54 protein-coding genes, 1 tRNA gene and 1 pseudogene (2 of these 56 only partly in view) are annotated in these 55,680 nt (G+C 65.5%); 40 read left to right on the forward strand and 16 right to left on the reverse strand.

Annotation, left to right across the window (positions count from 1 at the left end):
- The 3 genes in view from ADAD_RS0114755 to ADAD_RS0114765 are tightly spaced (at most 11 nt apart) and all read left to right on the forward strand, a layout consistent with a single transcriptional unit that may run on beyond the window.
- Positions 1–621, forward strand: partial view of an LptF/LptG family permease gene (locus tag ADAD_RS0114755; RefSeq protein WP_010415351.1) — the 3' portion only. The gene continues 603 nt to the left of window position 1, outside the view; the window shows 621 of its 1,224 coding nt (coding positions 604–1,224); its start codon lies beyond the left edge, outside the window; the stop codon is at positions 619–621.
- Between the two features lie 11 nt (positions 622–632).
- A complete protein-coding gene (lptG, locus tag ADAD_RS0114760) occupies positions 633–1,730 on the forward strand; it encodes an LPS export ABC transporter permease LptG (RefSeq protein WP_010415354.1) in 1,098 nt (365 codons plus the stop codon).
- Entirely contained in the window at positions 1,727–2,260 is a 534-nt protein-coding gene (locus ADAD_RS0114765; protein ID WP_010415357.1) for a GNAT family N-acetyltransferase, read from the forward strand. Before lptG ends, ADAD_RS0114765 begins: the two co-directional genes overlap by 4 nt.
- A 55-nt stretch (positions 2,261–2,315) precedes the next feature.
- Here the strand turns inward: ADAD_RS0114765 and ADAD_RS0114770 are convergent, their stop codons facing one another.
- A complete protein-coding gene (locus tag ADAD_RS0114770) occupies positions 2,316–3,401 on the reverse strand; it encodes a fatty acid desaturase family protein (protein ID WP_029140174.1) in 1,086 nt (361 codons plus the stop codon).
- A 119-nt stretch (positions 3,402–3,520) separates the two neighbouring features.
- Here ADAD_RS0114770 and ADAD_RS0114775 point away from each other — a divergent pair, with 119 nt between their 5' ends.
- From ADAD_RS0114775 to ADAD_RS0114785, 3 genes are all read left to right on the forward strand, one after another.
- Complete coding sequence (locus ADAD_RS0114775) at positions 3,521–4,741, forward strand: N-acetyltransferase (protein ID WP_237700844.1); 1,221 nt, start codon at positions 3,521–3,523, stop codon at positions 4,739–4,741.
- 140 nt (positions 4,742–4,881) lie between these two features.
- A complete protein-coding gene (locus ADAD_RS0114780) occupies positions 4,882–5,250 on the forward strand; it encodes a response regulator (RefSeq protein ID WP_237700845.1) in 369 nt (122 codons plus the stop codon).
- Positions 5,251–5,583: 333 nt separating this feature from the next.
- On the forward strand, positions 5,584–6,387 hold the full coding sequence (locus ADAD_RS0114785) for a response regulator (RefSeq protein ID WP_010415364.1): 804 nt from the start codon (positions 5,584–5,586) through the stop codon (positions 6,385–6,387).
- 106 nt (positions 6,388–6,493) lie between these two features.
- Here ADAD_RS0114785 and ADAD_RS0114790 read toward each other — a convergent pair whose 3' ends face one another.
- Positions 6,494–8,107: a CHASE domain-containing protein gene (locus ADAD_RS0114790; RefSeq protein ID WP_237700846.1), complete on the reverse strand. Its 1,614-nt coding sequence runs from the start codon at positions 8,105–8,107 to the stop codon at positions 6,494–6,496.
- A gap of 238 nt (positions 8,108–8,345) precedes the next feature.
- Here ADAD_RS0114790 and ADAD_RS0114795 point away from each other — a divergent pair, with 238 nt between their 5' ends.
- Genes ADAD_RS0114795 through ADAD_RS0114805 form a run of 3 tightly spaced genes read left to right on the forward strand, consistent with a single transcriptional unit; the run spans position 8,346 to position 10,411 of the window.
- Positions 8,346–8,561, forward strand: a complete 216-nt coding sequence (locus ADAD_RS0114795) for a NepR family anti-sigma factor (RefSeq protein ID WP_010415368.1) — start codon at positions 8,346–8,348, stop codon at positions 8,559–8,561.
- Positions 8,558–9,178 carry a sigma-70 family RNA polymerase sigma factor gene (locus ADAD_RS0114800; protein WP_010415369.1) on the forward strand — a complete coding sequence of 207 codons (621 nt, stop codon included), beginning with the start codon at positions 8,558–8,560 and terminating at the stop codon, positions 9,176–9,178. The genes ADAD_RS0114795 and ADAD_RS0114800 overlap by 4 nt, the downstream gene beginning before the upstream one ends.
- Positions 9,179–9,199: 21 nt before the next feature.
- The gene (locus ADAD_RS0114805) at positions 9,200–10,411 is read left to right on the forward strand and encodes an AI-2E family transporter (RefSeq protein ID WP_010415372.1); all 1,212 of its coding nucleotides are present in this window, start codon (positions 9,200–9,202) and stop codon (positions 10,409–10,411) included.
- Between the two features lie 84 nt (positions 10,412–10,495).
- Here the strand turns inward: ADAD_RS0114805 and ADAD_RS0114810 are convergent, their stop codons facing one another.
- Entirely contained in the window at positions 10,496–11,110 is a 615-nt protein-coding gene (locus tag ADAD_RS0114810) for a superoxide dismutase (RefSeq protein WP_010415377.1), read from the reverse strand.
- Between the two features lie 48 nt (positions 11,111–11,158).
- Positions 11,159–12,448: a dicarboxylate/amino acid:cation symporter gene (locus ADAD_RS0114815; RefSeq protein WP_010415380.1), complete on the reverse strand. Its 1,290-nt coding sequence runs from the start codon at positions 12,446–12,448 to the stop codon at positions 11,159–11,161.
- A 102-nt stretch (positions 12,449–12,550) separates the two neighbouring features.
- Here ADAD_RS0114815 and glmM point away from each other — a divergent pair, with 102 nt between their 5' ends.
- The 3 genes from glmM to thiD are packed head-to-tail and all read left to right on the forward strand — an operon-like array spanning position 12,551 to position 14,946.
- Entirely contained in the window at positions 12,551–13,888 is a 1,338-nt protein-coding gene (gene glmM, locus ADAD_RS0114820) for a phosphoglucosamine mutase (RefSeq protein WP_010415381.1), read from the forward strand.
- Between the two features lie 15 nt (positions 13,889–13,903).
- Positions 13,904–14,128 (forward strand): DUF1272 domain-containing protein, encoded by a 225-nt coding sequence (locus ADAD_RS0114825; protein ID WP_010415383.1) that lies wholly within the window; start codon positions 13,904–13,906, stop codon positions 14,126–14,128.
- A complete protein-coding gene (gene thiD, locus ADAD_RS0114830) occupies positions 14,125–14,946 on the forward strand; it encodes a bifunctional hydroxymethylpyrimidine kinase/phosphomethylpyrimidine kinase (RefSeq protein WP_010415385.1) in 822 nt (273 codons plus the stop codon). Before ADAD_RS0114825 ends, thiD begins: the two co-directional genes overlap by 4 nt.
- Here thiD and ADAD_RS0114835 read toward each other — a convergent pair.
- A complete protein-coding gene (locus tag ADAD_RS0114835; RefSeq protein ID WP_010415387.1) occupies positions 14,943–15,833 on the reverse strand; it encodes an LOG family protein in 891 nt (296 codons plus the stop codon). The genes thiD and ADAD_RS0114835 overlap by 4 nt on opposite strands.
- A gap of 121 nt (positions 15,834–15,954) precedes the next feature.
- On the opposite strand from ADAD_RS0114835, the gene ADAD_RS0114840 reads away from it, so the two are divergent.
- The gene (locus ADAD_RS0114840) at positions 15,955–16,290 is read left to right on the forward strand and encodes a beta-lactamase hydrolase domain-containing protein (RefSeq protein WP_010415391.1); all 336 of its coding nucleotides are present in this window, start codon (positions 15,955–15,957) and stop codon (positions 16,288–16,290) included.
- Positions 16,291–16,325: 35 nt separating this feature from the next.
- Here ADAD_RS0114840 and ADAD_RS0114845 read toward each other — a convergent pair.
- Positions 16,326–16,399, reverse strand: a tRNA-Gln gene (locus ADAD_RS0114845).
- 212 nt (positions 16,400–16,611) lie between these two features.
- Between ADAD_RS0114845 and ADAD_RS0114850 the strand changes: the two genes are divergently transcribed.
- Together ADAD_RS0114850 and ADAD_RS0114855 are read left to right on the forward strand one after the other, a co-directional pair.
- Complete coding sequence (locus tag ADAD_RS0114850; protein WP_010415393.1) at positions 16,612–17,826, forward strand: Ppx/GppA phosphatase family protein; 1,215 nt, start codon at positions 16,612–16,614, stop codon at positions 17,824–17,826.
- A gap of 1 nt (position 17,827) precedes the next feature.
- Positions 17,828–18,505, forward strand: a complete 678-nt coding sequence (locus ADAD_RS0114855; RefSeq protein ID WP_010415396.1) for an RlmE family RNA methyltransferase — start codon at positions 17,828–17,830, stop codon at positions 18,503–18,505.
- Between the two features lie 22 nt (positions 18,506–18,527).
- Here the strand turns inward: ADAD_RS0114855 and ADAD_RS0114860 are convergent, their stop codons facing one another.
- Complete coding sequence (locus ADAD_RS0114860) at positions 18,528–19,229, reverse strand: c-type cytochrome (protein WP_010415399.1); 702 nt, start codon at positions 19,227–19,229, stop codon at positions 18,528–18,530.
- 151 nt (positions 19,230–19,380) lie between these two features.
- Here ADAD_RS0114860 and ADAD_RS0114870 point away from each other — a divergent pair, with 151 nt between their 5' ends.
- From ADAD_RS0114870 to ADAD_RS0114900, 7 genes are read left to right on the forward strand one after another with little or no spacing between them, the layout of a single operon-like run.
- Positions 19,381–20,013: a hypothetical protein gene (locus ADAD_RS0114870; protein WP_010415402.1), complete on the forward strand. Its 633-nt coding sequence runs from the start codon at positions 19,381–19,383 to the stop codon at positions 20,011–20,013.
- Positions 20,013–21,299 (forward strand): DUF4350 domain-containing protein, encoded by a 1,287-nt coding sequence (locus ADAD_RS0114875; RefSeq protein WP_010415404.1) that lies wholly within the window; start codon positions 20,013–20,015, stop codon positions 21,297–21,299. Before ADAD_RS0114870 ends, ADAD_RS0114875 begins: the two co-directional genes overlap by 1 nt.
- Entirely contained in the window at positions 21,296–22,258 is a 963-nt protein-coding gene (locus tag ADAD_RS0114880) for an AAA family ATPase (RefSeq protein WP_010415407.1), read from the forward strand. The genes ADAD_RS0114875 and ADAD_RS0114880 overlap by 4 nt, the downstream gene beginning before the upstream one ends.
- A 17-nt stretch (positions 22,259–22,275) precedes the next feature.
- The gene (locus ADAD_RS0114885; RefSeq protein WP_010415409.1) at positions 22,276–23,595 is read left to right on the forward strand and encodes a DUF58 domain-containing protein; all 1,320 of its coding nucleotides are present in this window, start codon (positions 22,276–22,278) and stop codon (positions 23,593–23,595) included.
- Positions 23,592–24,656 carry a stage II sporulation protein M gene (locus ADAD_RS0114890; RefSeq protein ID WP_029140176.1) on the forward strand — a complete coding sequence of 355 codons (1,065 nt, stop codon included), beginning with the start codon at positions 23,592–23,594 and terminating at the stop codon, positions 24,654–24,656. Before ADAD_RS0114885 ends, ADAD_RS0114890 begins: the two co-directional genes overlap by 4 nt.
- Positions 24,653–25,573, forward strand: coding sequence for an RDD family protein (locus ADAD_RS0114895; protein ID WP_010415414.1), 921 nt, complete (start codon positions 24,653–24,655; stop codon positions 25,571–25,573). The genes ADAD_RS0114890 and ADAD_RS0114895 overlap by 4 nt, the downstream gene beginning before the upstream one ends.
- A gap of 60 nt (positions 25,574–25,633) precedes the next feature.
- Positions 25,634–26,527 carry a fatty acid desaturase family protein gene (locus tag ADAD_RS0114900; RefSeq protein ID WP_010415417.1) on the forward strand — a complete coding sequence of 298 codons (894 nt, stop codon included), beginning with the start codon at positions 25,634–25,636 and terminating at the stop codon, positions 26,525–26,527.
- A gap of 259 nt (positions 26,528–26,786) precedes the next feature.
- Here ADAD_RS0114900 and ADAD_RS0114905 read toward each other — a convergent pair whose 3' ends face one another.
- Positions 26,787–27,863, reverse strand: a complete 1,077-nt coding sequence (locus tag ADAD_RS0114905) for an isoaspartyl peptidase/L-asparaginase family protein (protein WP_010415420.1) — start codon at positions 27,861–27,863, stop codon at positions 26,787–26,789.
- Positions 27,864–27,956: 93 nt separating this feature from the next.
- Here ADAD_RS0114905 and ADAD_RS0114910 point away from each other — a divergent pair, with 93 nt between their 5' ends.
- The gene (locus tag ADAD_RS0114910) at positions 27,957–28,523 is read left to right on the forward strand and encodes a GNAT family N-acetyltransferase (protein ID WP_010415423.1); all 567 of its coding nucleotides are present in this window, start codon (positions 27,957–27,959) and stop codon (positions 28,521–28,523) included.
- On the opposite strand, the gene ADAD_RS0114915 is transcribed toward ADAD_RS0114910, so the two are convergent.
- Positions 28,501–29,499 carry a zinc transporter ZntB gene (locus ADAD_RS0114915; RefSeq protein WP_010415426.1) on the reverse strand — a complete coding sequence of 333 codons (999 nt, stop codon included), beginning with the start codon at positions 29,497–29,499 and terminating at the stop codon, positions 28,501–28,503. The two genes, ADAD_RS0114910 and ADAD_RS0114915, sit on opposite strands and share 23 nt — an antisense overlap.
- A 198-nt stretch (positions 29,500–29,697) precedes the next feature.
- Here ADAD_RS0114915 and ispG point away from each other — a divergent pair, with 198 nt between their 5' ends.
- The 3 genes from ispG to ADAD_RS16150 are packed head-to-tail and all read left to right on the forward strand — an operon-like array spanning position 29,698 to position 32,566.
- The gene (ispG, locus tag ADAD_RS0114920) at positions 29,698–30,849 is read left to right on the forward strand and encodes a flavodoxin-dependent (E)-4-hydroxy-3-methylbut-2-enyl-diphosphate synthase (RefSeq protein WP_010415430.1); all 1,152 of its coding nucleotides are present in this window, start codon (positions 29,698–29,700) and stop codon (positions 30,847–30,849) included.
- 33 nt (positions 30,850–30,882) lie between these two features.
- Positions 30,883–31,572, forward strand: a complete 690-nt coding sequence (locus ADAD_RS16905) for a hypothetical protein (protein WP_139020487.1) — start codon at positions 30,883–30,885, stop codon at positions 31,570–31,572.
- Positions 31,573–31,603: 31 nt separating this feature from the next.
- The gene (locus tag ADAD_RS16150) at positions 31,604–32,566 is read left to right on the forward strand and encodes a histone deacetylase family protein (RefSeq protein ID WP_010415436.1); all 963 of its coding nucleotides are present in this window, start codon (positions 31,604–31,606) and stop codon (positions 32,564–32,566) included.
- Here the strand turns inward: ADAD_RS16150 and ADAD_RS0114935 are convergent.
- The gene (locus ADAD_RS0114935; protein WP_192807596.1) at positions 32,484–33,011 is read right to left on the reverse strand and encodes a hypothetical protein; all 528 of its coding nucleotides are present in this window, start codon (positions 33,009–33,011) and stop codon (positions 32,484–32,486) included. The genes ADAD_RS16150 and ADAD_RS0114935 overlap by 83 nt on opposite strands.
- A gap of 75 nt (positions 33,012–33,086) precedes the next feature.
- Between ADAD_RS0114935 and ADAD_RS0114940 the strand changes: the two genes are divergently transcribed.
- Entirely contained in the window at positions 33,087–33,827 is a 741-nt protein-coding gene (locus ADAD_RS0114940; RefSeq protein WP_010415441.1) for a murein L,D-transpeptidase catalytic domain-containing protein, read from the forward strand.
- Between the two features lie 77 nt (positions 33,828–33,904).
- The gene (locus ADAD_RS0114945) at positions 33,905–34,336 is read left to right on the forward strand and encodes a hypothetical protein (RefSeq protein WP_010415444.1); all 432 of its coding nucleotides are present in this window, start codon (positions 33,905–33,907) and stop codon (positions 34,334–34,336) included.
- 6 nt (positions 34,337–34,342) lie between these two features.
- On the opposite strand, the gene ADAD_RS0114950 is transcribed toward ADAD_RS0114945, so the two are convergent.
- A complete protein-coding gene (locus ADAD_RS0114950; RefSeq protein WP_010415446.1) occupies positions 34,343–35,731 on the reverse strand; it encodes a L,D-transpeptidase family protein in 1,389 nt (462 codons plus the stop codon).
- A gap of 178 nt (positions 35,732–35,909) precedes the next feature.
- Here ADAD_RS0114950 and ADAD_RS0114955 point away from each other — a divergent pair, with 178 nt between their 5' ends.
- Both ADAD_RS0114955 and acnA read left to right on the forward strand, forming a co-directional pair.
- Positions 35,910–36,818, forward strand: a complete 909-nt coding sequence (locus ADAD_RS0114955; protein WP_033193443.1) for a DMT family transporter — start codon at positions 35,910–35,912, stop codon at positions 36,816–36,818.
- Between the two features lie 132 nt (positions 36,819–36,950).
- The gene (gene acnA / locus ADAD_RS0114960; RefSeq protein WP_010415452.1) at positions 36,951–39,626 is read left to right on the forward strand and encodes an aconitate hydratase AcnA; all 2,676 of its coding nucleotides are present in this window, start codon (positions 36,951–36,953) and stop codon (positions 39,624–39,626) included.
- A gap of 150 nt (positions 39,627–39,776) precedes the next feature.
- On the opposite strand, the gene ADAD_RS17035 is transcribed toward acnA, so the two are convergent.
- The 4 genes from ADAD_RS17035 to ruvA all read right to left on the reverse strand — a co-directional run bounded on the left by ADAD_RS17035 (position 39,777) and on the right by ruvA (position 44,080).
- Positions 39,777–40,970, reverse strand: a complete 1,194-nt coding sequence (locus ADAD_RS17035; protein ID WP_158005199.1) for a PEP-CTERM sorting domain-containing protein — start codon at positions 40,968–40,970, stop codon at positions 39,777–39,779.
- Positions 40,971–41,196: 226 nt separating this feature from the next.
- On the reverse strand, positions 41,197–42,225 hold the full coding sequence (gene ruvB / locus ADAD_RS0114975) for a Holliday junction branch migration DNA helicase RuvB (RefSeq protein ID WP_010415460.1): 1,029 nt from the start codon (positions 42,223–42,225) through the stop codon (positions 41,197–41,199).
- A 463-nt stretch (positions 42,226–42,688) separates the two neighbouring features.
- Positions 42,689–43,228, reverse strand: coding sequence for a DsrE family protein (locus ADAD_RS0114985; RefSeq protein WP_029140180.1), 540 nt, complete (start codon positions 43,226–43,228; stop codon positions 42,689–42,691).
- A 252-nt stretch (positions 43,229–43,480) separates the two neighbouring features.
- On the reverse strand, positions 43,481–44,080 hold the full coding sequence (gene ruvA, locus ADAD_RS0114995; RefSeq protein WP_010415472.1) for a Holliday junction branch migration protein RuvA: 600 nt from the start codon (positions 44,078–44,080) through the stop codon (positions 43,481–43,483).
- A gap of 317 nt (positions 44,081–44,397) precedes the next feature.
- Between ruvA and aroC the strand changes: the two genes are divergently transcribed.
- The 3 genes and pseudogenes from aroC to ADAD_RS0115010 all read left to right on the forward strand — a co-directional run.
- Positions 44,398–45,486, forward strand: coding sequence for a chorismate synthase (gene aroC, locus ADAD_RS0115000; RefSeq protein ID WP_010415476.1), 1,089 nt, complete (start codon positions 44,398–44,400; stop codon positions 45,484–45,486).
- Between the two features lie 10 nt (positions 45,487–45,496).
- Positions 45,497–46,027: a GNAT family N-acetyltransferase gene (locus ADAD_RS0115005; protein WP_010415478.1), complete on the forward strand. Its 531-nt coding sequence runs from the start codon at positions 45,497–45,499 to the stop codon at positions 46,025–46,027.
- 7 nt (positions 46,028–46,034) lie between these two features.
- Positions 46,035–46,166, forward strand: a pseudogene (locus ADAD_RS0115010) (chorismate synthase); the annotation flags it as partial.
- Positions 46,167–46,245: 79 nt separating this feature from the next.
- Here the strand turns inward: ADAD_RS0115010 and ADAD_RS0115015 are convergent.
- Positions 46,246–48,300 carry a putative bifunctional diguanylate cyclase/phosphodiesterase gene (locus tag ADAD_RS0115015; RefSeq protein WP_010415484.1) on the reverse strand — a complete coding sequence of 685 codons (2,055 nt, stop codon included), beginning with the start codon at positions 48,298–48,300 and terminating at the stop codon, positions 46,246–46,248.
- 506 nt (positions 48,301–48,806) lie between these two features.
- Here ADAD_RS0115015 and ahpC point away from each other — a divergent pair.
- The 7 genes from ahpC to ADAD_RS0115050 form a co-directional block, all read left to right on the forward strand.
- Positions 48,807–49,373: an alkyl hydroperoxide reductase subunit C gene (gene ahpC, locus ADAD_RS0115020; RefSeq protein WP_010415488.1), complete on the forward strand. Its 567-nt coding sequence runs from the start codon at positions 48,807–48,809 to the stop codon at positions 49,371–49,373.
- A 192-nt stretch (positions 49,374–49,565) separates the two neighbouring features.
- Positions 49,566–51,155, forward strand: a complete 1,590-nt coding sequence (ahpF, locus tag ADAD_RS0115025; RefSeq protein ID WP_010415491.1) for an alkyl hydroperoxide reductase subunit F — start codon at positions 49,566–49,568, stop codon at positions 51,153–51,155.
- Between the two features lie 114 nt (positions 51,156–51,269).
- Positions 51,270–51,563, forward strand: coding sequence for a putative quinol monooxygenase (locus tag ADAD_RS0115030; RefSeq protein WP_010415493.1), 294 nt, complete (start codon positions 51,270–51,272; stop codon positions 51,561–51,563).
- 5 nt (positions 51,564–51,568) lie between these two features.
- On the forward strand, positions 51,569–52,012 hold the full coding sequence (locus ADAD_RS0115035; protein WP_010415496.1) for a MarR family winged helix-turn-helix transcriptional regulator: 444 nt from the start codon (positions 51,569–51,571) through the stop codon (positions 52,010–52,012).
- The gene (locus tag ADAD_RS0115040; protein WP_010415498.1) at positions 52,009–52,380 is read left to right on the forward strand and encodes a carboxymuconolactone decarboxylase family protein; all 372 of its coding nucleotides are present in this window, start codon (positions 52,009–52,011) and stop codon (positions 52,378–52,380) included. Before ADAD_RS0115035 ends, ADAD_RS0115040 begins: the two co-directional genes overlap by 4 nt.
- 137 nt (positions 52,381–52,517) lie before the next feature.
- Entirely contained in the window at positions 52,518–54,737 is a 2,220-nt protein-coding gene (katG, locus tag ADAD_RS0115045) for a catalase/peroxidase HPI (protein WP_029140182.1), read from the forward strand.
- A gap of 242 nt (positions 54,738–54,979) precedes the next feature.
- Positions 54,980–55,680 carry the 5' end (the start) of a methyl-accepting chemotaxis protein gene (locus tag ADAD_RS0115050; protein WP_010415504.1) on the forward strand. The gene runs 784 nt beyond the window's last position, so only the first 701 of its 1,485 coding nucleotides appear in the window; its start codon is at positions 54,980–54,982; its stop codon lies off the right edge, out of view.

Consider the following 55,680-nt stretch of genomic DNA (forward strand, 5'->3'; position numbering starts at 1 on the left):
AGCGACGATCCCGACACGATCATCCTGCGCCTGTCCAATGGCACCATCGTGCAGGACCCCGACGGGCAATCACCCCGCGTGCTCAGCTTTGCCATGCACGACCTCCCGATCGACCTGCCGACCATCGAGAGCTTCCGCCAGCGCGGCGAGGCGGAGGCGGAATATATCCTGCCCGAACTGCTGCAGATGGGGTGGAGCGACAATGCGAGCGAGGACACCCGCAATGCCAGCCAGGCCAGCCTGAACTACCGGCTGGTCGAACTGGCGATGATGGCGTTCCTGCCGCTGCTCGCGGTGGCTCTTGCGATCCCGCCCAAGCGATCGACCAGCGCGCTCGGCGTATTCGTCGCGGTGGTCCTCGTGGTCGCCTATCACAAGATCAACCAGTACATGCAGGACTTCGCCGCGCTGGGCCGGATCGATCCGACGCTGGGGCTGTGGGGACCGTTCGTCATCTTCGTCGGGCTGATCCTGTGGTGGTTCTGGCAGATCGCCTATGTGCCGGGCGGCCAGCCGATCGGCGCGCTCGAAAACGTTTTCTCCAAACTGGTGAAGTGGCTCGGCCGGATCCTGCGGCCCCGCCGCCGACGCGCCAACGCCCTTGCCGAACAGGGTAGCTGACGGCCCCTCGCATGACGTTCGATTTCTTTCCCTCGCGCACGCTGACGCTTTATCTGGCGAAGATGTTCAGCCTGCGCATCCTCGCGGTGCTGGTGATGCTGGTGCTCGTGCTGATGATGCTCGACCTGCTGTCGACCAGCGGGGAAATCCTTGCGGTCGAAGGCAACAGCGAGGCGGACCTGTGGCATTACGCATCGCTGCGCGTGCCGCTGCTGATCCAGCGCTTCCTGCCCTATTCGGTGCTGCTCGCCACGATCATCACGCTGGTCACGCTGAACCAGAACAGCGAAGTCATCGCAATGAAGGCCGCCGGGCTTTCCGCCCACCAGGTCTTGGCCCCGCTGATCCTGACCGCGATGGTCGTCTCTCTGGCAAGCTTCGCCTTCAATGAAAGGGTGGTGACGCGCGCCGCGGCCGAACTGACGGCATGGGAGGATACCGAATTCGGCGCCCTGCCCGACGCGCCCGAGAAAAGCGGCATCATCTATCTGGTCGACGGCCCGAACATCCTGACCGCGCGCAGCTACGAAAAGGGCGGCCCCGCGCCGCGCCTGAACGATGTGACCTTCTACCGCCGCAGCCCGAGCGGGGAAATCATCCAGCAGATCGATGCGGAACTGGCGATCCGCGGGAATGGCGGCTGGGCGATGCAGGCGCCGCGCGTCTTCACCATCGGCACGGCAAGCCTTGCCGAGCCTGCCGAGGTGATCGTGGCGCCCGGCATCACGCCCGCGCAGATCGAACTCGCCTCGGTCGATCCGACTGCGCAGCCCTTCTGGCAGCTTGGCGATTCCATCGATGCCTACAAGGCGGCCGGGCGCGATACCGGAGAGCTGGAGGCCAATTACTGGCACAAGATTTCAGGGCCGCTATCGGCCGTCCTGATGCCGATCCTGGGCGCGGTCGCGGGCTTCGGGCTGGCCCGATCGGGCCAGCTTTTCGCGCGCGCGGTGGCGGGCATGTTTCTGGGCTTTGCCTATTTCGTGATCGACAATGCCGCGCTCGCCATGGGCGATTTCGGCGGCTATCCGCCCTTCCTCGCCGCGTGGGCACCGTTCTTCCTGTTCCTGCTGATCGGTGAGACGGTTCTCGTGCGCACGGAAGAATGAGCGGACACGGCGAAACCGACTGGTCGATCCGGCTTGCGCGAGCCGGCGATGCCGATGCCCTGCCCGCGATCGAGCGCGCCGCCGCCACGATGTTCGAACGGATCGAGCCGCTTCGCCATATCGCCGCGCAGGAGCCGATCCCGGCCGAACGCCTGCGCCGCTATATCGCGCGCGGTCACTGCCTCGTCGCGGTGGCGGACACGGGGACGCCGGTCGGCTTCATCGCGACCGAGCCTTTCGGGCGCGAGCTTCACGTGTGGGAATTGAGCGTCCATCCCGACTGGCAGGGGCGCGGGATCGGTGCGGCCCTGCTGCGCGGCTGCATCATCGATGCAGGCAATTCGGGCTTCACCGCCATCACGCTGACGACCTTCGACGAGGTTCCGTGGAACGCGCCCTTCTATCGCAGGCTGGGGTTCGTCGATCGCGATTCGGCGGACAATGCCCGCCTCGCGCAGGAGCTCGCACGCGAGGAAGCGCACGGCATGCCGCCCGGTTCGCGCGTCGCGATGGTCCGCGATCTGCCGTGAGCTTTCGGCGCGGCCTGCACAAGCGCGGGACCGTGCCGATCAGGCGCCTGATTCCTTAGCGCTTGAGCATCGTGCTGCGCGCAATCTTGCCCACCAGCACCAGCATCCCGGGGTGGTTCGCCCCCTCGTAGGTCGAACCGACGCCCAGCTCGCGCGCGAGGCGGCGGTGCGCTTCGGGCAGGTCGTGATAGGGCATGGAGGGCATCAGGTGGTGCAGCGCGTGGTAGCGCAGGCCCACCGGCGCCCAGATTTCCGCCGCGATCCCGGGCGGGGGCACGTTGACCGAATCGAGGAACTGCGCGGTCACGGTCATCGCCTCCCCCTCGTTCTCCCACAGGTGCGCCACCAGCGTGCGCAGCTGGTTGAGCAGCGCGGTGAGCGACAGGATGGCGAGCGCGATCAGCAGCGGCCGCCAGCCGAAGGCGAGCGGGCTGGCAAGCAGCGCGATCGCCCACACGGCGGCACCCGCTTCCTGCCAGCGCACCCGCTTGCCGAAATCGCCTTCGGGTGCCTTCCGGCGGAAATCGGGATTGATCGAGAGCGAAGAGAGCCGCTGCCAGGTGAAACGGCGCACCGCGGGGATGACGACGCCAAGCGGCACCAGCACCGCGAAGCGGAACAGCAGCGCCACGGGCGCCAGCAATGCGACAGCCACGAACAGCGGAAGGCTCCACGGCTTCATCAGAGCCAGCGGCAGGTATTCGGGATCCTCCACCGTGCCGTACTGCGTGCGCTTGTGGTGGATCGTATGGACGCCCTCGTACATGAAACTAGGGGTCAGCAAAGGGATGCCAACCAGCACGTTCCAGCCGGTGCGGAAGCCCCGCAGAGCCTTCTTGTGGATATGCGTCAGCTCGTGGATGAACATCAGCGCGCGATAGAACGCCAGCGCCGCGACGAGCCCCGCGGCGATCTGCACCGCGAGATTGCCCGAAAGGATCGCAACTGCGATGCCCGCATAGCCAAGGCCCGCCGACAGCAGCATGTCGGGCCAGTAGACCGACGGCTTCGCTTCGCCGAGACCCTTGGTCAGGTCGCGCGCGGCGCGCAGCATCGCCTTGTCGTCCTGCGCCATGAACTGAAGGCGGTTCGCGCGCACGGGTGCGGGCTGGGCTGGGTCGATTGTCTGATGCATAGTCATAAGGGGGCTTTGTTGAGGGCGCGTATTACTGCAGTTTCTCCAGCGAGCCAAACGCATCCGCCCGGCCGGAATGATCGACTGGCTTGCGTCCGGCGCGCGCGGGAGACACAGGGGCCAAAATGCACAAGCAGATACGGGACACGCAAGTGACGGATGCAACCACCGACGGCCTCGGCGCCTCTGCGCCGGGCGGCGATATAGTGATCGAGCCTGCTACCGGCAAGCGCGGCCGCGAGGCCTTCGTCGACCTGGGCCGCCGCTTTGCCGCGCAGGTGCCGCACGCGGTGCCGCAACTGCGTTCGGAACAGCTCGAGCTCGTCCATCCGGAAAAGAACCCTTTCTTCGGTCACGCCGACGTGCAGCTTTTCATCGCCCACCGCGCAGGCCGGCCGGTCGGGCGGATCAGCGCGCATATAGACCGGCTCGCACTCGAAGTGCCCGCCGAACAGGGCATGGGGCCCGGCACCGGCATGTTCGGCTATTTCGATGCCGAGGATCAGGCAGTGGCCGATGCGCTGCTCCGGCTGGCGGAAGACTGGCTCAGGGCCAAGGGCATGACGCGCGTGCTCGGCCCGATTTCGATGTCGATCTGGGAAGAGCCGGGCCTGCTGGTGCGCGGGCAGGATCATGCGCCGATGATCATGATGGGTCATCACCCGGCGCAGTATGCGGACTTCATCACCGCACACGGGTACCGGCCCGCAAAGCGGCTCCACACCTACGACCTGGACATTTCGCAGGAATTCCCGCCGCTGGTCCGCCGGATCGTGAGGTCGGGCGAACGCAATCCGCGGATTCGCGTGCGCGAGGTGGATCTGCAGAATTACCAGAGCGAGATCGAGATCATTCTCGAGATCCTCAACGATGCATGGTCGGGTAACTGGGGCTTCGTGCCCCTGACCGAAGCCGAGGTCGCGCATACCGGCAAGAAACTGAAGCCGCTGGTCCATCCTGAACTCAACCGGATCGCGGAGCTGGACGGAGAGCCGGTCGCCTTCATGCTCACCCTGCCCGACATCAACGATCTGCTGGCGCGCACCAAGGGCAAGCTGTTCCCCTTCGGCTGGATTTCGACGCTGCGCTGGCTGCGCAAACCCAGGGGTGCGGGCATGCGCGTGCCGCTGATGGGCGTGCGCAGCCGGCTGCACAATTCGCAGCTGGCGGGCCAGCTCGCCTTCATGATGATCGACGAAATCCGCCGCTCGGCATCGGACCTGTTCGATTCCAAGCGCGGCGAGATCGGCTGGATTCTCGAGGACAACCAGGGGATGGTGGCCATCGCGGATACCATCGACAGCCGGATCAACCGCGAATACATCATCTACGAGAAGCATTTATAGCGGAACGCCCGGCACCCCGCGTCGTTCGATTGTCTGACCCTGCCCATCACCGGCACGGTTTTTCACCAGGGACGAATAAGACTATGCCGCCGGATGGCGCCCCTTCAGGCAAGACTCGAAAGTTCGGCCCCGTGCTTGTGGTGGAAGACGACGCAGCCCTGGCCCTTGCGGTGGAGGATGCGCTTCTGGATGCAGGCGCGAGCCGCGTGGTCATCGCTGCGAGCACCGCGCAGGCGACCGACACCCTGCGCGACGAGCGGTTCGAGACGGTGATCCTCGACGTTCACCTGGCAGACAGAGGCGATGGCTGGGCGATCGCCGAGCTGCTCCGCGCGCTCGGTGCGGATGCGCCCAGGGTCATCTTCGCCACCGGATCGCCGCAGGAAATCCCCGAGGACATCGCCGATCTGGGACCGGTTCTCGCCAAGCCGTACGATTTCGAACGCCTGGTGGAGCTTGCCCGCGCGCGGGCACGCACCGGCCTGTTCTCCCGCCTGCGGCGAGACTGACACCACCTTTATCACAATGCGCCGCTGCCGCTGCCGCTCAGGCGGGGGCCCTGCCCCCATGCGGCAGGCTCACCCGTCGCCGGCAACCGGACGGCAAAAAAAAAGGCCTTCGATCCGTCTGTTAACGGAACGAAGGCCTTCGGGATCGTATCACCAGCCGCTTGGACGGGAGGGGGGTCTCGGCGGTGATACAGGGAAAATGCACCGCACCCGCCCGGGTTCCACGCCCGACAATTTTTTTTGATATCTCCTCTTCGGCGGCTAGAGCCCAAGCCTTGGAACCGCCCTTCACGCCGCACGTTGCGAGGAAGGTTCAGACGGGAAAGAGAATTTATGTCCATTGGTGAAAATGTCGCTGCGAACCTCCCTTACCTGCGCCGCTACGCGCGCGCGCTCACCGGATCGCAGCAAACCGGCGACGCTTTCGTACGCGCCACGCTGGAGGCCGCGCTGGCCGATGACGACCTCAAAGCCTCGCTCGAAGGCGGCCGCGTGCCGCTCTACCGCGCGTTCAACAAGGTCTGGTCCAGCGCCTATCTCGAAGTTGCCGATCAGGGCGCCGAAGGCGCGGACCTGCCGGGCGACGTGGAGGCCGACCGCCTCCAGAACGTCACCCCGCTCAACCGGCAGGCGCTGCTGCTGACCACGCTGGAAGATTTCACGATCGAACAATCGTCCGAAATCATGGAAATCCCGGCCGAAGAGGTCGAAAAGATGGTGCAGGACGCGATTGCCGAGATCGATCGCGAATCCGCCACCAGCGTGCTCATCATCGAGGACGAGCCGCTGATCTCCATGCAGCTGGAAGATCTGGTGCGCGGGCTGGGCCACGACATCTGCGGCACCGCCGCCACCCGCACGCAGGCGCAGGAAGTCGTCGCGCAGAAGACCCCGGGCCTGGTGCTGGCGGATATCCAGCTTGCCGACGGGTCCTCCGGGCTCGACGCGGTGGACGATATTCTGAGCATCGGCAGCGTGCCGGTGATCTTCATCACCGCCTACCCCGAACGCCTGCTGACCGGCGACCGGCCCGAACCGACCTACCTGGTGACCAAGCCGTTCCAGGAAGCCACGGTGCGCGCGGCAATCAGCCAGGCACTGTTCTTCAATTCGAACCGCGAAGACGCCAACGCCTGACGCGGTCTACCGACCGACCCGATACGAAGAAGGGCTCCGCGATTGCGGGGCCCTTTCTGGTTTGGTTACGGGTTTTCTGCGGTGCGGCGGCGACCGGCACGCGGCCTCAGCCCTCGGGCTGATGATCGCCCAGCTTCTTGCTGCGCGCGCGCATGCGGAATTCGGTCGGCTTGCGCACCGGGACCTGCAGGACGCAGCGCACGCCTTCCGGTGCGAAGCGCAGATCGACCGGGTGCTTCAGCTCGTGCGCGACGATCTTCTCGATCAGTTCGGTACCGAACCCGCGCGAGCGGGTCTGCGGAACCGGGGGACCGCCCGCCTCCTGCCAGACGACCTCCACCAGACCGGCCTCCAGCCGCGACCATGTGACCGACAGCCGCCCTTCCTCCACGGAAAGCGCGCCGTATTTGGAAGCATTGGTGGCCAGCTCGTGGATCGCCAGGCCGAAGGAGAGCGCATCATTGGGCGCAAGCTCCACTTCGGGCCCTTCGAAATGCAGCGTATCGTCCTGGGTGTTCGCATAGGGCGCCAGCTCCGCCTCCAGGACGGCGCGTAGCGGAGTGGTGCCCCATTCGGACTGGGTCAGCAGGTCGTGCGTGGCCGAAAGCGCGCGAATGCGCCCGTCGAGACCGCTGGCGAAATCCTCCAGCGAACTGGCGCGCCGGCGGGTGAGAGCGACGATGGAGAGCACATTGGCCAGCGTGTTCTTGACCCGGTGATTGAGCTCGCGCGTCAGCGAATTGCGGATGGAGTTCTGCTCCGCATAGAAATCCAGCGCGGCCTGGTCTTCATGCGCCTGCTGGGTCAGCAGCCGCGCGACCAGCATCGAAAGGCTGGCCACTGCGATTCCGAACAGCAGCGTGATCATGGACAGCAGGGACAGTGCATCGCCGCGGGCGCTTTCCACCTCCACGGTCATCGGTCGATCGGCAAGCTGCACTTCGATGCGCGTGACATTGCCCGTGAGCCGTTCGGGCGCATGGGACGCGATCAGATTGGCGGGCTCGGGCGCCCCGTCGTACAGCCTCACGCCGCGCCCGCCGACCAGTTCGCGGGTCAGCACCGAATCGAGAAAATTCTGTGAATTGAACGGGCTGTAAACGAAGCCGCGGATCAGCTCCTGATCGGTACCGGGTTCGAACACCGGCATGTAGACGATGAACCCCGCACGCGCGCTCTCGCGGTTCTGGACCAGATCGAGCTTGCCGCTGGCGGTCGGCCGTCCGGTCCGGATGGCCTCCTGCATCGCCTCGCGCCGGGTTTTCTCGGAATACATGTTGAAGCCGACGGCAAGGCGGCTTTCTTCCTTCATCGGTTCGAAGAAGGTCACGGGAACCGCGAAGTTGCTTTCGCGCGATGGCCTGGGCTCGATGTCGAAGGCCTGGCCGGTTTCCGACGATACCAGCCTTTCGAACGCATCGATCTGGCCGCGTGGCACGATCGGGCTCCACCCGATCCCTACCGATCCGCGATAATCCGCATCCAGCCGCAGCTCGGTGGCGAAGCGGCGAAACAGGTTGGCCGGCACCCGGTCGAGCGTGCTGATGAGCGCGGCACCGGCAATCAGGTAGGACCCGCTGGTGTTGACCCGCCGGTCGAGCGAAGACGCAATCACCTGCGTCGTTTCGCCCAGAACGGCCTTCTCGCGCTGGCGCTCGCCGCGCTCGATCGCAAAAACGCTGAGCGCGGTGATCGCGGTGATCAGCAGAAAAATGATCACCGGCACTGCGCGCGGGTAATAGATCAGCCAACGTCGGAAGCGACGTACAGGGAGTGCGGAATCGGACGCCACTTGTACTCCGGCTTGTGTCTTGCACCCTGGCTTGGCGGGCGCGTGCTCTGTTCATCGGTCACTGGGGGAACCACGGGGTGGCCGCAACGTTCCGGCTATCTAGGATCGTTAACGGGAGAGGCGGGCTTGGGTTTCGGTTTCCGAAGGCCCATGTTAGCCGACAGACATGGACGACAATCAGAATCCGAAGCAAAAGAGCGCGCCCCAGGTGCGCGCCGACAAGGGTGAAAAGCCGATGGGTCAGCCTCAATGGGCGGACAGCTTGCGCAATCTGTACGATTCGGTCGTCGACGAGCCGATTCCCGACAGTTTCAAGGATCTGCTCGAACAGCTGGACGAACCGGACAAGAAGAAATCCGGCAAGGATGGGGGTGACGCATGAGTTCGCAGCCAGCCCCGGCCGCCGATCCGGTCGAGTTCAAGCGTGAACTGACGGCCGTGGTGCCGCATCTGCGTGCCTTCGCGCGCGGCCTGTGCGGTCGCCCGGACATGGCGGACGACCTCGTCCAGGAAACGCTGATGAAGGCATGGGCCGCGCAGGAGCGGTTCGAGCCGGGCACCAGCATGCGTGCATGGACCTTCGTGATCCTGCGCAATGCCTACCTGACCGACATGCGCCGCAACCGCTTCCGCGGCGAATATGACGAGAACGTCGCCGAGCGTATCCTGACCGCGCCTGCGGGCCAGGAAGAGCCTATCCACCTGTCCGACATGCACCGCGCGCTGCTGACCCTGCCGCCCGAGCGGCGCGAGGCTTTGCTGCTGGTGGGCGCAGGCGGCTTTTCCTACGAGGAAGCGGCCAATATCTGCGGCTGCGCGGTGGGCACCATCAAGAGCCGCGTGGGCCGTGCGCGCGCCACGCTCAACGCGATGCTCGCCGATGGCGACATTCCGCGCCGCTCGATCGACGACGACACCGCGCACCGCGCCATCCTCGAGGAACTGGACGATGTCGCCGCGGGCAATGGCCTTGCCGAGCCGACCAATGGGCGCACCTGACGATCGCGCGCGCGGTGCGCCGTGAGCGATCCCGGCGCCGGGCCGAACGCGGCCCCGAAACCGAAGGGCGGGTCCGCAAAGAAGCGTAACCTTCTTGCCGAGCAGGAACTGCGCCTCCTCAGCACGCTGGTACTGTTGCTGGGCATCGGATTATTCCTCGCCCTGCCTTTCGTGTTGTCGATCGGTTCGGTGGTGTTCCTGCCCTTGACCACCGCCGTGATCCTGTCGGTGCTGCTGGCGCCGCTGGCCGACCGTCTTTCGGCATGGGGCGTGCCCAACACGCTCGCCTCCGTCCTGTCCCTGCTGATTTTCGTCGCCATCGTGGTGCTGGCCTTCAGCGCCATCCTGCAGCCGGCCTTCAGCCTGTTCGACCGCTTGCCGGAACTGATCGAGCAGATCGGCGCGCGCTACGAGGAATTGCAGGCCGAATTCGCCTGGATCGCCAATGCCAATGATCGGCTGGCGGACCTGGTCGGCAGCTCGGGAGGAAACGAGGTCGTCCTAGCGGGACCATCTGTATTCCAGCAGGTCGCGATCAGCGCGCCGGTGCTGCTGCTGGAGGTGATGCTCACTTTCCTGATGGCCTTCTTCATGGTCGAGGCGCGCGGACGGCTGCGGCGCAACATCCTGTTCGGGCGCACCAGCTTCGGCACCAGCGTCAAGGCGGCGCGGGTCCTGCGCGAGGTGCAGGACCGGGTGGCGGCCTATATTCTGACGGTGGCGTGGATCAATCTGGGCGTCGGCATCGTGGTGGCGCTGGGCGCCTGGGCGATGGACCTGCCCGCGCCGATCATGTGGGGCGGCCTCGCCACGCTGCTGAACTTCATTCCCTATATCGGCCCGCTTGCGATGACCGCGCTGCTGACCCTGTTCGGGCTCGGCACGGCGGATACGGTCTTCCTCGGTCTGATCCCGCCCGTCGCCTACGTGGTGCTGCACGTGTTCGAAGCGAATGCCATCACGCCCGCGATCCTCGGGCGGCGCTTCACCATGAACCCGGTGATGATCCTGCTCGCCTTTTCGTATTTCACCTGGATCTGGGGCGCGGTCGGCGCGCTGCTGTCGGTGCCGATCCTGCTGATGCTGACCGCATTCTTCGACCATATCGGACGGCCCAACCTGCTGGGCTTCATCTTTGGCGAGCCGCTGTTCCAGACCCCCCTGATCGAACTGGACGCGGAAGGGGATACGGGCGCCGACGCCGCGACGGCCAGCGAGGCTCGCCCCGGCTGATCCCGCCGGGCAGGATCGCCGACTCAGGCAAAAGGGGCCGGACCGCTTCCGGCCCGACCCCTCGAATGTCCAACTAAGCGGGACTTACTGCGGATAGGTCCAGGTCTTGCCCCGCGCGAGGTTCTCGCTGGCGAAGGCCCAGTTCAGCTTCTCGGTCGTCAGCGCCTTGAGATAGGCGGGACGCGCGTTCTGGTGATCGAGGTAATAGGCGTGTTCCCACAGGTCGATCACGAGCAGCGGATTGACGCCGTCCTGGTCGGCCAGCGTATCGCCATCGTGGGTTTCCTCGATGGAGAGCTTGCCGCCCTTTTCGGCCAGCCACACCCAGCCGCTGGCGAAGTGGCCCGCGCCGCGTTCCTGCAGCTTTTCCTTCAGCGCATCGACCGAGCCGAACGCGCTTTCGATCATGCTCTTCAACTCGTCCGACGGGGCGCTTTCCTGGCCGGCCATCGAATTCCAGTAGAAGCCGTGGTTCCAGCTCTGGGCCGAGTTGTTGAACAGGCCCTGGTCGCTTCCGCGCGCCGCCGCGATGATCGCTTCGAGCGGCTTGCCGGCATGGTCGGTGCCTTCGATCGCCGCGTTGGTCTTGTCGATATAGGCCTTGTGGTGCTTGCCGTGGTGGTAGCTGAGCGTTTCGGCGGAAACCGCCGGGGACAGCACGTCGTCAGGATAGGGCAGCGGAGTTACTTCGAAAGCCATTTTGGTTTTCTCCCGTTTTTTGTGGGTTTGAAATCAGGTGTCGGTGCCTCAACGCGCGGGCGCGCCATCCGTTGCATCATCCGGCGTATTTTCGCCGTTTTCCCGGTCGGTCGCACTCGCCAGCGCCACATCGGCGGTGACGTTGGCCAGCGTGCGCATGATGTCCGGGATCATCTCCACCGCGACCAGCAGGGCGAGCGGTTCCACCGGAACGCCCATGGCCAGCGCAATCGGCCCGATGGAGACCACGAAGCTGATCGAGCCGGGCAGGCTGACCGACCCGATCGAGATCACGAAGGCGACCGCGAGGCCCGCCAGCATGGCGGGCAGGCCCAGCTCTATGCCGAACAGGTGCGCGACATAGATCGCCACGCCCAGGTTCATCGCGGGGCTGGTCGCGCGGAAGATCGCCACCGAAAGCGGCAGCACGAAATCGGCGACATTCTCGCTCACATCCAGCCGCCGCGCGCTGGCCAGCATCGCGGGCAGGCTGGCGAGCGAGCTCTGGGTGGAAATGGCCACCGCCTGCGCGGGCAGCATCGCGCGTGCGAAGGCGACCGGCCCGTGCCGCACCGCGCCCACGGCAAAGGCTGCGACCAGCACGATCCCGCCCATCGCCGCCACGCTGAGGATGTAATGGATAAGGGTCAGGAACGCCGCATCGCCCCCTGCCCGCACCGCCACGCCCAGCGCCAGCGCGAAGACGCCTACGGGCGCGAGCCACAGCACCCAGCCGATCACCATCAGCATCGCGTTGGCCACCGCTTCGAAGAAGCTGCGCAGGATAACCGACTGGTCTTCCGGCAGGCGGGTGATCGCCACGGCGAACAGCGCGAAGAATATCGTCAGCGGTAGCATCGCGGTCTCGGCGGCAGCGGCAACGATGTTGGGTGCAACCAGCGACAGGAAGAACTCGGCAAGGCCGGGCACTTGCTGCGGATCGACATTTTCCGCCAGCAGGCTCTGCGCGCCGGGCGGCGGCGGGATCGCGTCGAGCAGCAGGGGCAGCGCGATGATGGTCGCAAGCCCGCTGAAGACCAGCGTGGCGGCCACCAGCGTCAGCATGCGGCGCGCGGTCGCACCCGCTCTCGCCGCGCTCGCCAGCTGGGTGATGCCCAGCACCAGCAGCGCGGCGACCAGCGGGATGATCGTCATCTGCAAGGCCCGCAGCCACAGGGTGCCGACCGGCTGGACGACGGGCAGGATACGCTCCGCCACCGGCTGGCCCGCAATCAACGATCCGGCGATCAGCCCGGTCACGAGCCCGCCGAAGGTCCACCAGATGGGCAGGCGCAGCGTCACCAGCTTCGCCGGGCGTTGTGTTTCAGGTGCCGACAAGCGCGATTGCCCCCTTCCCTCTCACCGCCCGGGCGTCCACAAGCGCAGCCCACGCGAACCAGCTCCGGTATAGACCACAAGCAAGGGTGTGAAGACCTCTCCATGGCACGCAAGTATTTCGGCACCGACGGGATCCGGGGGGAAACCAACAAGGGCGCGATGACCGCGACGATGGCGATGCGCGTCGCGCAGGCGGCAGGCGCGCATTTCCGGCGCGGCGATCATCGCCACCGGGTGGTGATCGGCAAGGACACGCGCCTGTCGGGCTACATGATGGAAAGCGCGCTGGTGGCCGGCTTCACCAGCATGGGCGTCGACGTGATCCAGACCGGGCCGCTCCCCACGCCCGCAATCGCCATGCTGACGCGCGAGATGCGGGCGGACCTCGGCGTGATGATCTCCGCCAGCCACAATCCCTTCCGCGACAACGGCATCAAGCTGTTCGGGCCGGACGGCTTCAAGCTGTCCGACGAGCAAGAGGCGGCCATCGAAGCGCTGATCGAATGCGATCCCGACCTTGTCCCGGCGCAGGAGATCGGGCGGGCGCGGCGGATCGACGATGCGCGCGGTCGCTACATCCACGCGGTCAAGCAGTCGATCAGCGACAAGACCCGGTTCGACGATCTGAAAGTGGTGGTCGATTGCGCCAATGGCGCGGCCTATCAGGTGGCCCCCAGCGCGATCTGGGAACTGGGGGCTGAAGTCGTCACGATCGGCGTCGAGCCCAATGGCACCAATATCAACGACAAGTGCGGCTCCACCTCGCTCGACGCGGTGAAGGCCAGGGTGGTCGAAACCGGCGCGGATATCGGCATCGCGCTGGACGGTGACGCGGACCGGCTGATCGTGATCGACGAGAAGGGCGAGGCGATCGACGGGGACCAGATCATGGCCTCCATCGCCACGCGCATGGCCGAAAAGCAGCTGCTGCGCGGTGGCGGCGTGGTCGCCACGGTCATGAGCAACCTGGGGCTGGAACGCTATCTGGAAGGCGTCGGCCTGACGCTGGAGCGGACCAAGGTGGGCGACCGCCATGTGCTTTCCCGGATGCGCAGCGGCGGGTTCAACGTGGGGGGCGAACAGTCCGGCCACATGATCCTGCTGGACCATGCGACCACCGGAGACGGAACCGTTGCCGCGCTGCGCGTGCTCGCCAGCCTCGTGCGCTCGCAGCGCCCGGCAAGCGAGGAGCTGCGCATGTTCGATCCCGTTCCCCAGCTGCTGAAGAACGTGCGCTACGAAGGCGCCAGTCCGCTCGATGCAGCCAGCGTGCAATCGGCGATCGAGGATGCGGAACGGCAGCTGGCAGACCGCGGCCGTCTGGTGATCCGCGCGTCCGGCACCGAACCGCTGATCCGTGTGATGGCCGAAGGCGACGATGCGGGCGAGGTCGAATCCGTGGTCGACTCGGTGTGCGACGCGGTGCGCGAGGCAACCTGATGCACGAGTTCGCCAATGCTTGAAATGCGGCCCGATTGCGAACGCTGCGGCGCGGATCTTCCGCCATCGTCGCCCGGAGCGTTCATCTGCAGCTTCGAATGCACCTTCTGCGCGACCTGTGCCGAAGCGCTGGACGATCTGTGCCCCAATTGCGGGGGCGAACTGATGGATCGCCCCACCCGTGCGCCCAAGCTGCTCGAGCAGTATCCGGCCAGCAGCGAACGAAAGTTCAAACCATGACCGACAGCCCCCCTCCCCGCATCCTGTCCATCGCGGGCACCGATTCCAGCGGTGGCGCCGGTATCCAGGCCGATATCAAGACGATCGCAATGCTCGGCGGCTATGGCATGGCCGCGATCACCGCCATCACCGCGCAGAATACGCGCGGGGTCCAGGGGATCACCCCGCTGACGGGCGATTTCGTGGTCGAACAGATCGAATCCTGCCTCACCGATATCGGCGTCGACGCGATCAAGCTGGGCATGCTCCACGATGCAGGGATCGTGGCGGCCGTGGGCGAGTATCTGGGCAACGCGCCCGAAGCGCGCGGCGTGCCGATCATCCACGATCCGGTCATGGTTTCGACTTCGGGCGCGCGCCTGCTTCAGGAAGACGCGGTGCAATCCATGCGCGACACGCTGTTCCCGCTGGCGAGCCTGCTGACCCCCAATCTGCCCGAGCTTGAAATCCTCGCCGGGCACAGCCTGACGGACACCGGCGCCATCGTCGAGGCTGCGCTGGATCTCGCCAAGGCTTATGATTGCCACGTGCTGGCCAAGGGCGGTCACACTCAGGACGCGCGGGTGATCGACATTCTGGTCGGCCCCGAAGGATTCCTGATGCAGTTCGACGATGCGAGGATCGATACGCGGCATACCCATGGCACAGGGTGCACCCTGTCCTCGGCGATTGCCACGCTGGTCGGGCACGGGCAGCCGATGCATCACGCGATCCGGCTGGGGCGGCAATTCACCCGCGCCGCGATCGAGAACGCGCCGGGCCTGGGGGATGGCAACGGCCCGCTGGGCCATCAGGCCGTGCGCAGGCTGGAAGCCTAGCCCTTCAGCTCGTAGAATTTCGCGATCGCCGCCCACGCCTCCTCGGCGGTTTCGCACCAGGTGATCAGGTCGAGATCGCGCGCGGAGATCGTGCCTTCCTCGGCCAGCGCATCGAAATCGATCACCCGGTTCCAGAAATCCTTGCCGAACAGCAGGATGGGCAGCGGCTTCATCTTGCCGGTCTGAACCAGCGTGAGCAGCTCGAAAAATTCGTCGAACGTGCCGAACCCGCCGGGGAACACCACCACCGCCTTGGCGCGCAGCAGGAAGTGCATCTTGCGCAGCGCGAAGTAGTGGAACTGGAAGCTGAGATAGGCCGTGACGAAGGTGTTCGGCGCCTGCTCGTGCGGCAGCACGATGTTCAGCCCGATGCTCTCGCCGCCCGCATCGCTGGCCCCGCGATTGCCCGCCTCCATGATCGAGGGCCCGCCCCCCGTGGTAACGACGAACTGGCGCTGGCCGTTCTCGATGATCGCCTTTTCGGTGACCATGCGCGCCAGATTGTAGGCTTCCTGGTAGTATTTCGCCTTCTCGATCAGCCGCTCGATCGTCTTCTGTTCGGCTTCGGACTTTTCGACAGCGGATTCGCGCAGGGCGTCGACCTCTTCGGGCGAGGGAATCCGCGCGGACCCGTACATCACCATCGTGCTGCCCACGCCTGCCTGGTCGAGCAGCATTTCAGGCTTGAGCAGCTCAAGCTGGAAGCGCACCGGCCGCAGTTCGGGCCGCAACAGGAATTCCTCGTCGCGGAAGGCCAGCTTGTAGGCCGGATGGCGCGTCTGCGGGGTCTGTTCGGCGGAACAGGCCTCGTCGGCAAAACACGCTTCTTCTTCCGCTGCATAAAAGCGCCGATCGTACAGATCGCGCACACCACTGCTATTGCTCATGCAATGGGCGATAGGATGCAATGCGCGGGTGGGCAACCACTGGCTGGTCCGGCGCGCCGAGAGAGCCTAAGCATGCCTGCACGAACCGCGATGAAGCATTGAGCAGGGAGACGCACCACCAATGGTCGACATGGTACAACTCGAAGAGGGCGTCTGCGCCACCGGCCAGCTTTCGGCCGCGCAAATGTCCGAAGTGGCGGACAAGGGATTCAAGTCGGTGATCGGCAACCGGCCCGATGGCGAAGAGCCCGGCCAGCCGGAATGGAGCGTGCTGGAAGATGCCGCCCGGTCCGCAGGGCTGGAAACGCGCTTCATCCCGGTCGCCAGCGCGGAAGACCTCGCCGCGCAGAGCGGCGCCTTTGCGCAGGCGCTGGAGGCACTGCCTCGGCCGATCCTCGCCTTCTGCCGTTCGGGCGCGCGCACCGCGCGGCTCTACGAAGCTGCAAAATCGGGATAGCGGGGGCCTTCGCGTATCAGGGCGAAGCGGCAGGCTGGATGCCCCGTGAGGATTCGAACCTCAATTGACGGAGTCAGAGTCCGTAGTCTTACCATTAGACGACGGGGCAATAGCCGCGCGGCAAGCACCCTGCTCGATGAGAGACTCGGGCGTCCGCGAAGCGGCGCATCTAGAAAGCCTGCTCGCCAGCGTCAAGCACTCTCGGGGCCAGGCGGAGCACTGCGTCCGGAGCCCGCCCTTGCCCGAAGTCCGCCCGCACGGTAGCATGCGCGCTAGGTCCCCGCAGCATATGCGCTGCGGGCGGAATGGAAACTGAGTATTATGGCGGACTTCGCGCCGCCGGACGATGGAAAAAGGGCTGAGGACACGGGGAGCGAACCGTCCGGCGAGGTAGCGAAAAAGCGCTATCATCATTCTCCCAAGCCCACAGGATCGAAGACGCGCCAGCGCCCAGCCGATGGCAGGCCGCGCCATTCTGCGAACAAGAGCAATCCGCAGCCCGGTGGCCGCAGGCCTGCGAGGCAGGGGCGACAGGCCTATGCCGCGCTCGATCTGGGCACCAATAATTGCCGCCTGCTGATCGCCCGCCCCTCCGGCCAGGACTTTACCGTGATCGATGCTTTCAGCCGGGTCGTGCGCCTTGGCGAAGGCCTCGCGCTGTCGGGCAGATTGTCGGACGAGGCGATGGACCGCGCGCTGGGTGCGCTGCATGTCTGCGCGGAGAAACTGCGCCGCCGCAATGTCTTCCTTGCCCGGTCGGTCGCCACCGAAGCCTGCCGCCGGGCCACCAACGGGGCGGCCTTCATCGAACGCGTGCGGCAGGAAACCGGCATCGTACTCGATATCATCTCGGCGCAGGAAGAGGCGCGGCTGGCAGTGCTTGGCTGTCATGTCCTGCTGGAACAGGGCGAAGGCCCGGCGCTGATCTTCGATATCGGCGGCGGATCGACCGAGCTGATCCTGGTCGGCCCGGGCGATGGTGCGGTGCCGCGCATTCTCGACTGGCAGAGCGTGCCATGGGGCGTCGTTTCGCTGACCGATACGGTGATGCGCGAAGAAGCCCCCGCCCACGACGAGGCGGGCCGCCTGCGGCTCTATGCAGCCATGCGCCGGATGGTGGACGAGAGCTTCGCGCCTTTCGCCCAGCGGATCGACGCGGCCACGCGCGAGGAGGATATCCGCCTGCTGGGCACCAGCGGCACGGTGACCACGCTCGCCAGCCTGCACCTGCAGCTGCCCCATTACGACCGGCGCGCGGTCGACGGGCTGATCGTGCCTGCGCGTTCCATGCGCGAGATTTCCACCAAGCTTTCGCGCCTTAGCGAAGAGGAGCGCGGGCAGGTGCCGTGTATCGGGCCGGATCGCGCCGAGCTGGTGGTGGCCGGCTGCGCGATCCTCGAATCGATCCTCGACCTGTGGCCTGCGGACCGACTGGGCGTGGCCGATCGGGGAATCCGCGAAGGCATCCTGCGCAGCCTGATGGCGGCGGACTTTTCCGGCGAGGCCATGGCCCGCGCACAACGGGGCAGAGACTGACATGGGCCGATCCAGGGGCGATCCCGACAAGCGCGTACGCACGGCACGCCGCCGCACCGCATCCTCCACCCGATGGCTGGAGCGGCAGCTTAACGACCCCTACGTGCGCGAGGCGAAGGCGGCAGGCTATCGCAGCCGCGCGGCCTTCAAGCTGATCGAGCTGGACGAGAAGTTCGGCATTCTTCGCGGGAGCGAGCGGATCGTCGACCTGGGCATTGCGCCAGGCGGCTGGGCCCAGGTCGCGATCAAGAAGCGCCCGCAGGCCCGCATCGTGGGGATCGACCTGCTGCCGACCGAGCCGATCGAGGGCGTCACGATCCTGGAAATGGATTTCATGGCGGATGAAGCGCCGGATGCCATCATGGAGCACCTTGGCGGTGCGCCCGATCTGGTCATGTCGGACATGGCGGCCAATACGGTGGGCCACAAGCAGACCGATCACCTGCGCACCATGGGGCTGGTGGAAACCGCCGCCGACTTCGCGATCCAGACGCTGGCGCCCGGTGGACAGTTCCTCGCCAAGGTGCTGGCCGGGGGCACGGATGCGGAGCTGCTGAAACTGCTCAAGCAGAACTTCAAAACGGTTAAACACGCCAAACCCCCGGCGAGCCGCAAGGGCTCCTCGGAGTGGTACGTGGTTGCCCAGGGGTTCAAGGGCGGCCGGTCGGCGGGCGAGTGACCGCCCGCCTGGCCGCGCCGGGTCAGTCTTCGCTGACGGTCGCGGAAACCTGTTCGGGCACCGGCTGATCGTCGGACATGGCGCCTGCCGACTCGGGCTCGCCCGCTTCGGCACCTTCCACCGCACCCGGGCCCTCGCCCGGGAAATCGCTATCCGCGCCTTCGGCACCTTCTTCGGTCTCTTCACCTTCGGCCACCGGCTCGGGCAGCGGCGGGCCGCCGCCGTTTTCGAGCAGGTAGAGGATCACGTTGGCGCGGTCTTCCGGGTTGGAAAGCCCTGCGAAGCTCATCTTGGTGCCGCTGGCGAAGGCACGCGGGCTGGCGAGCCAGGCATCCATGTTTTCGAAATTCCATTCGCCGCCATGGCCCGACAGCGCCGAGCTGTAGGCGAATCCGGCAGCATGCTGGCCGATTCCGGTCCCCATGACACCATAGAGGTTGGGGCCGATGCCGTTCGCGCCGCCCTGGTTGATCGTGTGGCAGGCGGTGCACTTGGCGAACACGCCCTCGCCCGCGGACGCGCTGCCCGCGGCCAGCAGGTTGGCGAGCGGCGGGCCGCTGTCTTCGCCGCCTTCCTCGCCTCCGCCTTCAATGAAGTAGCCGGGCTCTTCCGGCGACTCGGGGTCGTCCGCGCCGAAGTAGTGCGAGCTGATGCTGGTCGCACCGAGCGCGATGATGCCCGAGAACAGGATCCACCCGAATGCGGTGTTACGATCGTCTTTCATCGAATTATGCCTGGCAGGTTAGCTTCATGGGATGCGCGCGCGATCTAGCCCCCGCGTCGGACATGCGCAAGTGCAACGCCACCGGTGTGAAAAAGGATTTGGCGACGCGCAACCGCTTGCAGGTGCCCCGCCCCCATGCCAATCGGTTCGCGTGACGACGGGGGCAAGCACGAATGAAGGGGCGGTCGACGCCTGGCGTGCTGTGCGCGACGATCCCGATATCCAGTTCGAACCGATTGCCCCGCCCGACGCGCCCGAGACGCCCGACTGGCTGCTCGCCGTCGGTGATTTCCTCGCCTATGTTTTCGGCTTCGTGGCGCGCGGGTTCGTTTTCGCGTGGCCCGTGCTGCAATGGGTGTTGATCGCAGTCGGCATTGCCTTGCTGGCGCTGCTGATAGCGCGGATTTTCGGCGTGCCCATCCTCCGGCGGCGGGAGAAATCCGACGCCGATAAGGCCAGCGTCACGCCCGACCGGGCGGAAGCGCAGGCGCTGCTGGGCGATGCTGACGCGCTGGCGGCGCAGGGCCGTTATGGCGAGGCGGTCCGCCTGTTGCTCGCGCGCAGTATCGGCCAGATCGCCAGCCGCCGCCCCGATCTGGTCCAGCCGTCGAGCACCGCGCGCGAGCTGTCGCGACTCGATTCGCTGCCCGACAAGGCACGCGCCGCCTTTTCGGCCATCGCGCGCAGCGTGGAACGCGCGCTCTTCGCGCTGGAAGACCTGAGCGAGCGGGACTGGCACGAAGCGCGCGCCGCCTACGCCGATTTCGCGCTGGAGCCGCGCTGATGGCAGCCCGGGCCAATCCTTCCGCCTTCGGCAAGCGCGGCACCTTTGCGCTGGTCGCCTTCGCGATCCTCGCCTTCGTGGCCTTCCTCTATCTGGTGGGACAGGGCGGTTTGTCGGGCAGTGGCAATAATGGTCAGTCGCATGTCGCGGGCAACGGACTGAACGGGTTTTCCGCGCTGGCCCGGATGCTGGAGGCGGACGGCACGCCGGTGGCCCGCTCGCGTGAGCGCGGCGCGCTGGACGATCCGGGACTGCTGGTGCTCACCCCGCCCCAGCAGGTCGACACGGACGAGCTGGACGAGATCATCGCGCGCCGCCGCACGATCGGGCCGACGCTGGTGATCGCGCCCAAGTGGATCGCCTTTCCGGTTGGCGATGCGGCGGATCAGCCCGGCTGGGTCGCGCTGGCGGGCGCTGCCCCGGAATGGTCGTTCGACCTCGATGGCGAAACCTACGATCTGGTGGGCGAAACCGCGCTGGAGCGCGCGCCCCGATGGTCCGGCCTTTCACTTGGCGGCCGCCTGCCGAGCGAGAAGGCGTTGATGCATTTCAGCGCCAACGAAACGCAGGACCGGATCGCACCGCTCGTGCAGGATGAAGAGGGGCACATCCTCGCGGGCCACCTTGTGGACGATGGCAGCTACCGCGCGGGCGAGCTCTACTTCGATCCGGACTGGGGCGGCGACCTGCCCGTCTATGGCGTGATGATCGTGGCCGAGCCGGATCTGCTCAACAACTGGGGCCTTGCGGCTGAAAGCCGCGCGGCACTTGCGCTGGAGCTGGTCGAGATTGCACGCCAGGGCACCGATGCGCCGGTCCGCTTCGACCTGACGCTGAACGGCCTTGGCGGATCGCGCAACCTGCTGACACTGGCGTTCGAACCGCCCTTCCTCGCCGCGACACTCACACTGCTGCTGGCACTCGCCATCGCCATGTGGCGTGCCTTCAACCGCTTCGGCCCCTCCCTGCGCCCCACGCCCGCCATCGCGGCGGGCAAGGGCCAGCTGGTCGCCAATGGCGCGCAGGTGATCGGCCGCAGCGGGCGCATGCACCTGCTGCGCGATCCCTACGCCAATCTGGTGGGAGCGCGCGTGCTCGAACGGCTCGGTCTGCGCGAAAGGCAGGGCGAAGCGATCGAGGCAATCCTGCGCGAACGCGGCGAAGACGCGCTGGCGCAGGCGATGGAAGACCTGCGCGATGCGCGCGGGAACACGGAAACTTTGCGCGCAGCACGCGCGCTGCGCGAAACAGAACTGCGCGAATCGGAAAGGACCACTAAGGTATGACTGCCGCTCTCGAAACGCTCCGGGGCCTGGCCGCCAACGTCAAGGCCGAGGTGGGCAAGGCCATCGTCGGCCAGGAGGACATCGTCGACCACCTGCTGGTCGCGCTGATCGCGCAGGGCCACGTGCTGATGGAAGGCCCGCCGGGAACGGCAAAAACCTTCCTTGCGCAGTGCTTCGCACGCGCCACCGGCCTGGATTACGGGCGCATCCAGTTCACCCCCGATCTGCTGCCGGGCGATATCCTGGGTTCCAACCTGTTCAACTTCCAGACAAGCCAGTTCACGCTGACGCGCGGCGCGATCTTCACCGAACTGCTGCTGGCGGACGAGATCAACCGCACCCCGCCCAAGACGCAGGCCGCGCTGCTGGAGGCAATGCAGGAACGCCGCGTGACGCTCGACGGCGAAACGCACGTGCTGCCCGACCGGTTCATGGTGATCGCGACGCAGAACCCGATCGAGAGCCAGGGCGTCTACCCGCTGCCCGAAGCCCAGCTCGACCGGTTCCTGTTCAAGCTGCTGGCCGAATATCCGAGCGAAGAGGAAGAGGCGAACATCGTCGCCCGCTTCGGTGCGCAGCAGGGCCCGCCCCGGCCGGAGAACCTGGGCGTGGAGGCCGTCACCACCCGCGAGGCCCTGCAGGAGAGCATCGCCAGCGTGAGCGCGGTGACGCTGGCGCCCGAAAACGTCGAATATGTGGTGCGGCTGGTGCGCGCGACGCGCGGCCATGCCGATCTCGCCACGGGCGCCTCCCCGCGCGCGGCCGTGCTGCTGGGCAATGCGGCCCGCGTGCGCGCGGCGCTGGAAGGCCGCGATTACGTGGTGCCCGACGATATCAAGGCGCTGGCAACCGCCGTGCTGCGGCACCGCCTGATCCTCTCCGCCGCCGCCGAGATCGAGGGGCGCGAGGTCGAGGCGATCGTCGGCGACCTGATCGAAAGCACCGAGGCGCCGCGCTAGCGCGCGCGAGAACCCGCATGGCCGCCCTGCTCCCCACCACCCGCACCGCGCGGATCGTCGCACTCGCTGCGCCGCTGGCGCTCGCGGTGGCGCTGATCGCGCCTGCTGCCTGGCTGGTGGTGCCGGTGGCGGCGGGGGTGCTGTTCGTGCTGGTGCTGATCGACGCGGCGCGCGCGGGCAGGCTGGCCGACTGGCAGCTGGACCATGACAACGATGTGGAGATCGGCCAGCCTGCGGCCTTGCGCGTCTCTGCCGATCTGACCGGCAAGGCGGGTGCGGTCCGCGCCGCACTCTCGCTCGATCCGCGCATGGCGCCGGGCGGACGGGTTGCCCTCGACCTGCGCCCGGATCATGGCGCGTGGAGCGGCGGGACCGACGTGAGCGCCACCCGGCGCGGCACCGCCGATATCGACGCTTTATGGATCGCATGGGACGGCCCGTGGGGCCTGGGCGGGCGACAGAAGCGCATCGCGCTCGATCGCGCCATCCGCATCTGGCCCGATCTCTCCCCGATCCGCTCGCAACCCTTGCAGGCATTGCTGCGCGATGCGGAGCTTGGCCTCATCAACCGCAGGCGGCGCGGCGAAGGCACGCAGTTCGAGGCGCTGACCGAATACCAGGCGGGCATGGACCGCCGCCGGATCGACTGGAAGGCCAGCGCGCGCCACGCCGCCCTCTATGCCCGCGAGAACGAGGCGGAGCGCAACAACCAGATCGTGTTCGCCTTCGATTGCGGGCAGGCGATGTGCGAACCGATCGACGGCCTGCCCCGGCTGGACCGTGCGGTCAGCGCAGGCCTGACCGCAGCTTACGTCGCGCTGAAGGGCGGCGACCGCACGATGCTGTTCGGCTTTGCCCGGCGCCCCGTGCTGGCCAGCCCCTTCGTCAGCGAAACGCGCGGCTTCGCGCGGCTGCAGCAGGCGGCGGCGGGGCTGGACTACATGCAGGGCGAGGAAGCGAACTACACGCTCGCGCTCGCCACCCTGTCCGCCCGGCTCAAGCGGCGTTCGCTGGTGGTGCTGTTCTCCGATTTCAGCGACACCACTGCCGCCGAACTGATGATCGAAAGCCTCGCCCGGCTGACCAAGCGACATGCCGTGGTGTTCGTCACGCTGGAAGACCGCGAACTGGCAGGCTTCACCGAAGCCGAACCCGACTCCATCGACCACATGGCACGCGCGGTGACCGCCGATGCCCTCGCCCGGCAGCGGCAGCTGGTGCTCACGCGCCTGCGCCGCATGGGCGTCGACGTGATCGAGGCCCCGCACGAGCATGTGGGTTTCGCGCTGATCGACCACTATCTGGCGCTGCGCGCGCAGGAGGCGATTGCCGGATGAAACCGCCAGCCTTGCGCAATCCATTTGCCGCCAAGCCGCTGCCCGAACAGCCCGATATCGAGGCCGCCGCGCTCAGGTCCGACCGTTTCCGGCTGGAACGCGAGGGCGAATGGCGACGGCTGGAGCGGATCGTGTCGCGGATGGAGCGCGGGCGAATTCGCGGCCTCCCGGACGAGGACATCGCCGATCTGCCGGTGCTGTACCGGCAGGCCGCCTCCAGCCTGGCGGTCGCGCGCGAAACCTCGCTCGACGCGGCCACGCTCGCCTTTCTCGAAGACCTGGTGGAGCGCGCCTGGTACCAGGTTTACGGGCCGCGAAACGGGCTCTTCCGCTGGCTCGGCGGGTTCTTTCGCGGGGGCTGGAGCCGGGCGGTGCGGGCGATCTGGCTCGATATCGTGCTCGCCTTCGCGGCCATGGCGGCGGGCGTCGCCGCGGGCTGGCTGCTGGTCGCGCGCAATGTCGAATGGTATTTCACCCTCGTGCCCGGCGCGATGGCGGGCGGGCGCGTACCGGGCGCCAGCCGCGCCGATCTGGCCGAGACGCTGGGCGTGGCCGACAGCGCGGGCGGCCTGTCTGCCTTTGCCGCCTACCTGTTCTACAACAATGCGAGCGTGTGCATCCTCGCCTTCGCGCTGGGCTTCGCATTCGGCGTGCCCACGCTGCTGCTGCTGATCTACAACATGGCGATGCTGGGCGCGATGGCGTGGCTGTTCAATTCGGTCGGCCTGCTGCCCGAATTCATGGCGTGGCTCAGCGTGCATGGGACCACGGAATTTGCCGCAATCCTGCTGGCGGGCGCGGCTGGCGTGCATGTCGGGCGAAACATGGCCTTCCCCGGCGAGGCGAGCATTCTGGCAGCGACCGCGCAGGCGGGCCGACGCGCCGCGCTGGTGATGCTGGGCTGCGTGTTCATGCTGATCGTGGCCGCCATCCTCGAAGCCTTCCCGCGCCAGCTCGCCGGGTTCGAGACGCGCGTGCTGATCGGCGTGTTCATGCTGATCGCGTGGGTGGCACTGTTCGCGCTGGTCGGCCGCAGGGGCAGCGCGGAGACTGCATCATGACCGCAATCGCACGCCACATGGACGCCAAGCGGCGGCGCGAGGTGGTGACGCCGGAGGGCGTGCCGCTGTCCATCACGCTGGCCACGCGCGGATCGCGGCTGATGGCGCTGGTGCTGGACTACTGCATCATCTTCCTGACCGTGCTGATCGTCACGGTCTCGCTGATCTTCATCGGCATCAATCTGGAACAGCTCGATTCGCTGGACGGCGGCGGCGGCGAGTTCCTGCTGGTGCTGTTCTTCATCGCCATGTTCGTGCTGCTGAACGGCTATTTCATCTTCTTCGAGATGGGCCCGCGCGGGGCCACGCCGGGCAAGCGGATGGTCGGCATCCGCGTTGCGGCAAGGCCGCGGGGCGAGCTGGCCCGGTCGGGCGAGAGGCTGACCGCCGAGGCCGTCATCGCGCGCAACCTGCTGCGTCAGATAGAAATCTTCCTGCCGCTGAGCTTCTTCAGCAGCGCGGGCGAAGGCGGCGCCGGATCGGCGTGGATCGTGGGATCGCTGTGGTTCGCCACCTTTATGCTGTTCCCCTTCTTCAACCGCGACGCGCTGCGGGCGGGCGACGTGGTGGCGGGAACCTGGGTGGTCGAGGCGCCGCGCCGCAAGCTGGCGGACGTGCTTTCGCTGGCGAGCGATGAAAGCAAACGCGGGGTCACCGATTACCGCTTCGGCGACGAGGAACTGTCGATCTACGGCGAGTACGAGCTGCAGCAGCTCGAACGCGTGCTGCGCGATGGCGACGACAAGACACTCGACGCGGTGCACAAGGCGATCGTGCGCAAGATCGGCTGGCAGGCGGGCTCGGGCGACGAGCGCGCCTTTCTCGAAGCCTTCTACACCGCGCTCAGGGCCAAGCTGGAGGGCGACATGCGGCTGGGCCAGCGCAAGGCGGACAAGCATACGCAGGCGCAGCGCTGATCCCGGGCGCAATTGCGCGCAAGCCCCGCTTCCGATAATATCGGTGGCGGAGAGAGACTTATGAAGCACGCCCCCGCGATCGGCGATTACATCACCACTGGCGAAGTCGCCGCGCTCAGCACCAAGTCCGATGCGCGCGCCGCCGCGACCCTGCTGTTCCAGGCCGGGCTGGCGGTGGCAGCCTTCGCCGTGGCCATCATCTGGCCCAACCCGCTGACCATCCTTGGCGCGATCGTCATTCTTGGCGGGCGCATCCAGGCCTTCGGGATCATCACGCACGACTGCGCGCACGGCGCGTTCTTCCGCACGCCCAGGCTCAACACATTCGTCGGCAAATGGGTCAGCGGGGCGGCGGCGCATGTGCCGCTGGACCTCTACCGCCGCTACCACCTGAACCATCACAAGTACGCCGGCACGCCGGACGATCCGGACAAGTGGATGGTGAAGGCCTATCCCGTCACCCGCGAATCGCTGAAGCGCAAGCTGATCCGCGACGTTACCGGCCAGACCGGGTTTCGCGATCTGCTGGGCGAGATCAAACGCTTCAAATGGGCCGAAACCGGCCCTTCGGTGCTGTTCCACGCATTGCTTTTCGCCGCGCTGCTGGCGGTAGGTGCGCCGTGGGCCTACGCCCTGTGGTGGGCGGCGCGGATCTTCGTCTATCCGCTGACCATGCGTCTGCGGCAGATTTCCGAACACGGCGTGGCGAAGGATCGCGACGCGATCGACGCGCGGATCAACACCGGCACCACGATCCCGCGCTGGTGGGAGGCTCTGCTGCTATCTCCATGCAATGTGAACTACCATCTGGAGCATCACATCTTCGCAGGCGTCCCGCCCTATCGGCTGGCGCGGGTGCACCGAATCCTGAAAGAGCGCGGCTATTACCGCGGGCACGACTGCATCGCCTACGGCTACGGCGATGTGCTGCGCCGCGCGACGCGGGCGGCGTAAACTCCCCTCCCCTTTCAAGGGGGGAAGAGCAGATTACGCCAAGCGCTACCGGCAGATTTTTCTACTTCACGCGCACCGGCTAGCGTGGCGACGGCTCTTTCCCATCGTCGCCCCCCGTCTCACGCACGCGCCACATCGCGGCCCCGCGCGGCGCCACATCGCCAAAGCGTCACCCACCTTGCAGCAAGCCTTTGAGAGACATGGCATTTCTCTGGGTGACACACGGATGACAAGTGTCACCCGCGTCACGCGCCTTCGCTCAATCGCCCTCACCGTAGATTGCAACCTCGCGTACGCCTGCGCTGGTGGAGCGGGCACGGTACATGCCGGGCGTGTTGAAGCTGAAGATCGCGTCGCCTGCGGGCGTAACGAGGATCACGCCGCCATCGCCGCCGAGTTCTTCGACCTCCGCCAGAACGTCGTCTGCGACGTCCTGCGCCATCTCAAGGTCCAGCGCTTCGCGGGGCGCGAGAGCGACTTGGCCCTGCGGCGTGAGAGTATGGGCAACTGTCCCGTCATCCCCACCAATGATCCGCAACCGCGTGCAAATCTCCTGCGCCACGCCCACCCGGATGAAATACTCGCCTGCACCCGTGGCCGAGACCGCGCAGCTGCGATTGTCGGCATAGGTGCCCGCGCCGATCACCGGCGCATCGCCGATCCGGCCCCAGCGCTTGCCGGTGAGCCCTCCGGTCGAGGTGCCCGCCGCCATGTTGCCTTCGAGGTCGAGTGCGACCGCGCCCACCGTGCCGTACTTGTAATCGACGTCGATGGCGGAGAGCTGTTCCGCCTTCAGCCGTTCGAGCGAGCGCAGCCGGCTCTCGGTCCGGAACCACGCGTTGGGCACCCGCTCCAGATCGGTGCGGTCGGCGAAGGTCTCCGCACCGGCGCCGCTCAGGAAGACATGCCGCCCGTCGCGCATGACCTCCTGCGCCAGCAGGATCGGGTGGCGCACCGTGCTGGTGCCGGTGACCGCGCCCGATGCCCGGTCGCGCCCGTCCATCAGCGCCGCGTCGTGCTCGATAGTGCCGTCCCAGGTGAACACCGCGCCGCGCCCGGCGTTGAACTTCGGATCGTCTTCGAGCCGCGTGATCGCCGCGGTCACCGCCTCCAGCGCGCTGCCGCCGTCGCGCAGGATATCCTCGCCCGCGGTCAATGCCGCGTCGAGCGCGGCGCGATATTCCGTCTCCTGCTCGGGCGTCATGCTGGCCCGCTCGATCGTGCCCGCGCCGCCGTGGATCGCGAAGGACCAGCGCGGCTCGCCAGCGCCGTCCTGCGCCATGGCGGGCGCGGCGATCATCGTGGCGACGAGTGCAAGAGCGAACTGGAAACGCATCAATATTCCTCCCAGGACCTGCATCGACCATGCCCGCGAGTACGCGCCCGGTCCAGCGCTTCCCTTTTGCGTCACGGGCGCTAGTCCAAGCCCATGATCCTGCGCCCCGCCACCCTCGAGGATACTGCCGCACTCGCCGAACTCGGGCGGGAGAGCTTCTGCGCCGCGTTCGAGCATCTCTACCGGCCCGAAGACCTTCACGCCTTCCTCACCCAGGCCTATTCGCAAGAGGCGGTGGCCGGGGAAATCGCCGACGATTGCTGCATCCACCGGCTGGCCTGGTCGGACGCTGGCGAAGACGGGGGCGAAAATGGCAGCGCTCGCCTGCTCGGCTACGTCAAGCTGCGCTATCCCAGCTGGTATACCGAACATTCGGACGCGGCAGACCCGATCGCGCTCGGCCAGCTTTACACCCAGCCCGATCTTACCGGTCGGGGGATCGGCGCGGCGCTGATGGACTGGGCACTGGCAGAGGCGCGTGGGCGCGGCCACGATGCCATCCAGCTTTCGGTGTGGAGCGGGAACTTCGGCGCGCAGAGATTCTACCAGCGCTACGGCTTTGCCAAGATCGCGGACATAGGCTTCTGGGTCGGCGAGCAGCGCGACGACGAGCTGCTGTACGAAAAGCGGCTCCAGCCTAGAGCCACCTCAGCCGCTTGAAGATCGCCAGCAGCACACCGATGATCGCGATGCACACGCCGGTGACCCACCAGAAGGCATGGCCATCGTTCACCCCGGGCATGCCGCCGACATTGATGCCGAGCAGCCCGGTCAGAAAACCCAGCGGCAGGAAGATGCCCGCCACGATGGTGAGCATGTAGGTGGCGCGTTCGTTGCTGGCGAGCGCGCGCGTGCGCAGCTCGTCCATCAGCACTACCGCGCTTTCCTTGCTCACGTCGATATCGTCGAGATAGCGGCGCAGCCGGTCGATCGTCTCGGCGATCTCGCGCCGGTCGTGATCCTCGAACCAGGGCGGCGCATCGCGGCTGATCGCTTCCAGCGCGACATGCTGCGGACCCATGTGGCGCTGCAGGCCCAGGCAGTTGCGGCGGATGCCGGCGATCTTCTGCAGCATCTCTTCGGGATCGTCGTCCATGTCCTGATGCTCGAGCTGGTCGATATGATCGTTCATGTCCACGATGGAGGCATTCATCCGCGCCACCATTGCTTCGGTCAGTGCGGTGACGATGGCACCCGCATCGCCCGGCCCCGCCCCGCGGTCGATCTTCGCCAGGATCTGGCGCGGGGTCTGCAGGGGATGCCGGCGCAGGGTGATGAGGCGCGTGCCGTCGCTCCACACCTGCATGGAGATCATGTCCTCCGGCTCGGCACCGGGGTTGAAGTTGATGCCGCGCAAGGTGGCGACCAGCGTGTTGCCTTCGCGAAAGGCGCGCGGCCGCGTGTCGTCGCTGGTCAGCAGCTCGGCGGTCGGTTCGGGGATGCCGACCTGATCCTGCAGCCATTCGTAAACGCCGGGCGTGTTGCGGCACACGTGCATCCACAGGACCGGGCTATCCGGGCCGGGCTCCCACTGCTGGATCTCCGCCCAGTCGATGGCGCGCCCGCCGCCCTCGCCGTCCAGCACGCGGGCGAACAGCAGCGGCGTGCCGGGTTCGGTCTCGGTAGGATTGCTCATCGAGCGAACAATGCCCCAGACGCGCGCGATTTCCTACTGCCCCATGGCATGTTAAGCCCCGTGCCATGCCAGGGGTCGTAAAATCGAAGCATCGCAGCCATATGATGCAAGCAGACGACCGCGCGCGAGGCGCCAGGTTTTCCTCCCCTGAACACTGTGTCAGGTGTGTCAGCAGTCCGGCACGAAAGACGTAAGAGCATGAATGCAATTCGCCCCTGGCGCACGATAGAGCGCCGTCCGTCCCGCCAGATCATGGTCGGCTCCGTGCCCGTGGGCGGCGATGCGCCGATCAGCGTGCAGACGATGACCAACACTCCGACGGAGGATGTGGCCGCCACGCTCGACCAGATCCGCCGGTGCGAGGATGCGGGCGCAGACATCATCCGCGTGTCCTGCCCCACCGAAGAGGCGACGCGGCATTTCGACAAGATCACGCGCGCCGCGAATGTGCCGATCGTTGCGGACATCCACTTCCACTACAAGCGCGCGCTGGAAGCCGCCGACAAGGGCGCGGCCTGCCTGCGGATCAATCCGGGTAACATCGGCTCCAGCGAGCGCGTGGCCGAAGTCGTCCGCGCCGCCAAGGCGAACGGGTGCGCCATCCGTATCGGCGTGAACGCGGGCAGCCTCGAGAAGGACCTGCTGGAAAAGTACGGAGAGCCCTGCCCCGAAGCGCTGATCGAAAGCGCGCTCGACCATATCAAGCTGCTGCAGGACCATGATTTCCACGAATACAAGGTGGCGGTGAAAGCCTCCGACGTATTCCTCGCCGTGGCCGCCTATCACGGGCTGGCGGATGCGGTCGACTGCCCGCTGCACCTCGGCATTACCGAGGCGGGCGGCATGATTGGCGGCACGGTGAAGTCGTCCATCGGCATCGGATCGCTGCTGTGGGCGGGGATCGGCGACACGATCCGCGTGTCGCTCTCCGCAGAGCCCGAACAGGAAGTGAAGGTCGGGTTCGAGATGCTGAAGGCGCTGGGCCTGCGCACCCGCGGTGTCCGCGTCGTCTCCTGCCCCAGCTGCTCGCGCCAGGGCTTCGACGTGATCCGCACGGTCGAGGCGCTGGAGAAGCGGCTCGAGCATATCAAGACGCCGATGAGCCTCTCCGTCCTCGGCTGCGTCGTGAACGGCCCGGGCGAGGCACGCGAAACCGACATCGGCATCACCGGCGGCGGCAAGGGCAAGCACATGGTGTATCTGAGCGGCGTGACCGATCACCATGTCGAGGACGAGTCGATGCTCGATCACATCGTCCGACTGGTGGAAGAAAAGGCAGCGAAGATCGAGGCGGGCGAGGCCACGGCCTTCGATCCGCACGCAGCACCGGCGGTGGAAGCGGCGGAGTAGCCCCTAACTTCGTGCGGCAGAAGGGAACGCTTAATGGACGTATCACTGCTGTCGCTCATCGTAGTGGCCGTCGGCGGTTTCATTACCGTCTGGCTGCGACCCGTAGTTTTACGAAGGATACAAAGCGCTAATGAAATCCGCTATCTCCATGAAGAATTCAAAGATATAGCACGGCATCTTACACTTAATCTTTCCGTTATCGAAAATATTTGCAAGCAAAAACATCGCCTTCCGATTCTGATGCACCTAGAAAAGCTTAAAATCCCGACAGATTCCGCTATCTTCTCAATAGATACGCTTAGGCTTGCCAATCCTCGTATCGCCTCGCGTCTTTATGAGATGCGCCTCAAAATGCGAAATCTGAACATTGAGATAGATCAACTAATATCACTTGCAGATAGTGGACAGATTGATGCGTTCTATGAAGTGCTAGAATACCATCGTCAAAAATCTCATGGCGCAATTGAGGTATTGGACAATGAACGGAAGGTTTTAAAATCATCTAGATCGGACTCGAAGCAAAAATCGCTAGTTCTTCCAGCAATTATAGCGAAGCCAGGCACTATAAATTCACTAAATACAGATAAAGTACGAGGCGAAGGAGGATTTTCCTCCAAGCCAACTGAAGAATCCGAGCCTGACGCCCACCCAATTACACCTCCGACTTTGAACTCGACCCGTTCCAAGGAAAAACTGGCACCCGAAGAGGATAGGAAGGAATAGCATCCTCCACGTCGTCCACCATGTCGACTACATGGCACCGCGCCCGGAACGCGGCACCTTCAAGTTCGACAAGTACTATCTCGTGATGGAAGAACTGCGGGCGAGCGGCGAGCCAATGGTGGAGCACGCGCCCGATCCCTGCCCGCGTGAATGGCTGGAGGCGGTGCACTGCCCCGACTATGTCGAGCAGGTCTTCGCCGCGCAGGTCCCGCGCGAGAAGGAACGGCGGATCGGTTTTCCGGTCACGCCGCATATCGCCAGCAGGGTGCGCCACACCAATGGCGGAACCTGGCTGGCGGCGCAGCTGGCGATGGAGCACGGCTATGCGGCCAACAGCGCGGCCGGCAGCCACCATGCGCTTTACGATACGGGCGCTGGCTTTTGCGTCTTCAACGATCTCGCTGTGTGCGCCAACCGACTGATCGGCGAAGCGCAGGCGGACCGCGTGCTGATCGTCGACTGCGATGTCCACCAGGGCGACGGCACAGCCAGCCTCACCGCCGGGCGCGACGACATCTTCACGTTCTCGATCCATGCGGAAAAGAACTTCCCCGTGAGGAAGGCCCGCTCCAGCCTCGATATCGGTCTGCCGGACGGCACCGGGGATGACGACTATCTTGCGGTGCTGGACGCGCACCTGCCGCGCCTGCTGGACGATTTCGCGCCCGATATCGTGCTCTACCAGGCCGGGGTGGACCCGCATGCGAACGACAAGCTGGGACGGCTTGCGCTGAGCGATTCAGGACTGGAGCGCCGCGAGCGTTATGTGGTGGATGCGGTGCGTTCGCGCAGGGTTCCGCTCGCCAGCGCATTGGGCGGAGGCTACGGAGAGGACCAGCGCGAGGTGGCGGGACGGCACGCACGCTCGATGATCGCGATGGCGAGCGAAAATGCCCGCTACGCCGCGCCCGCTAGTAATAGATATCCACGTAGTCCGTCAGATAGTCGCACCACTCGAACTCGCGCAGCCGGTAGTAGCGCCGGTTCTGCGTGATGGCGAAATGCCACATCTTGTCCTGCCGGCAGCTTCGCCCCGCATCGGGCGCATCCTCGATCGACACCAGCCCGCGCAGCGTGAAGTATCCCTCGCCGATCTCCACGATCCGGCCGCGTACCAGCAGCTCGCCACCGTCCTCGCCGGTCTGGCTGCCGGAAAGCTGCCACACGCCGTCATCGTCCACCGTCACCTCGAGCGGCCCACGCTCGTCCCAGCCGATCCATTGCAGCGTGATGCCGCTGGTATGGCGCAACCGGTCTGCATCGGTCTCGCTCAGCACACGGGTCGGCGCACCGTGGGAGATGGCGGGCGTGGCGGGGTTCGTCGCAGCCGGTGCCGGAGGCAGTGGCGCGGGCGGCAGGATTTCCGGCGTCGGATCGCGCGGCACGCATCCGGCAAGCGCCAGCAGCGGCATGCATCCGGCAAGAACAAACTGTCGCATCCTGGAACCCCCCAAAGGCCCTAACGTAATTCGGCTTCAAGCATTCATTAAGCTGGGCTATAGCACATTTCAGTCATGAAGCGTCGCGATCTCATCAAGACCGGGCTCGGCACCGGCATCGCCCTTGGCGCCTCGGCCAGCCTGCCGGCAAGGGTTTTCGCGCAGCCTATGCCCGGAAGCCCGCGCGACCGGGAGCTGTTCGCCATCGCCAAGCGAGAGCTGGACAAGGCGGGCGACGTCATCTGGCGCAAGGATATCGTCGGCATCGCCGATTACGGCCTGCATTCGGCAGAGCGGCGGTTCCATTTCGTCAATCTCGATGCGCAGGAAGTGAAGAGCTTCCACGTCAGCCACGGCACGGGCTCCGATCCGGAGCATGATGGCTGGCTCAACATGTTTTCCAATGTCGAAGGCTCGAACGCGACCAGCCGCGGCGCCTACATCACCTGGGAATGGTACACCGGCAAGTTCGGCACGTCGGTGCGGCTTGGCGGGCTGGATGAAACCAACAGCCACGCGCTGCAGCGCTACATCGTGATGCACCGTGCGAGCTATGCGGAGCCTTCGCATATCGAGCGCTGGGGACGGCTGGGCCGCTCCAACGGCTGCTTCGCGCTGGGCGAGGAGCAGTTCAAGATCGCGCTGCTCAACCTGTCCGGCGGCCGCCTGCTCTACGCGGAGGCGCTGGGCCTGAAGGAAGACGGCACCCGCGCCTATCCGCCCCAGACCATCGTGGGCGAGCCGGAAAACGGCTACCACATCCTGCGCCAGCCCCGGCAGGAAACCTTCGAGCAGACCAACCCCGGCGTGTCCTAGGCGTGCCCTACCGCCCAGGCTACGGTGCGGGAGCTTTCGGATCGGTACCCCTGCTCGCCGCCATCGTGCCCGCCAGCATGATCGCGGCAATATGCGGCGTGTCCGTGCTGGGGGTCCTGGCTCTTGCAAGCATGGTCGGGACGGATTGGGCAGCGACGCCCATGGCCGTCCTGAACGGCTTGTTCTATCTCAGCCTGATGCTGGTCGTCTCGCTCGTGGCAGCTACATTCGTTACCGCGTTCTATCTGACGATCTTCGGCCTGCCCGTGGCATGGATGCTGGGAAAGCGCATTCGCCATCGCGGCGCATGGTTGCTGATCCTGCCGGCGATCCTGGCAAGCGCAGCATTCGCATCTCACTGGTTGCTCGGCGACTATTCCAATCAAATGGACGATTGGCGCACTTTCGACCCGATACCTTTCGTCATCGTGCTCGGCTTCGCTCTGCCGGCAGGTTTTTTCTACCGGCAGAACGTGATCTCGATGCTCGACGAAGCCGAACTGGACTAGCCGACCTTACGCAATGTCGCGCGGGTCGTTGACGATCTCGATGATTTCCTCGTCGGTCACGCGGCTGCGGTTGGCCTTGCGCGGCGCCTCGAACGCGGCGAGCACGGGCGCGTCGCGGTCGTAGATGTCATTGAAGGTCGACATCTTGCCGTCGATGTTCGTCGCCATCGTGAAATAGGTGATGTACGCGGGCATCTTCGTGTCGAAGCCGATCCGCGTATACTCGCCGCTGGCGAGAATATCGGTCGCCTCCTGCGCCGTCAGCCCGGCCTGCAGGATCGCCAGCGTGAAGGCCAGTTCGGTCGCACGCTCGGTACGGATGCAGCCATGGCTGAGCGCGCGGTTGGACTGGCTGAACAGATTGCGCGAGGGGGTATCGTGGAAGAAGATCGCGTGCCGGTTGGGCATGTCGAGTTTCATCCGGCCCAGAGCATTGCCCGGGCCGGGGCCCTGCACCACGCTGATGTAGCCATTCGCCCCGCGGGTCGCGGTGTAGCCCTTGGCTTTCGCCCATGCAGGATTGTTCAGCACGCGCGCGCCCAGCCCTTCGCCCTTCACGATCGACTGCGGCACGGTCCAGTTGGGGTTGAGGATCACGCCCTCCACACTCTCTGCGAGCTGCGGGGTCGCGGTGCGGCCCGGCTTGCCCACGATGGTGCGGTAGGTCTTCATGATCTTGTCGTTGACGGTAATGCGCAGCTGATATTCGGGCACGTTGGTGATCAGGTAATGGTGGCCCAGATCGCGCGGCAGCCAGCGCCAGCGGTCCATGTTCGCCTGCACCAGCTTGTACCGCTTGCTGCCCGGCTGCGCCTTGGCGAGCTCGGCCTTGAGCGCGGCGTAATCGGGGTGAAGCGGAGCCACGCCTTCCAGCGCGCCCATGATGTCGCCATCGCTCAGCGCCTGCTTCAGGATCGTGCCGCTGCGATAGCGGTCCGCGTCCGGATCCATCACGAACCACTGCTTGCGACCGTCCATCGGCGTGCGGCCGTCGCGCATGTCCTCGACCAGCCAGACGAAACGCTTGCTGGCTTCGGCATCGAGCGTCGCGCCCGGTCCCGCAGCAATGTGCGCGCGCAGGCCCGCGAGGTCGTAGTCGGCAGGGATCAGACCATGCGCGGCAATGCCTTCGATGACGGCTGCCAGCGACTGCGCCTGCGCAACCGACCACTGCTGCACCACCGGATCGATCTGCTGGACCACCGGATCGCTGGACAGCTCCACCGGACCGGTCGCCGTGCCGGAGGTTACCGCGTCGTCATCCTGCGGGTCCTGCTCGACGGGGCCCTGTTCGTCCGGCAGAAGGTTGGCAGGCATGTCCTGAGCGACCAGCGCTGCGGGCGAGGCCATCGCGGTGCCAGCGAGCAGGAGAAGCGACGCGGTAATCTTGTTCATGGCGATCAGTGGGTCCTGTTGTCGGGTTCGGCGCGCGCGAGGCGGTCCCCATGCGCATGAACCTCTGCCGAAATTGCAGCAATCATCAAGCGACAACGCTTTATGAAGCCTGAATTTCCTCGATCTGTGCGGCAGAAGTGTGACGCTTTCGCCAGCTTTGCGCTACCGCGGTGCGATCATGCGTGAACATCATCCCCTCGCGCCGTTTCTTGCTGCGCTTGCAGGCGTCGCCATGCTGTCGCTGATGGATGCCTTCATGAAGGGTGCAGCGCTGGCCATCGGGGCGTTTTCCGCCGCCCTGCTGCGTGCCGCGATTGCCACCGCGATAGCCGCACCTCTCTGGCTGGCCCGGCGCAGGCACTGGCCGGACCGGGCAACGTTCCGCCTGCATGTCCTGCGCGGCGTCTGTTCCGCCTTCATGGGGCTGACGTTTTTCTACGCGCTGACCAAGCTGCCGATCGCGGAAACCATCGCGATCTCCTTCGTCGCGCCGCTGATTGCGCTTTACCTCGCGGCGATCCTGCTGGGCGAGCGGATCACCCGCCGCGCGGTCCTGGCCTCGCTGGTCAGCTTTGCCGGCGCACTGGTGATACTCGGCGCACGCCTGGGACGGGGGGAGATGGATGGCGATGCGGTACTGGGCTTTGCGTCGATCCTGGTCTCGACGATCCTCTACGCGCTCAATTTCATCATCATCCGCATGCAATCCCAGCGCGCCGGGCCGCTGGAGGTGGCCGCGTTCCATGGCGGTATCTCGGCCATCGTGCTGGGCATCGCGGCCCCCTGGTTCTTCGTTGCCCCGCCGGTTGCGGTGCAACCGGGCCTGGTGATGGCCGGCCTGCTGACCGTTGGTGGCGCGATGGCGATAGCATGGGCCTACGCGCGGGCCGAAGCCCAGGCACTGCTGCCGGTCGAGTACTCGGGCTTCTGCTGGGCGGCGCTGTTCGGCTGGCTGTTCTTCGCTGAAAGCGTGGACACAGGCACGATTGCCGGGGTCGCCCTGATCGTTGTCGGCACCTGGATTGCCGCTTCGAAAGGGCGCGCTCCTGCACGCGTCGCGGGCGGCCCGGAGGCATCTGCTCCCTGAAACACGGCGCGAGAGCTTGATTTTCGCACCCGCACAGGCAAAAGCGCGCGGCACATATCGGCGCCCCGCCCGTTGGATGGGCAAGAGCCCACCAACCCGCCGCAAGAAGCAACAGAAAGGACCGCCAGCACCATGACCCAGGTCGGCAAGGACACCCTCGGAACCCGCAGCACCCTCACCGTCGACGGCAAGGACTACGCCTACTACTCGCTCGCCAAGGCGTCCGAGCAGATCGGCGACGTCTCGCGCCTGCCCTTCAGCCTGAAGGTTCTGCTGGAGAACATGCTGCGCTTCGAAGACGGCGGCCACACGGTTTCGGTCGACAATGCGAAGGAAATCGCCAGCCGGGTGCAGACGCCGGAAACCGGCGGCGAAATCCAGTACCGCCCTGCGCGCGTGCTGCTGCAGGACTTCACCGGCGTGCCCTGCGTGGTCGACCTTGCCGCGATGCGCGACGCGATCAAGGCGCTGGGCGGCGACACGCAGAAGATCAATCCGCAGGTCCCCGTGAACCTGGTCATCGACCACTCGGTGATGGTCGACGAGTTCGGCCATCCCAAGGCGATGGAAAAGAACATGGAGCTCGAATACGCCCGCAATGCGGAGCGTTACGACTTCCTAAAGTGGGGCTCCAAGAGCTTCGAGAACTTCTCTGCCGTGCCTCCGGGCACCGGCATCTGCCACCAGGTAAACCTCGAATACATCGCGCGCTGCACGTGGTCGAGCGAAGACCCTGACGGCACCATGGTCGCCTACCCCGACACCTGCGTCGGCACCGACAGCCACACCACGATGGTCAACGGCCTTGGCGTGCTGGGCTGGGGCGTCGGCGGGATCGAAGCCGAAGCCGCAATGCTGGGCCAGCCGATCTCGATGCTGATCCCCGAAGTGGTCGGCTTCAAGTTCACCGGCAAGCTCGCCGAAGGCGTCACCGCGACCGACCTCGTGCTGACCGCCACGCAGATGCTGCGTGCGCACGGCGTGGTCGGCAAGTTCGTCGAATATTACGGCCCCGGCCTTGAATCGCTCACGCTGGCGGACCGCGCGACGCTCTCCAACATGTCGCCCGAATACGGCGCGACCTGCGGGTTCTTCGGCATCGACGACAAGACGCTCGACTACCTGCGCCTCACGGGCCGCGACGAGCACGAGATTGCGCTTGCGGAAGCCTATGCCAAGGAACAGGGCCTGTGGGTCCACCCCGATGTGGAGCCGGTCTTCTCCAGCACGCTGGAACTCGATCTGTCGAAGGTCGTGCCCAGCCTTGCGGGGCCCAAGCGCCCGCAGGACAAGGTTGCGCTTCCCGAGGTGGACGAGCTGTTCAACCGCGACCTCAAGGAAATCTACAAGAAGGACAAGCCGCACCGCGTCGACGTGGAAGATACGCACCACGACGTGGGCGACGGCGACGTCGTGATCGCCGCGATCACCAGCTGCACCAACACCTCCAACCCGGATGTGCTGATCGCCGCAGGTCTGGTCGCCAAGAAGGCGCGCGAGAAGGGCCTCAAGCCCAAGCCGTGGGTGAAGACCTCGCTCGCGCCCGGATCGCAGGTGGTCACCGACTACCTCGTCAAGTCGGGCCTGCAGGACGATCTCGATGCCATGGGCTTCGACCTTGTCGGCTATGGCTGCACGACCTGCATCGGCAACTCGGGCCCGCTCGCTCCGCCGATCAGCAAGGCAATCAACAGCAATGATATCGTTGCCGCCTCGGTCCTGTCGGGCAACCGCAACTTCGAAGGCCGCGTCTCGCCCGATGTGCGTGCCAACTTCCTCGCCTCGCCGCCGCTGGTGGTCGCCTACGCGATCAAGGGCACGGTGACCGAGGACATCATCGACACCCCGCTCGGCCTCGACGAGCAGGGCGAGCCGGTGATGCTGGCGGACGTGTGGCCGACCAATCAGGAAATCGCGGACCTGCGCGCAGCCAATGTCGGCCGCGACATGTTCGTCGATCGTTACGCCAACGTCTACGAAGGTGACGAGCACTGGCGCGCGATCACGGTCGAGGCGAGCGATACCTACCAGTGGAACCCGACCAGCACCTACGTCGCCAGCCCGCCGTTCTTCGACGGGATGAAGATGGATCCGGAGCCGGTCGCGGACATTGCGGACGCCAAGCCGCTCGCCATTCTGGGCGATTCGGTCACGACCGACCACATCAGCCCCGCAGGCTCGATCAAGGAAGACAGCCCGGCGGGCGAGTACCTGAAGAACCATCAGGTCGCGAAGGCGGACTTCAACTCCTACGGCAGCCGCCGCGGCAACCACGACGTGATGATGCGCGGCACCTTCGCCAATATCCGCATCAAGAACGAAATGGTCCCGGGCGTCGAAGGTGGCTACACCACCTACAAGGGCGAACAGATGCCGATCTACGACGCCGCGATGCGTCACAAGGAAGACGGCACGCCGCTGGTGGTGATCGGCGGCAAGGAATACGGCACCGGCTCCAGCCGCGACTGGGCCGCCAAGGGCACGATCCTGCTGGGCGTGCGCGCCGTGATCGTGGAGAGCTACGAGCGTATCCACCGCTCCAACCTGGTCGGGATGGGCGTGCTGCCGCTGCAGTTCAAGGATGGCGACAACCGGGAGAGTCTGGGCCTCACCAGCACCGACAGCTTCACCATTCGCGGCCTCGCCGATCTGAAGCCTGCGCAGGACGTTACCGTGGATGTGACCCGCGAGGACGGCTCGACCTTCAGCTTCACCGCCAAGTGCCGGATCGATACCGAGAACGAGCTGGACTACTACCGCAACGGCGGCATCCTGCAGTACGTGATCCGCAAACTCGCCAGCCAGTAAGCCTGGCAACGGTCCGAAAACGAAAGGCCCGGCCGCGCGAAGCGGTCGGGCCTTTTGCTATCCGGAAATGGAAAGGGCGGAGGCGGCTCCTGGCAAGCCGCCCCCGCCCAAGACACAGCGCTCCTGCGACCCTTGCGGTCGAAGCGCCGATCAGTCGTCGGTTCTGGAAGCCCACTTGCGGCGGGTGATGATGGCCAGCGCGGCCGCGCCGAACAGGAGGCCGACAGGCGGTGCCGGGACCGGCGTACCGCTGCTGCCGCCCGGATGGCCCGAACCGCCCGTGCTCGAATAGCCCGAGGTGCTGACGTCGCCCGAGGTGGACGAACTGGAAGATACGTCGCCCGAGGTCGAGGAACTGCTGGAAACATCGCCCGACGTCGAAGAGCTGCTGCTCACATCGCCGGACGTGGAACTGCTGCTCGACACGTCACCGGAGGTCGACGAACTGGAGCTGACATCGCCCGAGGATGAACTCGAAACATCGCCAGAAGACGAGCTGGAAACGTCGCCCGAGGATGAGCTGGATACGTCACCCGACGAGGAGCTCGAAACGTCGCCCGAGCTCGACACATCGCCGGAGGAGGAACTGGTCGTGGTGGACGTCAGCCCACCGGTGGACGTGGAGGTCGAAGTCGATCCGCCCGAGGTGGACGTCGAGGACGACGACGAAGTGGATGTGGACCCGCCCGAAGTCGAAGTGGAACTGCCGACCTCGATGTCGATATTGACGCCGCTCGACGATCCGACGCCGCTGGTGGTCGTGCTGATCGCCACCCCACCGCTGCTGCCGCCACCGCCGAAGAAGCCGCCGAAGAAGCCACCGCCGAAACCGCCGCCTCCGCTGCCGCCGATCACGACCGGGCCTCCGCCCTGGCCGCCACCGCCGCCGGCAAAGCCGCCGCCGCCAAATCCGACCTGGGTTGCGGTGGGTGCGACCGCCACCACGGTCCGCGATGCGCCGTCGCCCATCCGGGCGCAGGCTTCTGCTGCGGCCACAAGATCCTCGTCATAGTGCGATATCTGGGCGCGGCCTTCGCGCGCGTCGTAGACGATCTGCTCGCCCGCACCGACACCGCCTGCATAGCCTTGGCCAGCCAGGCTGGCGGGCACGCATTCCACCGTCCGCTTGACGACCCGGCGCTTGCGCAGCGTGGTGCGGGGCACCTCCCGCTCTACAACGCGGTCTTCCTTGATGTAGCGCATGGCGGGCGCCGGGTCTTCCTTGACGGACTTGTACCCGTATTCCCCGACCTGCTCTTCGGCCACGTGGAGCGCTCCGCCCGCAAGCATTGCGGTGCCCGCTGCGGTGGCGGATAGTTTTGCGAGGGCGATCTTCATCGACATATGCCAGGCTCTTTACTTGCAGAGCGCTTTACAAACCGTTGCCACCGGCGGCTCCGATGGTTGGGTACAGCGCGCCTATTTGCCTTAGGCCCGATGCAGGGGCCTTCGCGCAACGCGATTAACCATGAAAAGGCATTGATTTGCGAAGATCTGGCGGAGCGCCGCCGGGCTGCATCGCCACCTGTCCCATGCTGGCACCGCCCCCGGACGAAGGGTTACGCCATTCTCAGGACTTACCCGCGAACAGGTCGGGCGAATCACCTTTCGGTGCATCCAGCCCCAGATGCTGCCAGCCGCCGGGATTGAGGCAGCGCCCCCGCGCAGTGCGCGCCACCAGCCCGAGCTGGATCAGGAACGGCTCGACCACATCTTCCAGCGTGTCGCGCGGTTCGGCGAGGCCCGCCGCCAGCGTCTCGATCCCGACCGGGCCGCCGCCATAGGTCTCCGCGATCATCGTGAGGTAGCGCCGGTCCATCGCATCGAGCCCCAGCGAATCGACTTCCAGCTTGGTCAGCGCGCTGTCGGCCACCTGCGCGGTGATGCTCGGCGCGTTGTCGACACTCGCGAAGTCGCGCACCCGGCGCAGCAGGCGGCCTGCAACACGCGGCGTCCCGCGAGAGCGCCGCGCGATCTCGCGCGCGCCATCGGGCTCGATCTTGAGGCCCAGCTTGTTCGCGCCGCGCGTCACCACCCGCTCCAGCTCCTCGTGCGTGTAGAAGTTCAGGCGCACCGGAATGCCGAAGCGATCGCGCAAGGGGGTAGTCAGCAGGCCCTGCCGCGTGGTCGCGCCGATCAGCGTGAAGGGCGGCAGGTCGATCCGGACGGATCGCGCCGAGGGCCCCTCCCCGATCATCAGGTCGAGCGCGCGGTCTTCCATGGCGGGATAGAGCACTTCCTCGACCACCGGATTGAGGCGGTGGATCTCGTCGATGAACAGCACGTCGTGCGGTTCGAGATTGGTCAGCAGCGCGGCGAGGTCGCCCGCCTTGGCGATCACCGGCCCGCTGGTCGAGCGGAACCCCGCCCCCAGCTCGCGCGCGACGATCTGCGCCAGCGTGGTCTTCCCCAACCCCGGCGGCCCGAAGAACAGCGTATGATCCATCGCCTCGCCGCGAGTCTTCGCGGCGGCGATGAACACACCGAGGTTCTCGCGCGCAGCCTCCTGCCCGATGAACTCGGTGAGGCTCTTGGGCCGCAGCGCCGCATCGGGATCGTCCGGCAGGCGTTCGGGGGTGTGGAGGGGTTGGTCGGTCACGTTGGTCACTCTAGCCGGTCGGATGGCTTGCCCGGGTACCGCCAAGGCGGACCTCCGAATATCCGTCTCATAATCTCGTTGAAGATTGTGGGGGCGTAATCGATAACCTCCCACACCCCCACTTCGGAGCCGGCAACTTCCATAGTACTCGGCTTGCGCCTAATCACCATGAACCCTTCTTCAGCGCCCCACCCTACACACGACGTGTTGTTCATTGGTACGAAGCGATAACGTTTCCCCTGCATCGCATCCGGTCCTGCAATCACACGCGCGGTAAATGCCCAAGCATCCGCTATCGGACGCGGGTCAGTCACCTCGAGCAGGATGCTATCCGCCGGTACATTGGTCGGCTTCGTTTCCCACACCAAACCGGTTGAGTATCCGTCCGGTCCGGTGGACATGCAGGCATTCGCTGGCGCAGCCATGACCGCACACAGCAAAACGATGAAGGAAAGAAGGGCCCTCAAAACGGGTTCACCGTATAGCCCTGCTGCTGGAGCAGCGCGTGGGCGGTCATGGCGGAGAGGGCGAGTTCCACGCCGGGGAGCAGTTCGGACTTTGCGACGCCCTGCCCCGCCGCGCTCTGTCCGCAGACGATGAAGCGCACGCCCTGGTCGATCATTTCGCGCACCATCGCGCCCGAGGGGTTCGCCTCGCCGCGATCGCGCGCTACCCAAGCGTCATCGCTCAGCAGGTCGAGCACCGCAGCGCCGTGGACGACCACCGCCGCGCGGTTCTCCATCGGCTCGACCCCGGCGCGCGCGTGCATGTTGATGAGCCGCGCCGCGCTCTCGAAGCCGCGGTTGAGCTTGCCCTCCTCGGCAGCGCGCGCAACGTCGAAGGCGACATGGAAGCTCGCGTCCTCGGGAATGGCGAAGTCGGCATCGGGCACGTCCGCCACGGGGCCGAACTCGGTGAACACCGGCCCGTAGGAGGCCTCCTGCGCCGCCGCAGGCGCGCCGATCCCGAGAGCCATCGTGATGGCAACTGCTACGGGCTTCATACTCCGATCCTTCGACCTTGTTTGCGAACTACCACGCGATTGGCTCCTCAGGTGCTTCCACACAGTAAGCGCCAGGCATTGCGCCACCAACCCATGCGCCGCCTTGCGCGTCACATTGCTCAACAGCCTCGATCCAATCCGTCACGTGGTGAACGATTGCCATGGCTGCGAGGATCATCCCGAGGATGACAGGCACCCACACCTTGATGCAGCCGTTCAGCCGCAAATCCCCATAGTTGCCCCTTTTGAATATCACCCCGCCGCCTTCTTGAGCGCGATGCGGATCAGCTCGCCCTCGCTTGCGCCTTCTCCCAGTTCGCCCATCGCCTCGGCCACGGCCTTGGCCGCCACTGCGGGCTTGAAGCCGAGGTTCTCCAGCGCGGAGACCGCGTCCGCGCTCGCCCCGCCTTTGGGAGCCGCCACCGCCACCCCGCCCGGGGCCGCAGGTAGCGCGCCCGCCTTGTCCTGCAGCTCGTTGACGATCCGGCCCGCCAGCTTTGGCCCCACGCCGTTCGCCCGCGCGACCATCGCCGCGTCGCCGCTGGCGCAGGCCGCCTGTACCTCGCCCGCCGACAGGACGGAGAGGATCGCCAGCGCGACCTTGCTGCCCACGCCCTGCACCGATGTCAGCAGGCGGAACCAGTCGCGCTCCGCCGCCTCGGCGAAACCGAGCAGGCGCATGTCGTTCTCGCTCACCTGCAGGTCGGTGAACAGCCGCGCTTCCCCGCCCTCGCTGCCCAGCGCGTCGAGCGTGCGGGTAGAGCAGTGGACGAGGTAGCCCACCCCGCCCACGTCGATCACTGCCCAGTCGGGGCCGGTCGCGTCGAGCGTTCCTGTGAGCTTTGCAATCATGAGTCTCTATTCTGCGCTACCGCTTCGCTACTTGAGCGCGCCTGTTCCTGCCCTAGGCCGACTCGCAATGCCAGCGCAGTGCGCAGGTTTTGCCAAGCCGGACGCCGCCCTGACACACCTGACACAGTGTCCAGGGGTGGAAATCCACTCGATCACTGCGTGAGCATTTATCGATCCGTTCGATCAGGTCGGGCAAACCCGAATCCCGACAATGGGAAAGAGCGGCGCGCACCATACCGCGCCCCGGCGGAGTAGGAAAATTCACGGCAAGCGTTGCGCCGTGGACAGCGCGCCGTGCTTGCGGCAACGCTTCGCGCATGAGCTGGAACACATTCGGGCGGGTCTTCCGCTTCACCACCTGGGGGGAAAGCCACGGGCCGGCGATCGGCGCGGTCGTCGACGGGTGCCCGCCGGGCATTGCGCTCACCGAGGAAGACATCCAGCCGTGGCTCGACAAGCGCAAGCCGGGGCAGAGCAAGTTCACCACCCAGCGGCGCGAGCCCGATGCGGTGCGCATCCTCTCGGGCGTGTTCGAGGGCCAAGACGGAATACAGCGCACGACGGGCACGCCGATTTCGCTGATGATCGAGAATGTCGATCAGCGATCGAAGGACTATTCGAACGTCGCGCAGGCCTATCGCCCTGGCCACGCCGACTACACCTACGACGCGAAGTACGGCTTCCGCGACTATCGCGGCGGTGGGCGGTCGAGCGCACGCGAAACCGCGATGCGCGTGGCGGCAGGCGCGGTCGCGCGGCTGGTCGTGCCGCAGGTGAGCATCCTCGCCTACGTCGCAGAGATCGGCGGCGACCGGATCGACCCGGCAAAGTTCGACGCCGAGCAGATCGGGCAAAACCCCTTCTGGTGCCCCGACGCGGACGCTGCGAAGCGCTGGGAAACACTGGTCGACGACGCGCGCAAGGCAGGCTCGTCGCTCGGCGCGGTGGTCGAATGCGTGGCGACCGGCGTGCCTGCGGGCTGGGGCGCGCCACTCTACGCCAAGCTCGATAGCGAGCTGGCAGCGGCGATGATGAGTATCAATGCGGTCAAGGGCGTGGAGATCGGCGACGGCTTCGACGCCGCGCGTCTCTCGGGCGAGCAGAACGCCGACCCGATGCGGCCCTCGGCAGGCGGAGACGCGCCCGAGTTCGCCGCCAACCACGCGGGCGGCATCGCGGGCGGGATCGCCACCGGCCAGCCGGTCACCTGCCGCGTGGCGTTCAAGCCTACATCATCGATCCTGACCCCGGTCGACACGATCACGCGGGAGGGTGAAGCGACCCAGATCAGCACCAAGGGCCGCCACGACCCCTGCGTTGGAATTCGGGGTGTGCCCGTGGTCGAGGCGATGATGGCGTGCGTGCTGGCAGATCAGGCGCTGCTACATCGGGCGCAGTGCGGGTAGCGGTTGATCCATGAGCGGCGGCAATGGCGTGCACATCACGCCGATGGAGCCCGGCGATATTCCCGAAGCGCTCGCGATCCAGGCGCAGGCTTATCCCGTGTCGCTTCAGGAAGGTCCGGCGGTGTTCGCCGCGCGGCTAGGTCTCTCACCGTCCTTTTGCTTCACGGGCCGCCGGGCGGGCGCGATGGTCGGGTATCTGATCGCGCATGGGTGGGAGCGGGCGAACCCGCCCGCGATCGGCACTCTGACGGGCCCCGCCGGGGCGAGCGACGTGCTCTATATCCACGACCTCGCCATCGCGCCGGACGCACGCGGGCTTCGCTTGGGCGAGCGGCTGGTCGCCCGTGCTTTCGACTCTGCCCGAGCCAGCGGGCTTGGCGAGGCGGAACTGGTGGCCGTGGAAGGCGCGCACAGCTTCTGGCACCGGCTTGGCTTTTGCGAAGGCCACTCGCCCGCAATCGCCGCAAAGCTCGCATCCTACGGCGCGGATGCGCGCTGGATGTGGCTCGAAGGGCTCGGCCCAGGCCAGGACGGGGATTGAGAGCAAAGCAACCCAGATCAGCACCAAGGGCCGCCACGCCGCCTGCGTCGGCATTCGCGGCGTGCCCGTGGTCGAGGCGGTGATGGCCTGCGCGCTGGCGGATCAGGCGCTGCTGCACCGGGCGCAGTGCGGGGAATAGGCGTTCGCTGACGAGCCGGATGCGGATTTCCTCGATCCAATCCCTCTGCGGCAACTTCGGGCTTCGATCGGGGCCTGCGTCAGCGTCGCGATAACGGCTGTCCACCAGCCCTTGGTTCCAAACCTTCGGTGGATTTGTAAAGGTGGTGAACAGAGCGACCCGAACGCCTGCCGAAGTCACCTGCGATCCAGTCGGAGCGCTCTGTTTCGAAATAGCTATCCGTCTGCCGTGAAGGAGGGCCGAGGAGATAGCCCTGCAGGCAATTCACCCCCATGCCGATCAGGGTCTCAAGCTGGGTATCCGTCTCGACACCTTCCGCCACCACATCGAGCTCGAGCCGCCTTGCGATCATGATGATGCTCTCGATCACCGCGCGACCGTTCCCCTCCAGGTCCGCGACGAAGGACCGGTCGATCTTCACCGCATTGATCGGCAGGGTTTGCAGACGCGAGAGGGACGAATAGCCAGTGCCGAAATCGTCGATCGCGATGAAAACGCCCAGTGCGCGCAAACTGGAGATCGTCTGCTTGATGATTGCCGGGTGATCGTTTTCGAACAGCGATTCCGTGACTTCAAGTTCGAGCCGGCCCGGCGGAAGCTTCGTACGAGCCAGTATGCGCAGGACCTTCATGGCAAAGGTTTCGTCCCGCAACTGCTTGACCGATACGTTGACTGCCACTTTGGGGGCATTATCGCTGCAGGGCCATGTTGCCGCTTCCCGGCAAGCCTCCTCAAGGACGAGATCGCCAAGCGCAGTGATCCGGTCGGTCGTTTCGGCCAATGCGATGAATTCCGCAGGATTGATCTTGCCCAAGGTGGGGTGCTGCCAGCGGGCCAAGGCCTCGAATGCGTGGATCCGCCCTGTCGAAGAGTCCACGATCGGTTGGTATTCGAGGAACAGCTCGTTGTTTTCTATGGCCGTTCCGAGGGCGCGACCGAGATCGAAGCGCCGTCTCTGGACGAGGCTCAGCGTCTCGGAATATTCGAGGCTTGCGCCACGCCCGTTGCGCTTGACCTCTGCCATGGCGAGATCGGCCGCAAGGATCAGGGCGCGGTGATCCCTTGCATCGGAGGGGTAGAACGATGCGCCGACGGATAGCCCGATACTCATCGCATGATCGTCGATCAGGATAGGCTGGCCGATCCTCTCGATCAGACAGGTGGAAAGATCCTGAGCAGTGGCTCTGACATCCTCGGTCTGTGGCAGGACGATAACGAATTCGTCGCCCCCCCAGCGCGCCAGCATGGCACCCTCCGGCACGCAGGCCATCATTCGCTGCGAGGCGACTTTCAGAACCTGGTCGCCAACGGAATGGCCCATCGCGTCGTTGATCTGCTTGAACCGGTCGAGGTCCAGGAACAGCACCGATGCTTCGCGGGCGTCGTCTGGATCGAGGTGGCGCCCCATCCACTCGATCAGGCCGCGCCGGTTTGCCAGCCCGGTCAGATCGTCGCTGTTCGCGGCATTCGCCAGTTGCCTGGTGCGCGTGGCGACCGTGTCTTCCAGGCCCGCATTGACCGATTGCAGTTCCTCGACCAACCGCCGGTTCTCGATCGAGAGTTCCAGCGCCCTGCGCGTGACCTTGTGGTTCCGATCATGGACCACCAGCATAACTGCCAGAAAAACGAGGCCGAGCGCCATCAGAACCGTGCCGTCCTCAAAGCCCCGGAACATGAGGATGGATGCCGGCCCCAGCATGATCGCTATGTAGGTCCGCCCCTCCCGCAAGAGGGCGGCCATGATGCCCGTTCCACCGGCCGCCAGTGCGGAGAAGATTATGGCCAGCGTATAGATCGACGCGACCGAGTCATGCCCTACCAATGATAGCGGAGCCAGCCACAGCGCCGCCGAGCCATATAATCCGATCGCGTAGGTCCGGCGGTATCGGGCGACCATAGGCATTTCGGCCTGCTGAATTTTTTCTGCCGAAACGCCGCGGCCGAGTGCGAACCGAACCAGGTTGAGAAAAACCAGCCCGGCAAACCAGAACCAGATCCACGTGTATCCCGCCCCGCTCAGCACCACCGACGCGCCGAGCGATGCAACCACGCTCATGACGAGCAAAGTGCGAAGGTTGGCATAGGCGATCGACAACAGACCGCGCTCGACCTCGACCGCGTTTGGCTTCGACATCTTCACTCCCTCCGCAGGAATCGTAATCGAAAACCAGCTTGGGATTGGTTAAAGACCGAACCCGGGTACGAGCCGTAAATAGAATAATGCCCCAACATCAGTTCGCGAACGCACCGCCTTGGGATTACTCCTGGGGTCGTTCTATGCTTGCCAGCGACACGAACGCATCGCGCGGACAGCGGTCTGAGCCGGATATGGCAAGGAGGGGATAGAGCGGAATCCATAATTCTACCGGCAAGCGTCCGGCTTCATTATAGCGTGGTCAGTGCCCTCAGATCCCGCGCTCGGCCCATTTCTGCTTCGCAACCCTGACCGGGTGAGTCAGACTTGGCCTGGATCGGACAAACCGGCGCAGCGCAGTTCAAATTCGCTTGCTACGCCTGCCCGAGAAAAGTTCCACCGATTTCATCGATAATTCCGATTGGTGCCATCGCCACAAATCGCTTTTGTGCGTCGCAGCAGCCCTTATCTAGGCGTCGAGTTTCAACCCCTACAGGAGACAGCGAATGGGTATCATCGGAAGCCAGATCAAACCGTTCAAGGCAACCGCCTTCCAGGCCGACAAGGACTTCTTCGAAGTCACCGACGAGGACGTGAAGGGCAAGTGGGCCGTCTTCTTCTTCTATCCGGCGGACTTCACCTTCGTGTGCCCGACCGAACTGGAAGACCTCGGCGCGCAGTACGACACGCTGCAGAAGATGGGCGTGGACGTCTACGGCGTCAGCACCGACACGCATTTCAGCCACAAGGCATGGCACGACACCTCGGAAAAGATCGGCAAGCTCAAGTTCGCCTTCCTGGGTGACCAGCTGCACACGATCTCCAAGAACTTCGGCGTTCTGCGCGAGGAAATGGGCCTCGCCGACCGTGCGACCTTCGTGGTCGATCCCGACGGCGTGATCCAGGTGATGGAGCAGACCTGCGAAGGCGTGGGCCGCAATGCGACCGAACTGGTCCGCAAGATCAAGGCTGCGCAGTATGTCCGCAACAACCCCGGCCAGGTCTGCCCGGCCGCGTGGGAAGAAGACAGCGACACGCTGACCCCCTCGCTCGACCTTGTGGGCAAGCTCTAAGGGTCGGCAAGCTTTAAGCGACACTACCGGAGGCTCGGCATGCGCCGGGCCTCCCCTCCCCCCGCGAGGTGGGGGACATTACAGTGACACATCGATCCATCTTTCAACCCATCCCGTGAACGATGCGTTGAAAGATGGATTGCCGGGCCGCGCGATGCGGCTCGCAATGACTTATCAGGATGGAGTTTCCCCATGCTTGACGCCCAGATGACGCAGCAGCTGAAGCAGTACCTCGAAAATCTGCGCGAGCCGGTGGAGCTTGTCGCATCGCTGGGCGAGGACGAGACTTCGGCCAAGACGCGCGAACTGCTCGAAGAGATAGCCGCGCTGCACGACCTCGTCAGCGTGGACTTCGATGGCGATCACGAACGCCGCCCCAGCTTCATCATCCGGCGCGGCAAGGATGCCGAAAAGTGGGTCCGCTTTGCCGGGCTGCCGATGGGCCACGAGTTCACCTCGCTGGTGCTCGCGCTGCTGTGGGCGGGCGGGCATCCGCCCAAGGTCGATGCCGATGTGCTGGAGGATATCCGCCGGATCGAGACCGATCTGGAGTTCGAGATGTTCTTCTCGCTCTCGTGCCACAACTGCCCGGATGTAGTTCAGGCGCTGACCCTTATGGCGCTGGAGAACAGCCGCATCACCGCCACGCTGATCGAAGGCGGTGCCTACAAGGACGAGGTCGAGGCGCGCGACATCATGGCCGTGCCCGCGACCTTCCTGAACGGCGAAAGCTTCTACAACGGCAAGATCGAACTGCCGCAGATCCTCGAACGGCTCGATACCGGCGCGGGCGCCAAGGCCGCTGCCAAGCTGAACGAGCGAGAGCCCTACGAAGTGCTCGTGATCGGGAGCGGGCCCGCCGGGGTCGCGACCTCGGTCTATACCGCGCGCAAGGGCTTTCGCACCGGCATCGCGGGCGAGCGTTTCGGCGGGCAGCTGCAGGACACGCTGGGCATCGAGAACCTGCCCGGCACCGCCTATACCGAAGGCCCCAAGCTTTCCGCCGACCTCGACGAGCAGGTGAAGGCCAACGAGATCGACAAGATCGACCTCGTTCAGGCCGAAGAGCTGATCCCCGCCAAGAGCGAAGGCGGCATGCACAAGGTCCGCTTCGCCAATGGCGGCGAATTGTCCGCCCGCGCAATCATCCTCGCGACCGGCGCACGCTGGCGCAATCTCGGCGTTCCGGGCGAGCAGGACTACCGCAACAAGGGCGTGGCCTACTGCCCGCACTGCGACGGCCCGCTGTTCAAGGGCAAGCGGATCGCGGTGATCGGCGGCGGCAACTCCGGCGTTGAAGCCGCGATCGACCTCGCCAAGATCGTCGACCACGTGACCCTGATCGAATTCGACACGCAGCTGCGCGCCGATGCGGTGCTGGTGAAGAAGCTCGAAAGCCTCGACAATGTCGAGATCGTCACCAACGGCCAGACGACCGAGATTACTGGCGACGGCAGCCGCGTGAACGGCATCATCGTGAAGGACCGCGAGAGCGGCGAAGAACGCACGATCGAGCTGGCGGGCGTGTTCGTGCAGATCGGCCTCGTTCCCAACACCGAATGGCTGAAGGACTCCGGGCTGGAGCTTTCCAAGCACGGCGAGATCGTCACCGACGAGCGTGGCGCGACCAACCTGCCCGGCATCTTCGGCGCAGGCGATGCGACGACCGTACCCTACAAGCAGATCGTGGTCGCGATGGGCCAGGGCGCCAAGGCCGGCCTGACCGCGTTCGACTACCTGATCCGCACCGAACCGGCCGACGAGATCGCGCAGGCCGCCTGACTCCCGCAGTCTCGAACACCGCGTTCCAGCGGCGGTCGACCCTCTGATGTTCCGAGGGTTGACCGCCGCGTGTCCCTGTCGATATAGTTAGCATGGTAACTACTTGAGGCGTACATGAGTGAACAGCTGAATGTGATCGCGCGCATCGCCCCGCACCGGGAGCACTATAGCGCAGCGCGCGACGCGATCTGCAGCATTGTCGAGCGGACCCGTGCCGAGCCCGGCTGCATCGAATTCCGGGTGAGCGAAGACCCCGCGAAGGGCACCCTGCACCTGTACGAGGAATGGCGCGACGAGGGCGCGCTGGCAGCTCATCATGCGCAAGCATACACGGCGGCCGTCTTCGAAGCCTACCGCGAATGGCTCGCCGAAGAGCCGCAGATTCTCCATCTGCGCCCGGTCCGGTAGTCGCCGTGTTTTTTCTGAAAGAACTGCCCAGCCGGCAGATGGTCGAAGGTTATGCCTCCCGGTTGGAGGATTTCGATGCCGACGAGGTTCTGCGCGCGCTGCGCATCATGCGCGACGGCAGCCTCCTGATCCGCGAGCTTGAGGCCTATTTCGCGCGGCACGAGCTTTCGCAGCTGCGCTTCCTCGCCATGATCGTGATCGACCGCGAACCCGATCGCGACAGCCTGACGGCGGGCGAGATTGCGGAGCGGCTGGACGTATCGCGACCCGTCGTCACCCGCACCCTGCAAGGGCTGGAGAAGGCGGGCCTGATCGCAATCTCCAGCAATGCGCACGATGCGCGCGCGCGCGACGTAGCGCTCACTCCTGCAGGCCACGCCACGCTGGACGAGGTTCTGCCGGGCTATTTCGCCATCCTCCACGACACGATGAAAGGCATCCGAGCATGACCGACAGGTTCGAACAGGGTCTGGAAAACCTGCGCAAGATAGACGGCGAAGCCGGACAGAAGGTGATCGACAGCCTTCAGGACATATCGCCCGATCTCGCCCGCTACACGATCGAATATCCGTTCGGGGACATTTACGCGCGACCCGGCCTCGGCCTGCGGGAGCGCGAGATGGCCACCATCGCCGCGCTCACCGCGATGGGCACGGCCCAACCCCAGCTCAAGGTGCATATCCAGGCCGGTCTCAATGTCGGGGTGACGAAAACCGAGATCGAGGAAATCATCATCCAGATAAGCGTCTATGCGGGCTTTCCCGCGGCGCTGAACGCGATGCAGGTGGCCAGGGAGGTCTTTTGCGACGCCGCATGAGAGGTTCTGGCAGACCTTCGCTGCATCATCGGCTCATCCAATAAATGATACGCAATTAATCGATTGGACCAATCACACGGTTTCACGCATTCTCCCTTCATGACGCGACACGAGTCGCCAACGAGAAGGAGCGGATGATGGACGCGAAGACTGGTTCGATGGGCGGCGGTTGCCCGGTACATGGCGATGGCGGCGTGCGCGCGCTGCTGGGGCGCACCAACAAGGACTGGTGGCCCGATGCGCTGGACCTGCACATCCTCACCCAGGGCGGGCGCTCGCCCGATCCGATGGGCGAGGATTTCGATTACTGCGAGGCATTCAACGCACTCGATTACGATGCGCTGAAGAAAGACCTCCATGCGCTGATGACCGACAGCCAGGACTGGTGGCCGGCGGATTACGGCCACTACGGCCCGTTCTTCATCCGCATGGCATGGCACGCGGCGGGTACCTACCGCACGGGCGACGGGCGCGGCGGCGCGTCCAGCGGCCAGCAGAGATTTGCTCCGCTCAACTCCTGGCCCGATAACGGCAACCTCGACAAGGCGCGGCGTCTGCTGTGGCCGATCAAGCAGAAATACGGGAAGCACATCAGCTGGGCGGACCTGTTCATCCTGACCGGCAATGTCGCCATCGAAAGCATGGGCGGGCCCGTGTTCGGCTTCGGCGGCGGCCGCAAGGACGTCTACGAGCCCGAGCAGGACATCTACTGGGGCTCGGAAGAAGAGTGGGTCGACGAAGGCGTCGAAACCCGCATCATTCCCGATGAAGGCAAGGCGCTCGAAAACCCGCTCGCGGCGATCCAGATGGGACTGATCTACGTCAATCCCGAAGGCCCCGGAGGCAATCCGCACGATGCCGAGGGCATGGCGCGCGACATGAAGGAAACCTTCGCGCGCATGGCCATGAACGACGAGGAAACCGTCGCGCTGACCGCGGGCGGCCACGCCTTCGGCAAGTGCCACGGCGCCGTCCCGCCCGACCAGCTCAGCGGGTCTCCCGAATCTGAAGCCCTGCAGCACATGGGCTTTGGCTGGGCCACCGACGCCGAGCAGATCGAGAAGGGCCACATCACCACCTCCGGCCTCGAAGGTGCATGGACGCCCAACCCGACGCAGTGGGGCGGCGACTATTTCCGCCTGCTGTTCAAGTACGAATACGAGCTGGTCGAAAGCCCGGCGGGCGCCAAGCAGTGGCAACCGATCGATCCGGACCCCGAGGACATGGCGCCCGATGCGCGCGATCCGTCCAAAAAGGTCCCGACCATGATGACCACCGCCGACATGGCGCTGAAGCTGGACCCGGATTATCGCAAGATCTCCGAACGCTTCCGCGACGATCAGGCGGCGCTCGACGATGCCTTCGCCCGCGCGTGGTTCAAGCTGACCCACCGCGACATGGGGCCCAAGGCACGCTACCTCGGCCCCGACGTACCTGCCGAAGACCTGATCTGGCAGGACCCGGTGCCCGCGGGACGCGTGGCGTCCGACACCGCCGTCGATATCTTCAAGGACAAGGTGCTGCGTAGCGGGCTGAGTGTCAGCGAACTGGTCAAGGCGGCGTGGGCTTCGGCCAGCACCTACCGCAAGAGCGACCATCGCGGCGGCGCCAACGGTGCGCATATCCGCTTCGATGCCATCCGCAACTGGGCGGTCAACGATCCGGAGGAACTGGGCGCGGTGCTCGCCAGGCTGGACGAGCTGCGCGACGATATCTCGATGGCCGATGCCATCGTGATCGCGGGTTCGGCTGCGGTGGAGAAAGCGGCGAAGGATGCCGGCTTCGACATTGCGGTGCCCGTCACCACCGGACGCGGCGATGCGAGCGAAGAGCAGTTCGACGCCGAAAGCTGGGAGCCGATGGAACCCTTCGCCGATGGTTTCCGCAACTACCTGAAGACCAAGGCGAGCGTGAAGACCGAGGATCTGCTGATCGACCGGGCCAGCCTGCTGGGCCTCTCTATCCCCGAGATGACCGTGCTGGTCGGCGGGATGCGCGCGCTGGGTGCGGTCAGCAAGCACGCCAAGCACGGCAACGCCATCGGTGTGCTGACGGATCGTCCGGGCAAGCTGACCAACGACTTCTTCGTGAACCTGCTCGACATGGGCACGAAGTGGGAAGTGGTCGACGATAGCGGTGATGAAGAGTTCCTCGGCAAGGACCGCAAGTCGGGCGAGGAAAAGTGGCACGCCACGCGCACCGATCTCGTCTTCGGCTCCAACTCGCAGCTGCGCGCCGTGGCGGAGGTCTATGCCGAGAACGGGCACGAGGAGAAATTCGTGCGCGACTTCGTGGCTGCCTGGACCAAGGTGATGGACGCAGACCGGTTCGACCTGAGCTACGCCCAATATCACTGACGAAGTACCGCTGATCGGCGCGGATTGCGCTGCATTCCGACCATCGGCCCCCGGCAGCAATGTCGGGGGCCTTTTTCGTTCTGGTGGGCCGGCATACGGCAACAAGATCGCGGCGGAAAACCGCGAGATTCCGGCATGCGGCTTAAAAAAAGTAAGCCCCTCAGACTCTTATCCCGGCATACGGTCCTAAGTAGGTATGGTCTTGCGGCCATGGGGGTCCGCTCTGTTTTCGGGATAGTCAAATGGCAGATCAGATCCGCAGCCGGCTCCAGTTCATGGAATTCGACGATACGCAGCGCGACAAGCTGCGCACCGCACAGCCTGTCGTTCGCAAGGTCATCGGCAGCGCGCTCGACCGCTTCTACAACCGGGCGAAACAGACCCCGGAAACGGCCGCCTTCTTCGATAACCAGGCCCATATGGACAAGGCCAAGGCAGCGCAGGAGAAGCACTGGTCCCACATCGCCAACGCCGATTTCGACTCCAACTATTACGATAGTGCCCGCCGGATCGGGGCGACCCACGCGCGCATCGGGCTCGAGCCGCGCTGGTATGTCGGCAGCTATGCCATCGTGATCGAGGAACTGGTGCACGGCGTCGCACGGCGCACCCCGCTGTGGAAGCGAGTGCTTGCGCTGTTCAATCCCTCCGCCGCGCACGACACGAGCCTGGCGCTGATCAAGGGCGCGCTGCTCGACATGGAGCTGTCGCTCTCGGTCTATTTCGAGGAAGCGAGCGCATCGCGCGAGGCCGCCGTCGCCCAGCTCGACACCGTGCTGGCTGCGCTGTCGGAAGGCGATCTCACCCGTTCGCTGACCGGCATGCCCGATAGCTTCGCAGGCCTCGAACGCAGCTATAACGGCGCGCTGGGCAAGATCCGCGAGATGATCGCGGCAGTGGCCGAGGGGACCAGCCGGATCGATTCCAGCGTCCAGGAAATCGC

Source organism: Citromicrobium sp. JLT1363 (assembly GCF_000186705.1).
Taxonomy (GTDB): Bacteria; Pseudomonadota; Alphaproteobacteria; order Sphingomonadales; family Sphingomonadaceae; genus Alteriqipengyuania.

Coding starts and splice junctions, on each gene's coding strand:
- lptG (WP_010415354.1), top strand. CDS start 633: ATGACGTTCGATTTCTTTCCCTCGCGCACGCTGACGCTTTATCTGGCG.
- ADAD_RS0114765 (WP_010415357.1), top strand. CDS start 1,727: ATGAGCGGACACGGCGAAACCGACTGGTCGATCCGGCTTGCGCGAGCC.
- ADAD_RS0114770 (WP_029140174.1), bottom strand. CDS start 3,401: ATGACTATGCATCAGACAATCGACCCAGCCCAGCCCGCACCCGTGCGC.
- ADAD_RS0114775 (WP_237700844.1), top strand. CDS start 3,521: ATGCACAAGCAGATACGGGACACGCAAGTGACGGATGCAACCACCGAC.
- ADAD_RS0114785 (WP_010415364.1), top strand. CDS start 5,584: ATGTCCATTGGTGAAAATGTCGCTGCGAACCTCCCTTACCTGCGCCGC.
- ADAD_RS0114795 (WP_010415368.1), top strand. CDS start 8,346: ATGGACGACAATCAGAATCCGAAGCAAAAGAGCGCGCCCCAGGTGCGC.
- ADAD_RS0114800 (WP_010415369.1), top strand. CDS start 8,558: ATGAGTTCGCAGCCAGCCCCGGCCGCCGATCCGGTCGAGTTCAAGCGT.
- ADAD_RS0114810 (WP_010415377.1), bottom strand. CDS start 11,110: ATGGCTTTCGAAGTAACTCCGCTGCCCTATCCTGACGACGTGCTGTCC.
- glmM (WP_010415381.1), top strand. CDS start 12,551: ATGGCACGCAAGTATTTCGGCACCGACGGGATCCGGGGGGAAACCAAC.
- ADAD_RS0114825 (WP_010415383.1), top strand. CDS start 13,904: ATGCTTGAAATGCGGCCCGATTGCGAACGCTGCGGCGCGGATCTTCCG.
- thiD (WP_010415385.1), top strand. CDS start 14,125: ATGACCGACAGCCCCCCTCCCCGCATCCTGTCCATCGCGGGCACCGAT.
- ADAD_RS0114835 (WP_010415387.1), bottom strand. CDS start 15,833: ATGAGCAATAGCAGTGGTGTGCGCGATCTGTACGATCGGCGCTTTTAT.
- ADAD_RS0114840 (WP_010415391.1), top strand. CDS start 15,955: ATGGTCGACATGGTACAACTCGAAGAGGGCGTCTGCGCCACCGGCCAG.
- ADAD_RS0114850 (WP_010415393.1), top strand. CDS start 16,612: ATGGCGGACTTCGCGCCGCCGGACGATGGAAAAAGGGCTGAGGACACG.
- ADAD_RS0114855 (WP_010415396.1), top strand. CDS start 17,828: ATGGGCCGATCCAGGGGCGATCCCGACAAGCGCGTACGCACGGCACGC.
- ADAD_RS0114860 (WP_010415399.1), bottom strand. CDS start 19,229: ATGAAAGACGATCGTAACACCGCATTCGGGTGGATCCTGTTCTCGGGC.
- ADAD_RS0114875 (WP_010415404.1), top strand. CDS start 20,013: ATGGCAGCCCGGGCCAATCCTTCCGCCTTCGGCAAGCGCGGCACCTTT.
- ADAD_RS0114880 (WP_010415407.1), top strand. CDS start 21,296: ATGACTGCCGCTCTCGAAACGCTCCGGGGCCTGGCCGCCAACGTCAAG.
- ADAD_RS0114885 (WP_010415409.1), top strand. CDS start 22,276: ATGGCCGCCCTGCTCCCCACCACCCGCACCGCGCGGATCGTCGCACTC.
- ADAD_RS0114890 (WP_029140176.1), top strand. CDS start 23,592: ATGAAACCGCCAGCCTTGCGCAATCCATTTGCCGCCAAGCCGCTGCCC.
- ADAD_RS0114895 (WP_010415414.1), top strand. CDS start 24,653: ATGACCGCAATCGCACGCCACATGGACGCCAAGCGGCGGCGCGAGGTG.
- ADAD_RS0114900 (WP_010415417.1), top strand. CDS start 25,634: ATGAAGCACGCCCCCGCGATCGGCGATTACATCACCACTGGCGAAGTC.
- ADAD_RS0114905 (WP_010415420.1), bottom strand. CDS start 27,863: ATGCGTTTCCAGTTCGCTCTTGCACTCGTCGCCACGATGATCGCCGCG.
- ADAD_RS0114910 (WP_010415423.1), top strand. CDS start 27,957: ATGATCCTGCGCCCCGCCACCCTCGAGGATACTGCCGCACTCGCCGAA.
- ADAD_RS0114915 (WP_010415426.1), bottom strand. CDS start 29,499: ATGAGCAATCCTACCGAGACCGAACCCGGCACGCCGCTGCTGTTCGCC.
- ispG (WP_010415430.1), top strand. CDS start 29,698: ATGAATGCAATTCGCCCCTGGCGCACGATAGAGCGCCGTCCGTCCCGC.
- ADAD_RS16905 (WP_139020487.1), top strand. CDS start 30,883: ATGGACGTATCACTGCTGTCGCTCATCGTAGTGGCCGTCGGCGGTTTC.
- ADAD_RS16150 (WP_010415436.1), top strand. CDS start 31,604: ATGGCACCGCGCCCGGAACGCGGCACCTTCAAGTTCGACAAGTACTAT.
- ADAD_RS0114935 (WP_192807596.1), bottom strand. CDS start 33,011: ATGCGACAGTTTGTTCTTGCCGGATGCATGCCGCTGCTGGCGCTTGCC.
- ADAD_RS0114940 (WP_010415441.1), top strand. CDS start 33,087: ATGAAGCGTCGCGATCTCATCAAGACCGGGCTCGGCACCGGCATCGCC.
- ADAD_RS0114945 (WP_010415444.1), top strand. CDS start 33,905: ATGATCGCGGCAATATGCGGCGTGTCCGTGCTGGGGGTCCTGGCTCTT.
- ADAD_RS0114950 (WP_010415446.1), bottom strand. CDS start 35,731: ATGAACAAGATTACCGCGTCGCTTCTCCTGCTCGCTGGCACCGCGATG.
- ADAD_RS0114955 (WP_033193443.1), top strand. CDS start 35,910: ATGCGTGAACATCATCCCCTCGCGCCGTTTCTTGCTGCGCTTGCAGGC.
- acnA (WP_010415452.1), top strand. CDS start 36,951: ATGACCCAGGTCGGCAAGGACACCCTCGGAACCCGCAGCACCCTCACC.
- ADAD_RS17035 (WP_158005199.1), bottom strand. CDS start 40,970: ATGTCGATGAAGATCGCCCTCGCAAAACTATCCGCCACCGCAGCGGGC.
- ADAD_RS0114985 (WP_029140180.1), bottom strand. CDS start 43,228: ATGAAGCCCGTAGCAGTTGCCATCACGATGGCTCTCGGGATCGGCGCG.
- ruvA (WP_010415472.1), bottom strand. CDS start 44,080: ATGATTGCAAAGCTCACAGGAACGCTCGACGCGACCGGCCCCGACTGG.
- aroC (WP_010415476.1), top strand. CDS start 44,398: ATGAGCTGGAACACATTCGGGCGGGTCTTCCGCTTCACCACCTGGGGG.
- ADAD_RS0115005 (WP_010415478.1), top strand. CDS start 45,497: ATGAGCGGCGGCAATGGCGTGCACATCACGCCGATGGAGCCCGGCGAT.
- ADAD_RS0115015 (WP_010415484.1), bottom strand. CDS start 48,300: ATGTCGAAGCCAAACGCGGTCGAGGTCGAGCGCGGTCTGTTGTCGATC.
- ahpC (WP_010415488.1), top strand. CDS start 48,807: ATGGGTATCATCGGAAGCCAGATCAAACCGTTCAAGGCAACCGCCTTC.
- ahpF (WP_010415491.1), top strand. CDS start 49,566: ATGCTTGACGCCCAGATGACGCAGCAGCTGAAGCAGTACCTCGAAAAT.
- ADAD_RS0115030 (WP_010415493.1), top strand. CDS start 51,270: ATGAGTGAACAGCTGAATGTGATCGCGCGCATCGCCCCGCACCGGGAG.
- ADAD_RS0115040 (WP_010415498.1), top strand. CDS start 52,009: ATGACCGACAGGTTCGAACAGGGTCTGGAAAACCTGCGCAAGATAGAC.
- katG (WP_029140182.1), top strand. CDS start 52,518: ATGGACGCGAAGACTGGTTCGATGGGCGGCGGTTGCCCGGTACATGGC.